Below are 54,856 nucleotides of genomic sequence, written 5' to 3'. Positions count from 1 at the left end.
CGTCGCCTCCGGCAGCGGCATCCCGATCCTGATGCTCACCGCCGCCGACCGGATCGACGACAAGGCGTCCGGCTTCGAGCTCGGGGCGGACGACTACCTCACCAAGCCGTTCGACCTGCGGGAACTCGTCCTGCGGCTCAGGGCGTTGGACCGGCGGCGCGCGTACGCGCGGCCCCCGGTGCGCGAGATCGCCGGGCTGCGGCTCGACCCGTTCCGCCGGGAGGTCCACCGCGACGGGCGCTACGTCGCCCTCACCCGCAAGCAGTTCGCGGTGCTGGAGGTCCTCGTCGCCGCGGAGGGCGGGGTCGTCAGCGCCGAGGAACTGCTGGAACGGGCCTGGGACGAGAACGCCGACCCGCTCACCAACGCCGTACGCATCACCGTCTCCGCGCTGCGCAAGCGGCTCGGTGAGCCGTGGGTCATCGCCACGGTGCCGGGGGTCGGCTACCGCATCGACGCGGGCCCCGGAACCGCTCCCCGCCCCGGCAGTCGGCAGCCGGCATGACCGGACGCGCCCGACTCGGGCTCAGCGCCCGGTTGAAGCTCGCCCTCAGCTACGCGGGGTTCCTGGCCGTCGCCGGTGCCCTGCTGCTCGCCGTGGTGTGGTGGTACCTGCTGCGCTACGTGCCCGACAACGACCAGGGCCTGCTCGGGATCTCCCCCAACCGCTACCTCCTGGTGCACACGTTCGCCCCGGCCGCGGCCTGGGCGATGGCCTTCCTGCTCGTGTTCGGCCTCGTCGGGGGATGGCTGCTGGCCGGCCGGATGCTCGGGCCGCTGGGCCGGATCACGGACGCGGCGCGGCTGGCCGGGAGCGGGTCGCTGTCCCACCGCATCCGCATGACGAACCGCCGGGACGAGTTCCGCGAGCTCGCCGACACGTTCGACTCGATGCTCGACCAGCTGGAGTCCCACGTGGACGAGCAGCGCAGGTTCGCCGCCAACGCCTCCCACGAACTGCGCACCCCGCTCGCGATCTCGCGCACGCTCCTCGACGTCGCCCGCAAGGACCCGTCGCGCGACCCCGGCGAGCTCGTCGAACGCCTGTACGCCGTCAACAACCGGGCGATCGGCCTCACCGACGCGCTGCTGCTGCTCAGCCGCGGTGACGGCGGGACGTTCCCGCGCGAGCCCGTCGACCTGTCCCTCCTGGCCGAGGAGGCCGCCGAGACGCTGCTGCCCCTCGCCGAGCGGCGCGGCGTCACGCTCGACGTCACCGGCGCGGCGGCCCGGACCAGTGGCTCGGCGGACCTGCTGCTGCGCGTGGTGACGAACCTCGTCCAGAACGGCATCGTGCACAACCTCCCCGCCGACGGCACGGTGACGGTCCACACGGAGTCGTACGACGGCACGAGCGTGCTGCGCGTGGAGAACACGGGCCGCCCGGTCCCGCAGGACCTGGTACCGACGCTGACCGAGCCCTTCCAGCGCGGCACGGAACGCGTCCGCACCGACGAGCACGCCGGAGTCGGCCTCGGCCTGGCCATCGTGCGCAGCGTCGTCCGCGCCCACGGAGGAACCCTCGCGCTGGTCCCGCGCCCCGCGGGCGGACTGGTCGTGACGGTCCGGCTGCCGGGCCCGCCGTAGCCGCGCGACGCAGACCCAGGTCGGCTGACCTCGGCCGTCCGCGGCCGGCACCCGCTGGGTGCTGCCGTACCGGTCACGCGTCGTGGCGGCGCAGCGGCCGGCGCCGCGGTGACCGGCGTGCGGCCGGTCGCACGGGGCACCCGACCTCCCCACAGGAGCGTCGCGCAGTGGTGCGCGGGGGAACGGGAGAGGCGTCGTGCGTGGTGCAGGGGTAGGGGCAGGGGCCGGGTCGCGGAGGTGCCGATGACGGTCGACGTGGGGAAGGCCGTGCGGCTGGTCGCGGAGGCCGCGGCGGACGCCCCCGGCGAGGAGGTGCCCCGCCGGGTGTGCGCGGCCGTGCGCGAAGGGCTCGGGGTGGACGGCGTCACGCTGTCGCTGCTCACCGACACCCCGTCCCGCCAACTGCTCGCCGCGTCCGGCGACGCCGCGCTGCAGCTGGAGGACATCCAGTTCACGGTGCTGGAGGGGCCGTGCATCACCGCGGCGCACACCGGTGAGCCCGTGGCCGTCCACGACCTGCGCGACGGCCTGACGCCCTGGCCGCTGTTCGGCGCGACCGTACGCGAGAGGCTGCCGGAGGTGGGCTCGATCTACGCCCTCCCCCTGTTCTTCGGCGACTACGTCCTCGGCTCGGTCGACCTGCTGGCGCACCGCGCGCACGCGCTCGACGCGGACCAGTTGGAGGAGGCGTCCGCCGTGGCCGACGCGGTGACGGCCGCGCTCATGCCCACCCGGGACATGCTGCTCACCGGGCAGGCGGCCCCGGCGTGGGAGCCGCGCCACACCGTCCGCGCCCACTGGTTCGACACGGCCCGGGCGACCGCGGTCCTGGCCGACCGGCGCGGCGTCAGCCGCGAGGACGCCCTCGCCCTCATGCGCGCCGAGGCCTTCCGCACCGGCCGCACACTCGCCGACATCACGCGGGACGTCCTGCGCGACTAATTGCATCGTGCACAGTTGAACAATTCGAGCATTCGGACATTTGAATGCTCGACCAATTGTGCGAAGAATTTCGATCATGGCCGGATTCCAGCGAGGGACAGGAACTCACCAAAGATGTCTGACCTGCCTCGACGGATCGGTGACCAGAAGGGTGAAGTGACGTCGTCGAGTCTCAATCACGACCCCTGTTGACCTGCTAACTCCCTCGTGTACCCGCATGTCCCGCCCACATGGCCAACGCTGGAACAAATCCGATGCATCAGCCCGCGCCACGATGCATATTTCACCTCTCGAATATCGTCATGCACCCCCGACGCACTGTTGTGACGAACCGATCGATGCCCATAAGGTGACTCACCGAGTCGGCCGCCCACGGGCTCCGGAACCGTGCGGAATACGGCCCGATTCGAGCAGGCGCCTGTGCCCGACGTTCCACTTCAGACGACAGCAACGACGACACCTGATGTCGTCGTCGACGAAGGGAAGAGTGGCCATGACGTACGAGCGTCCGACCCTCACCAAGGCCGGCGGTTTCCGCAAGACGACGGGCCTGGCCGGCGGCACCGCCAAGGACCTCCTCGGCGGTCACCAGCTCATCTGACCCGATCTGAGGGGACCCCGTGCCCGCACACCTGTGAGTGCGGGCACGGGGTCCGCCCCGAAGGGCCCCGCCCAGCGCCTCTCCCCCCTCCCCTGCCGCCTCGGCAGACCCATCGACGACCGGAGGTACATGAGCTCATGGACAGCCCTGTGTCGCTCACCGTCGTGCCCTCCTGGCTTGTCGTGCTGCCCGACACCGACGCGGCGGCGGCCGTGGCGGCCGACGTGCTGCCGTACGCCACCGCGAGTCACCACCACGCGTCCGGCCGGCCCTGGTTGGTGAGCCGCGGGCGTGCGGACGAACTGACCGTCGGCACGTGCGGCGGGGTGCGCCTCGCGGTGGTGGGCGAGCACGCCGTCGACCGGGCAGAAGCGGACCGGGCGGCGGCCGCCGTCACCGATCTCGCCTCCCTCGACCGCTTCGCCCGCTCCTGGCACGGCAGTTACCACCTCCTGGCCAGCGTGCACGGCCGGGTGCGGGCCCAGGGCACGGTGACCGGTGTCCGCAGCCTGTTCCACGGCACCGCGGGAGCAGCACACGTGGCGGCCGACCGTGCCGACGTCCTGGCCGGCCTCGTCGGCGCTCCTCTCGACGAGGGGCGCCTCGCCCTGCAGTTGCTCAGCCTCGGAGTGCTCCACCCGCTCTCCGCCCGGCCCGTGTGGCGGGGCGTTGAGGCCGTGCCCGGCACCGACTGCCTCGTTCTGGAGCGCGACGGCCGGGCCCGCCGCAGACGCTGGTGGTCGCTGCCGCGCCGCGACGTTCCGCTCGCCGAGGGCGCGTCGCTGCTGCGCGAGGAGCTGCGCCGCGCTGTCGACGTGCGCGTCCGGGGCCGGGACGTGGTGACCGCGGACCTGGGCGGTCTGGACTCGACCGCCGTGGTGTGCACCGCAGTTCGGGCCGGCGCCGACGTCATCGCCTACACCGCGGCCACACACGACCCGCGGGGCGACGACGTCCGCTGGGCGCACCGTACGGTCGCGGAACTGTCGTCGGCGGGCGGCGCCGGGCGCATCGAGCACCACGTGGTGCCCGCCGGGGAGTTCCCGCTCACCTTCGACGGCGTCGACGCGCTCACCGACGTCCTGGACGCCCCGTCGCTGTACGCCGTTGACCGCAACCGGCGGATGAGCCTGCTGACGCTCGCCGCGAAACGGGGGTCCACCGTCCACCTGAGCGGATTCGGCGGTGACGAACTGCTCGCGGGAGCGTCCGCGCGCGTGCACGAGCTGTTGCCGCGCGACCCCCGCACGGCCGTGCGCCACGCCCGTGGCTACCTGGCCAAGTACCGCTGGTCACGGCGGAGCGCCGTACGGCAACTGCTCGACCGGCGCCCCTACGGGGCCTGGCTGCAGCAGATCGCCGACGACCTCACCAGCCCGTTGCCCACCCTGGACGAACCACTGTTCCAGTGGTGTTCGCCCGCCAGGATGCCTCCCTGGGCCACCCCGGAGGCGGTCGACGCCGTGCGCACCCTGATCCGGCAGGAGGCCGCGGTCACGGAACCCCTGGGCCCCGGACACGGGGAGCACCGGGAACTCGCCACCATGCAGGCGGTGTCACGCTTCGCCCGGCAGCTGAACCAGATGACGTCCCCGGACGGTCCCCGCTTCGCCTCCCCGTTCTACGACGACCGGGTCGTCGAGGCCGGCCTGGCCGTACGGCCGGCGGAGCGCGTGACACCGTGGCAGTACAAGCCGTTGATCGTCGAGGCCATGCGCGGGGTCGTGCCCGAGGACTGCCGGACCCGCGCCACCAAGGCCAACGCGACGCTGGAGGAGGAGGTCGGGCTGCGGCGCCACCGCGACGCCCTGCTCGCCCTGTGCGAGGACTCCCGGCTGGCTGAACGGGGGCTGGTCGACGCGGACGCGTGGCGCGCCTGGTGCTCCGGCCCGGTGTCGGCCGAGCTGGAGAACGTCCTGCTGCACCCGACCGTCGGTTGTGAGGTGTGGCTGCGCACGCACGAGACCCTGACCCGCCGGAACCACCGGGACGGCTGATGATCCGGCCGCCTCTTCAAGTGATCCATGGCAGAGAGGTGTTGCGATGAACGCGACGAACGTGAAGCTACGCGGTGGCGTCCTGATGGCCGAGACCGAGTACGGCCTCGCGCTGCTCGACGAGAAGAGCGGCGAGTACTGGACGCTCAACCCGACCGCCGCCCTGCTCCTGGAGACCCTGCTGGCGGGCGGGACCCCGGACGACGCGGTCCGGGCCCTGACCGAGCGGTACGACGTCGGCGCCGACCTCGCCGGGCAGGACGTCGACCGCATCCTCGCGGAACTGCGATCGGCCGGGCTCGTCCAGGGCGACTGACCGGCACGACGGCCGCCGTCGCCTGAGCGGCCGACGGACCCGGGCGCTCCGCAGCCCGACCGGCCGGAGCACCCGCGCCCCCCTTCACAAGGCCCGCACCCGCAGAGAGGAACCGCCATGTCGATGCCGGAGTCGGTCCCCTACCGACCTCGTTCCGTACCGCTGCCCACCCGGTCGGCGGCCCGCCTCGCCGTGGGGTGCGCCCACCTGCTCGCCCTGTTGCCGCCCTCCCGGATCCGCACGGTGCTGCGCCAAGTGCGCCGGGGCGCACGGCCGGCCACCGCGGCGCAGACGGCCACGGCCCTGGAGACCGTGCTGGCGGTGAGCCTCACCGCCGGCGGACGCCGGGGCTGTCTGCCCAGGTCACTGGCCACCGTGCTGCTGTGCCGGATGCGCGGCCAGTGGCCGGTCTGGTGCGTGGGCGTGCGCAAGCAGCCGCCGTTCGCCGCGCACGCCTGGGTCGAGGCGGAGGCCGAACCGATCGGTGAGGACTGCCCGGCGGACTACTTCCAGCGCTTCTTCGCGGTCGACTGACCATGGCCGGACAGCCGCCCGCCTCCGCCCGCTCCGCCGCGGAGCGCTCACCGCGGAACCTGCCGGCCGCTTCCACGTCGACCGACCCGTCGTCGACAGAGCGGTCGTCGACCGCCTCGACGCCGACCGGCTCGACGAACGCTGTCGAGGACCAGGGTGCACCGGCCGGCCCCGGTCCGGGCGGATCCGGGACCGCGGGTGCCCAGCCGTCCTCCTCCCGCTACCGGGCCCTGGCCACCTTTCTGCGGCCCCACCGTGGCGCGTGCCTGGCCGGCGCGCTCCTCGGACTGGCCGGCAGCGGACTGGCCCTGGCCCAGCCGCTGGCCGCCAAGCGTTTGATCGACACCCTCGAGAGCGGCCGTACGACCGTCGCCCCGGTCCTCGTCCTCGCCGCGCTCCTGGTCGGCGGCGCCCTGCTGTCGGCGCTGGGTCAGTACGTCCTGCACCGCACCGCCGAGGACGTCGTGTGTTCCGCCCGGCGGCGCATCACCGGGCGGCTGCTCCGGTTGACCGTGCCGGAACTGGACCGGCACGAACCGGGTGACCTCATCACTCGGGCCACTTCCGACACCATGCTGCTGCGGCAGGCCGCCACCCAGTCCGCGGTACCCGCCGTGACGGGCGCCGTCGTGCTGGTCCTGACGGTGGTGCTGATGGGTCTGCTGGACGTGGTCCTGCTGTCGGTCACGCTGGGCGTGGTCGCGCTGCTGGGGGCGGTCGTGGCGGCCGCGGCACCGTCCATCGGACGAGCCACCCGGCAGGCGCAGGAGTCGGTGGGGGAGATCGGCGCGGCCCTGGAGCGGGCCCTGGGGGCGGTGCGCACGGTCAAGGCCGCCGGAGCCGAACGGCACGAGACGCGAGCCCTGGAGCAGCTGGCGCGGGACGCCCGTCGTACCGGCGTGCGCGCGGCCGGCTGGCAGGCCTTGTCGGGGGCGGCGTCGGCCGTGGCCGGGCAGGCGGCATTCCTGGCGGTGCTCGGCGTGGGCGGTGTCCGGGTCGCCTCCGGGGCGATCGGCGTGTCCACCTTGGTGGCCTTCCTGCTGTACCTGTTCGCGTTGGCCCCGCGCATCAGCCAACTGGTCGACGCGGTCGGCCAGTTGCAGATCGGCGGGGCCGCCGCAGTGCGGATCGGGGCGGTGCAGCACCTGGACGTCGAGGCTGTCGACGACGTACCGCCGCGACTGAACCCGGCGCCCGCCGGCAAGCGGTCGCCCCGACCGCCCGCGACCGTGCGCTTCGAAGACGTCGGGTTCCGGCACCAGCCCTGGTTGCCCCCCGTCCACCAGCACGTGTCCTTCACCGTGCCCGCGGGCGGCGTGACCGCCCTCGTCGGCCCGTCGGGCGCGGGCAAGACCACCCTCTTCTCCCTGCTCGAACGCTTCCACGCCCCACAGACGGGGCGCATCTTCGTGGACGACCGCGACGTACGGCAGTGGCCACTGGCCGAACTGCGTGCGGCGATCGGATACGTGGAGCAGGACGCCCCCGTCCTGAGCGGCTCCCTGCGCCGCAACCTCACCCTCGGCATCGCGGACGTCGCCGACGACGAGGTGGACGACGTCCTGCGGCGGACCCGGCTCGAAGCGGTCGTCGCCCGTCTCCCGCGAGGCCTGGACAGCCTGGTCGGCCATCGCGGGAGCCGTCTCTCGGGAGGCGAGCGGCAGCGCGTGGCCATCGCTCGCGCTCTCTTGCGCCGGCCCCGGGTGCTCCTGCTCGACGAGGCGACGTCCCAGCTGGACGCCGACAACGAAGCGGCGCTGCGGGAGACCGTCGCGGAGGCGGCCCGTGACACGACCGTCCTGGTGGTGGCGCACCGGCTGTCGACCGTCACCGATGCCGACCGCATCGTCGTGATGAACGCGGGCCGGGTCCGGGCCGTGGGCACCCACGCCGAACTGCTGGAGACGGACGCCCTCTACCGCCGGCTCGCGGCGACCCAGCTGCTCACCGCGGGGTCGACGGTGCCGCAGGACAGCTCCGCTCGCTAGCGTCGGGACGGGACGGGACGGACGGTCCCTGCCGGCAGACGGGTGGGGGCATGTTCCGTGCTCGCCTCACCAGGTGGGTTCGACGTCCGTCCTGCCGGCTTCCAGCGGCGCGTGCCACACGAGTCGCGTGCCCTTGCCGCCAGGGCTCGTCAGTTCCAGGGCACCGCCGAGCTTCTGCGCCCGCTCGGCCATGTTGCTCAGACCGCTGCGGCGGCCCCCCTCCGGGATGCCGACGCCGTTGTCCGTGACGGTCAGACGGACTCGCTTGCCGTCCGTGTCCAGCACGACGTCGACACGGTCCGCTGCCGCGTGCCGGGCGACGTTGGTCAGCGACTCGGTGAGGACCGCCATGACGTGGTCGGCGATCTGTACGGGCACGTGTGTGTCGAGCAGGCCCTCCATGCGGACGCTGGGGGCGAAGCCCAGGAGCGGGGCGGCCTCGCCGATCGCGCGGACCGCGCGCGAGCGCAGACCGGGCGCCGCGTCGTCGCCGCGGGAGCGCAGGCCGAAGATGGTCGACCTGATGATCTTGATGGTCTCGTCGAGGTCGTCCACCGCCCGCTGGATCCGCTCGGAGGCCATGGGGTCCTGGACGCGGCGACCGGCGCTCTGCAGGGTCATGCCGGTGGCGAAGAGCCGTTGGATCGCCAGGTCGTGCAGGTCGCGCGCGATCCGGTCGCGGTCTTCCAGCAGCGCGATCTGTTCGGCGTCCTGGCGGCGTTCCGCCAGTTCCATGGCGACGGCGGCCTGCGCGGCGAAGGCCTGGAGCGGCTCGGTCTCCTTGCGGGAGAACTCCTGGCCACCTGACTGCCGGACGAGCAGCACCACACCGCGGGCCTCGTCACCCGAGCCGATCGGCACCGCGACGGCCGGTCCGAGCCCCTGGAACGGCGAACCGGCGGAGACCCGGGAGTCCTGCGACACGTCGGGGCTGCTGACCGGCAGCCGCTGGACGAACGCCTGCCCGATGAGAGTGTCCTGCACGGGCAGCACGATCCCGCGCCACGTCTCGGCCTCCTGGCCGGTGGCGAGTTCCACCGCGAGGGTGTCGGTCCCGCTCACCGGCAGGGCGACCACGCTCAGGGCGGACGCCGTGATCTCCCGGGCGCGGTCGGCGATCAGGGGCAGCACCCCGCCCTGGTCCGCGCCGGTCATCAGGGCGTGTGTGATCTCGGCGTTCACCTGGAGCCAGCGTTCACGCAGCCGGGACTCCTCGTAGAGACGTGCGTTGTCGATCGCGACGCCGGCCGCCACGGCCAGCGTCGCCAGCACCGACTCGTCGTCCTCGTCGAACTGCTGCCCGCCGCGCTTCTCCGTCAGGTACAGGTTGCCGAAGATGTGGTCGCGCACCCGGATGGGGACGCCGAGGAACGTGTTCATCGGCGGGTGGTGGGCCGGGAACCCGTAGGACGCGGGGTGGTCGGAGAGCCTGGCCAGGCGCAGCGGCTCGGGGTGGCGGATCAGTTCGCCCAGGATGCCGTGGCCTTCGGGGTAGGGGCCGATGCGGGCGATCTGCTCGGCGTCGACGCCCACCGTGTGGAAGGCGGACAGGCGCCGGCCGTCGGGGCCGATCACCCCGAGCGCCCCGTATTCCGCGTCGACCAGGGCGACCGCGGCCTCGACGATGCTGCGCAGTGCCTGCTCCAGGTCCAGCTCGCGCCCGACCGACAGGACGGCCTCGAGGAGACTGTGGACCCGGTCCCGGGTACCGCGCGCCGCGTCCAGACGGGCCTGCAGCTCCTCCAGCAGCTCGTCCAGCCGGAGCTGCGGCAGTCGTACCCGTGCCTCGCTGGCTTCTCCGGCGTTCCCCACCGCTGCTCCTCCAACGCCCCGCCACCTGCCGGCGGCCCTACCGTGCGTATGTCACGGTAGCCCCTCGAACGTGAAGACCATCAAAGATCAGCCAGGGCGAGCGTACGAGGTGGAGGCGAGCAGCCGGAGCCCGTTCCGCTAGAGACGCCCCCTAGGGGGTGTCTCGGGCCGCGTCCGGTCGCGTGTCTGGGTGGCGATGACGGCGGCCTGAACGCGGCGTTCCACGCCGAGCTTGGCGAGCAGCCGGGAGATGTGGTTCTTGACCGTCTTCTCGGCCAGGTAGAGCCGCTGGCCGATCTGCCGGTTGGTGAGCCCCTCGCCGATCAGGTCGAGGATCTCGCGCTCCCGGTCGGTGAGTCCCGGCAGCACGTCCGGTTCCTCGGCCGGCTGCTGCCCGCCGCCCCGCAGCCGGGTCATCAGTCTGGCGGTGGCGCTGGCGTCGAGCAGCGACTGGCCGCGGGCCACCGTGCGCACGGCCGAGACCAGGTCCGAGCCCTGGATCTGCTTCAGGACGTATCCGGCAGCCCCCGCCATGATCGAGTCCAGCAGTGCCTCCTCGTCGTCGAAGGACGTCAGCATCAGGCAGGCCAGGTCCGGCATCCGCGACCGCAGCTCACGGCAGACGGTCACGCCGTCCCCGTCGGGCAGACGCACGTCGAGGACGGCCACGTCGGGGCGCAGGGCGGGGACCCGCACCAGAGCCTGCTCCACCGTCGCCGCTTCTCCGACCACGGTGATGTCCGGTTCGTCGTCCAGCAGGTCGTGCACCCCGCGTCGTACCACTTCGTGGTCGTCCAGCAGGAAGACCCTGATCGGGCTCGCCGTGCTGTCGCCCTGCTCGCTGTGCTCCATCGAATCCCCTCGTCATGCCCGGCCGTGTCGGCATCCTCCCTTCCCGGACGGCCCGGGTACAGGGCCGGTCGGCCCTGTTTCGCCTGCGGTTCCCGCTCGCCGCTGTGGGCACCGAGCGACGGGCGCCGGTCAGTCCTCGGTGTGGGCCAGCCACAGGTCGGGGCCGAAGACTTCGTACCTGATGTGGCGTGCGGGGATGCCGGCCTTGAGCAGGCGCGTGCGTACCGCGCGCATGAAAGGCAGTGCGCCGCACAGGTACACGTCGGCGTCGGCGGGCAGGTCCAGGCCGTCGAGGTCCATCAGACCGGTGCGTGCGCCGGGTTCGCCGTCCGCGTCCCGCTCGTACCAGAAGTCGGCCCGGGCGTCGGGAAGTCCGGCGACCAGGCGCCGGGTGTCGGCGCGCAGCGCGTGGTCGGCCGGGGTGCGGTCGGCGTGCAGGACGCGCACCGGACGGGAGGAGCCGGTGGCGGCGAGGTGCTCGAGCATGCCGACCATGGGGGTGCAGCCGATACCGGCGGAGACCAGCAGCAGCGGACCGTCGCCGTGGTCCAGGACCACGTCGCCGAACGGCGCCGACAAGGTGAGCTGGTCACCTTCCCGGACGGTGCGGTGCAGGTGGTTGGAGACTTCTCCCTCGGGTGCCCCGGCCACGCTCGCGACGCGCTTGACGGTGATGCGCCGCACCCGGCCGCCGGGAGCGCCGGAGAGGCTGTACTGGCGCAGCTGGCGCACGCCGTCGGGCAACTGCACCCGCACGCTGACGTACTGGCCGGCCCGGGCGGGCGGCACGGGGGCGTCGTCGGCCGGGCGCAGCAGGAAGGACACGGCGTGGGGGGTCTCCTCGCGGCGCTCGACGACGGTCCACTGCCGCCAGGGACGACGCGGGTCGATGCCGGCCTCCTGGTACAGGCGGGCTTCGCGGGCGATGAGCGCGCCGGCCATCAGCCAGTACACCTCGTCCCACGCCGCGGCGACGTCGGCCGTGACTGCGTCGCCGAGGACTTCGGCGATGGCCCGGAACAGGTACTTGTGGACGACGGTGTACTGGTCCTCGGTCACACCGAGGGCGGCGTGCTTGTGCGCGATCCGGGCGAGGAGCGCGTCCGGCCGGGCGTCCGGGTCGGCGAGTAGCGCCTGGGCGAAATGGGCGATGGAACCGGCCAGGGCCCTGCGCTGTTCCCCGTTGGCCTGGTTGCCGCGGTTGAACAACCCGTCCAGCAGTTCGGGTCGTTCGCTGAACATCGTGCCGTAGAAGCGGGTCGTGATCTCGTCGAGCGCGCCACCCACGGCGGGCAGCGTGGCGCGGACGACAGCGGCGGACTCGGGCGAAAGCATCGGTCTCCTCGATGAGTGCGAAGGTGCGTGTGACGGGCTCACACGTCTCGGCTGTCCATGGGTCTACCAGCGACTTGGGCTCGGTCCTGGCCCTCCGCGGGCCTCGGGGACGAACGGCCGCACAGGTCAGGACCCTCAGCCCTGAAGTTCAGGCCGGAGCGGGGCCACAGGGCCCTACTCATGGGCCGGTCTCAACAGCCACTGTCCCGTCGCCGCAGAGCCGTCAGGCCCGCCGCGACCAGCGCCACCGCCAAGCCGGTGAGGGCGAGGACGGGCCTCCACTCCATGCCGCCGCCCGGCAGCTTCGGGAGGTGGCCGAAGGGGGACAGGTCCAGGACGATCCGTGGTGCGTCCAGGGCCGGGCCGACCCAGCCGATCAGCAGGACCGCCACCGCGACACCCCAGGAGACCGGTGCGAGCCGCGGCGCCACGCCGTACAGCAGCACCGCCACTGCGCCGATCACCCACACGGCCGGGAGCTGCACCAGGCAGGCGCCCAGGACGGGTACGACCTCCTTGCCGTAGCCGACGGCGAAGCCCGCGCCCGCCAGGGTCATGATCAGGGCCGAGCCGCCGAAGGCGATCGTCAGATGGCCTGCGGCCCAGCGCAACCGTCCCACGGCACACGCCAGCACCGTTTCCGCCCGGCCCGAGGTCTCCTCGCCGTGCAGGCGCAGCACGGACGCCACCACGTACAGGGCCGCGATCAGGCCGAGCATGCCGGTCATCGATGCCAGGAACGCGTCGGTGAGGCCGCTTCGACCGCCCATCCGCTCGAAGATCCGCCGCGCGCTCTCGTTGTCGCGGACCAGGTCGGCCGCGCCGTCGGTGAGGCTGCCGTAGACGACTCCGGCGAGGAAGAAGCCGGCCGACCATCCGAGCACGCTGCCCCGCTGCAGCCGCCAGGCCAGGGCGCCCGGCGTGCCGAGGCGACCGGCGGCCGGGCCCGGCCGGGTGGGCAGGAAGCTCATGCCGATGTCCCGGCGCCCGGCGAGGGCGTACGCCACCACCGCCTGCGCGGCCGCGGCCGCCGCGAACAGGGCGAGCACCCACCAGCGTTCGTCCGCGAAGGGCCGCAGGTTCTCCAGCCAGCCCAGAGGCGACAGCCAGGTCAGGGGCGACGAACCGTCGTCCGTGGCCGAGTCGCCCGCCGCACGCAGCACGAACGCCACCGCGAGGACGGCCGCCGTCAGGCCCCGGGCCAGACGGGCGCTCTCCGTGAGCTGGGCGATGATCGCCGCCATCGTGGCGAAGACCATGCCGACACCCGCGAGACCGAGACCGAAGGCCAGTGCTCCGGCCGTGCCCTGACCGGCCAGGCCGGCCGTGACCAGCAGGGCCAGGGCCGCGTCGGCGACGGCCGCCGCCAGCAGCGCCGCCGTGAGGGGCGCCCGGCGGCCCACCGTCCCGGACGCCACCAGTTCCTGCCGGCCGCTCTCCTCCTCGTCCCGGGTGTGCCGTACGACGATCAGCAGGCTCGTCGCGGCGGCGAGCGCGGCGGCGTACACGCCCACCCGCCAGGCGGTCAGCGCGCCGACCGAGGTGTCGAAGACGGGGCCGATCAACGCCCGGAACGAGGCATTGGTCTCCACTTGGCCGGCCAGCCGACTGCGTTCGACGGCGGTGCCGTACAAGCTGCGCAGGGTGCCCGGCATGGAGAGGACCATGAGGGTGTTCACAGCGACCCAGACCAGGGTCGTCAGCCGGTCTTGACGCAGCGCGAGGCGCAAGAGGGTTCCCGTGCCCGCCAGTTGGCGGGGGCGGACGGAGGTCCGCACCGCGAGCGAGGTCATCGCGCGACCCCGTCGAGCTCGTTCAGCCCGGCCGCTTCGTCCCGGTAGTGCCGCAGGAAGAGTTCCTCCAGTGTGGGCGGCGTCGAGGTCAGCGACCGTACGCCCGACTCACCGAGGTGCCGCAGCACCCCGTCCAGCCCGTCGGTGTCGACCTGGAGCCGCACCCGCCGGCCCTGGACGTCGAGGTCGTGCACCCCGGGCAGGTCCGCCAGCCCGTTCGGCGGCCCGGTGAGTTCGGCGCTGATGCTGGTCCGGGCGAGGTGGCGCAGCTCGGCCAGCGAACCGCTCTCCACGGTGCGTCCGCCGCGGATGATGCTCACCCTGTCGCACAGCTCTTCCACCTCGCTGAGGATGTGCGACGAGAGCAGGACCGTGCGGCCGCGGTCCCGCTCCTGCGCCACGCACCGCTGGAAGACCGCCTCCATCAGCGGGTCCAGGCCCGAGGTCGGCTCGTCCAGTATCAACAGGTCGACGTCCGCGGCGAACGCCGCGATCAGGGCGACCTTCTGCCGGTTGCCCTTGGAGTAGGCGCGGCCCTTCTTCGTCGGGTCCAGCTCGAACTGCTCGGTCAACTCCGCGCGCCGCCGAGGGTCCAGGCCCCCGCGCAGCCGGCCGTAGAGGTCGATGGCCTCGCCGCCGGACAGGTTGCGCCACAGGGTCACGTCACCGGGCACGTAGGCGATACGACGGTGCACTTCCACCGCATCCGCCCACGGGTCGCGGCCCAGTACCCGAGCGATGCCCGCGTCGGCGCGCAGCAGGCCGAGCAGGACACGGATGGTGGTGGACTTCCCCGAGCCGTTCGGGCCGAGGAAACCGTGGACCTCGCCGGCCTCGACCTGCAGGTCGAGGCCGTCCAGCGCGTGGGTACGGCCGAAGGACTTGTGCAGCCCGGAGACCGTGATCGCCCTCGTCGTTTGTCGCAACGGACGCTTCTTTCGTGAGGTGGTGACGTCAGGACTGCAGGACTGTGAACGGAGGTCGCGCGTGTGCGGCCGTGGTGCTGGTCCGTGAGTGACGGAGCGGGCGGACGGCGCTGAACGGGCCCGGCCCGTATGTCAGTCGTGCGGGACCACCGCCACCGGCGCGGCGGCGTGGTGCAGCAGCGCCTGGGTCACCGGCCCGATGTGCGCGCCGACCACGGACCGGCGGATCCTGCGGCCCACGACCACCAGTGCCGCGTCGTGGGAGGCGTCGACCAGGTGAGGGCCCGCGCCGCCGACCGTGGTCTGCGTGCTGACCTCCACGTCCGGGAACTTCTCACGCCACGGCCGCAGTACCGTGTCGAGTTCGCGTCGCACCTGCCCGGCCGTGGCGTCGTCCAGTTCGGGCATGAGGTCGCCGCCGTAGGAGTAGGGCGGCAGCGTCCAGCCGTGGACGACGCGCAGGGGTACCGCGCGCCGGGAAGCCGCGTCGAACGCGAAGTCGAGCAGCCTGTCGTGGGGGTGGCCGAGGTCGAGGCCGAGAACGACATCGCGGCGGTCGGTCGCGTCGGGGCGGGTCCCTGCCGGGTCTGCGTCCGACGGGGCCTGCCGCTCGGGTCGTGCGGACCGTACGAGGACCACCGGCCGCTCACTCCCGGCGAGGACGGCGAGGGAGACCGAACCGACCAGGAATCCGGCGACCTTGCCCAGACCCCGGGACCCGAGGACCAGCAACTCGGCGTCCTCCGCGGCCCTCAGCAGGGCCGGGACGGGCAGTCCGTCGATGTCTTCGGTCTCGACCCGCAGATCGGGGTGCCCGTCGGCGATGCCCGCCCGCGCGTTGTCCAGCAGGCGCCGCGAGGACGAGTGCTGCAGCTCGCGCGGCAGCGGTGGAATGTCGAATCCGCTCGCCGCCGCGTAGGCGGGGGCCTGCCACTGCGAGGCGTTCACCAGTCGCAAGGGCAGATCACGCAGGACTGCTTCACGGGCGGCCCAGTCCGCGGCGGCCAGACTCTCCGGCGAGCCGTCCAGTCCGACGGTGATGGTGCTGCGCATGGAGAACCTCCTTCAGGTGCCTCGAGTCTCCGCTCCGGGCAGCCGGATCCGCAGGGACCACTGGTCCCGGCCCGTCGGCCGACGGTCCCCTGCTTCCGCCGTTGCGCCGCGTCGACACCCGCGGTTCAAGGGTGAGTTGAGGTCGTGTCGGCGGCATTGACGCCTCCCCTCCCCCGCCCTATGGTCTCGTCGGTCCTACGAACGGCGTTCGACATACGGAACAGCTCCTTTTCCGCCTCACCCGAGCCCGAGCCCGAGCCGAAAGGATCCCCATGTCCTCTTCCGTCAGCAGACGCCGCCTCCTCCAGCTCGCCGGGGCCGGCGCCGCCGCCGGCGCCGTCGGGCCGCTCCTCCGCGGCTCCCCCGCCCACGCGGCCGTACCGCCGGTCCTCGCCGACACCGGAGTCCTGGCCTCCCCCTTCGAGCTGGGCCAGGTGAGGCTGACCGCGAGCCGGTGGCTCGACAACCAGAACCGCACCCAGAGCTACCTCCGGTTCGTCGACGTCGACCGGCTGTTGTACACCTTCCGCGTCAACCACCGCCTGCCGACCGTCGGCGCGGCCCCGGTGGGCGGCTGGGAGGCGCCCGACTTCCCCTTCCGCAGCCACGTGCAGGGACACTTCCTCACCGCATGGGCGCAGGCGTACGCCGCGACGGGGGACGCCGTCTGCCGGGACAAGGCCCTGTACATGGTCGCCGAACTGGCCAAGTGCCAGGCCAACGACAGCAACGCGGGTTTCGGCGCCGGATATCTGTCGGGCTACCCGGAGTCCGACTTCGCCGCACTGGAGGCGGGCACGCTGTCCAACGGGAACGTGCCGTACTACACGGTCCACAAGACCCTCACCGGCCTGCTGGACGTATGGCGTCTCGTCGGCAGCACCCAGGCGCGGGACGTCCTGCTCGCCCTGGCGGACTGGGTCGACCGGCGCACCGCGCGGCTGAGCACGGCGCGGATGCAGGCCGTGTTGGGCACCGAGTTCGGCGGGATGAACGCCGTGCTGACCGACCTCTTCCGACAGACGGGTGACACCCGTTGGCTCACCGCCGCCCAACGCTTCGACCACGCCGCCGTGTTCGATCCGCTGGCGGCCGGCCAGGACAGGCTGGCCGGGCTGCACGCCAACACCCAGGTGCCGAAGTGGATCGGGGCCGCCCGCGCGTACAAGGCGACGGGCACCACGCGTTACCGGGACATCGCCGCGAACGCCTGGAACATCTGCGTCGGTGCGCACACCTACGCCATCGGCGGCAACAGCCAGGCCGAGCACTTCCGCGCCCCGAACGCCATCGCCGGCTACCTCCGCCAGGACACCTGCGAGAGCTGTAACACCGTCAACATGCTCACGCTCACACGGGAGTTGTTCACCCTCACCCCGGACCGGGCGGCCCTGTTCGACTACTACGAGCAGGCTTGGCTCAACCAGATGATCGGCCAGCAGAACCCGGCCGACCCCCACGGCCACGTCACCTACTTCACGCCGCTCAACCCCGGCGGCCGCCGAGGCGTGGGCCCGGCTTGGGGCGGCGGCACCTGGAGCACCGACTACACCACCTTCTGGTGCTGCCAGGGCACGGGCCTGGAGATTCACACCCGGCTGATGGACTCCGTCTACTTCCACGCCGGCACGACCCTGACGGTGAACCTGTTCGTGCCGTCGGTGCTCACCTGGACCGAGCGTGGCATCACCGTCACCCAGACCACGTCCTACCCGGCGAGCGACACCACGACCCTGCGCGTGACCGGCTCCGTCGGCGGCACCTGGGCGATGCGCATCCGCATCCCCGGCTGGACCAGTGGGGCCACCGTCGGCGTCAACGGCGCCGTGCAGAACATCGCCACCACGCCCGGCAGTTACGCCACGCTGAGCCGCTCCTGGACGTCCGGCGACACGGTCACGGTCCGCCTGCCCATGCGGACCGTCCTGCGGCCGGCCAACGACGCCCCCGACGTCGCCGCGGTCACCTACGGTCCCGTCGTCCTGTCCGGGAACTACGGTGACACCGCGCTCGGTTCGCTGCCCGCGCTGGAGACGTCCTCGATCCGGCGGACCAGTTCCACCGCGCTCTCCTTCACCGCCACCGCGAACGGGGCACCCGTCGCCCTGGGCCCCTTCCACGACGCCCACGGACACAACTACACCGTGTACTGGAACACCGGTGCCCGCTCCACCGTCCGCCTCGCCAACGCCGCCAGCGGCCTGGTCCTCGGTATCCAGGACATGTCGACCGCCGACGGCGGCCGCGCCCTGCAGTGGAGCGACTCGGGCACCGCCGACCACGACTGGGAGATGGTGCCGGACGGCGACGCCGTACGCCTCCGCAATGCCCACAGCGGCAAGGTGCTCGGCGTGCGGGACATGTCGACGGCGGACGGCGCGACCGTCCTGCAGTGGTCGGACAACGGCACCGCCGACCACCGCTGGACCCTCCTCGACCAGGGCGACGGCACCTTCAAGATCCGCAACGTCAACAGCGGAAAACTGCTCGGCGTGGAGAACGGCTCCACCTCGATCGGCGCCTTCGTGGTGCAGGCCCCGGACGACGGCACTCCCGACAACCGGTGGCGCGTCCTGCGCTGACGCCCGCACCCGCACGAGGCGACTCCGTGCGCGCCATAGGCCTGTGCCATGATCGGATGCCGCCCGGCAGCGGCGCGCTCGTGGCTGCAGGAGAGGTGAGGAGGGGGAAGGACGTGCGCAAGCTCAGAGGAGCTCTGGCTGCTCTTTTCCTTCTCCCGCTCATCTGGGGGGCCGTCCTGGCCGGGTCGGCCATGGCCGGTTCCTCGGTCGTCCGGTGCCCGGGCGAGAACGTGGGCGAGGACGGTGAAGAAAGGCCCGGTCCCATGCGACCTGGCGACGCGCACTGCTCGGTTCTGCGAGGAAACGTGTCCTTGGGTCAACGGACCTACGAGGAGCAGAGGGCAGCCCAGCACGAGGACCGACTCGACGACCTCGCCACGGGCATCTGCCTGATGGCCTACGGCGTCGCCGGATCAGCCATCGTCGGGTACGGCCTGCGTCACCGACCGGAATGACCTGTGCGTCGTGACGCCCGGGGTTGGCGCTGAGGGCGTCGGCCGAGCCAACTGCCTGGATGGCGTAGGGCCTGCCCGGCGGGCCGAAGAGCCGACAGGGCCGTGCGGCCATCAGTGGGGCACAACTAGCCTGCGTGAATGAAGCGGATTCAGCGGGCCGCCGGCGCGGTCGTCGGCTCAGCGGTGGGTGACGCCCTGGGTGGCCCCTTCGAGTTCGGTCCCCAGGGAGCGTTCACCGCTCGGTTTCCCACGCGGGGAGGACTGGACCTGCCGGACATCTTCGCCCGCTTCCAGCGGTGGGCAGCAGCAGAGCCCAAGGACATCGGTGGAGTCCCAGTTCGCCGCGCTGGAGGCGGGCACGCTGTCCAACGTATGTGGCCTTGCGGGGGCGTACTACGGGCTGAACGCCATCCCCGCCCGCTGGATGCAGCCCCTCCATGTCCCCCTCCCAGGATTCGACGGGCGGGTGCTGCACCTGGCTGATCTGCTCGACCTTGCACAGCGCCTCGCAGAGGGGCCGTCGGCGAGACGGGTGCGCTGACCCGGCTGAACGGGGACCGGGTGAGGCGGGACGTTCACGCGCACGGGACGATGGTGAGGCCGGTGATGCGTCCGTCCTCGTCGAGTGTGAAGGTGTGGGCGAGGTCGACGGTGCCGCCGGGGAAGTCGCCCTCGAGGCGCTGGGTCACCGTCCAGTGCCGGTCGTCGTGCGGGACGGCGGTGAGCGGGGTGGTCGTGTAGGTGTACTCGGTCGAGGTCCGGTCCAGCCAGGCCAGGACCGCGTCGCGGCCGCGGTGGGTGCGGCCGTCGTCGACGACCACCGCGGCGGGGCCGAAGCAGTCGGCCGCGGTGGGCACGTCGTGGCGGGCGTGCGCGTCGAGGTACGTCCGGACGCGGACGGGCAAGTGGGCAAGGGCGTTCGAGGTCATGGGCGTTCCCTCCATGGCTGCGGGGCGGGTCAGACGGTGGGGACCGTGCCGCCGTCGATGGTGTGTTCGGCGCCCGTGATGGCGGCGGCGCGGTCGGAGACGAGGAAGGCGACCAGTTCGGCCACTTCCTCGGGGCGTGCGGGGCGGCCGAGGGGGATGCCGCCGAGCGAGGCCAGCACCTGCTCCCAGGCAGCGGCCTCGTCGATGCCCTGGGCGTCGGCGATCCGGTGGACCAGGGCCGTGGTGCCCTCCGTCGAGATCGCGCCCGGGGAGACCACGTTCACGCGTACGCCGTGCGGGGCCAGCTCGCGGGCGAGGCCCTTGCTGTACGTGGTGAGCGCGGCCTTGGCGGCGGCGTAGCCGAGGGTGGCGTCGGGCAGGGGCAGGCGGCGCTGGATGGAGGAGACGTGGACCACGGCGCCCCGGCCGGCGTCGCGCATCGCGGGGAGCAGCGCGCGGTCGAGGCGGACGGCGGCCAGCAGGTTGAGGGTGAGCTCGTCCTGCCAGTGCGCGTCGGTGAGGGCGGCGAACCCACCGGCCGGCGCCTGGGAGCCGCCGAGCGTGTGGACGACGACGTGCGGGGTGCCGAGCCGGTCGTGCACCGCCGAGGTGACGGTGTCGACGCCTTCCGGTGTGGTCAGGTCGGCCGTGACGAAGAGGGGGTCGGAGGCCGCGTCGGCGGGTGCGGTGCGGGCCGTCGCGAGCACGGTGGCGCCGGCCGCGCGCAGGCGTGCGGCGATCGCGGCGCCGGTGCCGCGCCCGGCGCCGGTGACGACGGCGGGGTGCCCCGCGAGTTCGGGCTGGAGGGAGGTGGTGGTGGTCATGCGAGCGAGCGTGGCGCCTCCCGGCGCGCACGGGTCAAGCACTGCACTCTCCCCTTGGGGGAGGGTGCACAGTGGGAGGCGTGCTGACGATCGGCGAGTTCTCCCGGCTGACCCACCTGAGCATCCGAACGCTGCGCCGCTACCACGAGGCCGGGCTGCTGGACCCCGCGCACGTGGACGCGTCGAGCGGCTACCGGTACTACGACGCCGGCCAGATCCCCACCGCCCAGGTCATCTCCCGGCTGCGGGAACTCGACGTGCCGCTCGCCGACGTCCGGCGGATCCTGCTCGCCCCGGACCCGGCCGTGCGCGCGCACCTGGTGGGCGAGCACCTCCAGCGGCTCCAGGACCAGCTGTCACGGACCCAGGCGGCCGTCGCGTCGCTGCAGCGGCTGCTGCGCCCCGAGCCGGCCGGGGTCGCCGTCGAGCTGCGGCACGCGCCCGCGCGGCGCGTGGCCGCGGTGCGGGGCACGGTCACGCTCGAGGAGGTGCTGCCCTGGTACGCGGGCGCGATGGCCGAGCTGGACGCCGTCGTCGACGCGCCGACGGGTCCCCCGGGCGGCCTCTACGACAACGCGCTGTTCAGCGACGGCCGCGGGGACGTGCTCGTGTACGTCCCGGTGGTCGCGCCCGTCCCGGACCTGGGCCGCGTCCAGGGCACCGAGCTGCCGCCCGCGGAACTGGCGGTCACCGTGCATCCGGGGACCCACGACACCATCGAGGTCACCTACGGCGAGCTGGGCAGGTGGGTCGCCGACCACGCCCTGGCCGTGGCCGGGCCGGTGCGCGAGACCTACCTGGTCGGCCCGCGCGACACGCCGGACGCCGACCGGTGGCGCACCGAGATCGGCTGGCCGGTGTTCCGGGTCGCGGGCGCCGGCCCCCGCCCGGACTGAGCCCGGTGGGGCCGGCGTCGGGACGAGGCAGCCCTTACGCGACCGCCGCCTGCCGGTCGGACGACGGCCAGAGGTAGGGCAGGTCGTCGGGGGTACCGGGGAACAGCGGCCCGTAGGTCTCGGGGTCCTTGCGCACCAGCGCGGACCGGTGGCTGAGGTGGAACGCCTCGTCGCCGAGCCAGGGCGGCAGCTCCCCGGCCTCGGCGAGGGCGGGCTGGTCGCGGACGGCGGCGTGCGGGCGGCCCGCCGCGTACCCGGCGACCAGCGAGGCGGCGCAGCTGTCCTGGTGGCCCAGCTCGCGCCACACCCGGCAGACCTCCAGCCCGTAGCGGACCAGGGCCTCCTCGTAGCCGTGCCACATCCGCACGGCCGGGTGTCTGCGCCAGCCGTACCCGGGCACGGTCAGGCCGCGCAGGACCTGGAGCGCTTCCACGCGCTGCTTGCCCAGCCGGCGGCGGTCCAGGAGTTCCGCGCTGCGGCGGAAGTCCGGGTCGGGGAGGAAGGTCTGCATGCCGGGTGTCCTCAGCGGTTCACTTCTTGTGCAGGGCCGACGGCTTGTGCACCGCCGACTTGCCCGACTTCTCGCTGCGGACCTCGTACTGGGGGTCGTCCGGGGAGGCGTCGACGGTGCGTCCGGCGGCCTCGGTCCGCTCGGTGATCTCGCGCTCGACCTGGCCCTCGGTCGTGGACCCGTGCGTCTTCCAGGTCACCTCGTCGCCCTTGTTCAGGTCCTGGGACTTCTTGCTCTGCTTCTTCTTGTCGGTCATGGGCCGTCCTTTCCCTCGGACCCCCCTGGGTCTGTCCCCCGGTTCAGCGCGCGCGTCCTTCCGCGAGGCGGTCCGCCTCTCCCCCGGCGCCCAGCAGTCCGGTGGGCTCCAGCGACCCCTCGGCCTCCAGGCGGGACAGGTCCCGGCGGGCCGCGCGCAGGACCACCGGCGGCAGCGCGGCCCGCACGGGCTGGACGAGCCGCAGCCAGGGCGGGGCGTACACCGCCGTGCGGCGGCGCTCCAGGCCGTCGACGATCCGGGCGGCGATCCGGTCGGCGCCGTAGACGCGCCGGGCGGGACCCGGCATGTGGCCGCGCAGTTCGCGCAGCACGGTGTACCGGTCGGCGTCGCGGATCATGTCGGTGTCGGTCCAGTTCAGGTAGGCGATGCCCACGGCGACGCCGCGGCTCGCCACCTCGGCGCGCAGGGAGTGGGCGAAGGCCTCGACGCCCGCTTTGGACGCGCAGTAGGCGCTCATCAGGGGCGCGGCGCCGAGGGCCGCGAGGGAGGCGATCTGCAGGTGGTAGCCGGCCGTCGCCTCGAGGTCGGGCAGGAACGCCCGGGCGGTCTGGGCGCTGCCCGTGAGGTTGACGTCGATCACCCGGCGCCATTCGGCCGGGTCGGTCGCGGTGAAGGGGCCGCCGTCCGCCACGCCGGCGTTGGCGACGACGGCGGAGGGCCGTCCCAGGGTGCGGCGCGTGCGGTCGGCGGCCTCCCGCAGTGCGGGCAGGTCGGTGACGTCGGTCTCGAGCGCGAGCGCCGGGGTCGGCAGCCGCGTGGCCAGGTCGTCCAGCAGTTCTTTCTCGTGCCCGAGGAGGGCGACGCGGGCTCCGCGGGCGGCGATCTCGGACGCGAGGGCCGCGCCGAGGCCGCGAGCCGCTCCGGTGACCACGACGGTCCGGTTCTTCAGGGGGCTGGTGCGCACGGGTTCGGCCCTCCCGCGGTTCAGGCGTCCGTGGCCGGGGGACGCGCCGAGTGGTCGGGATGACCCTCGGTGCGGCGGTCCTCCTTCATCTCCGCCTCGTACAGGTGGTCGCGTCCGTCGGCGAGTTCGGCCACCGCGGCGCGTTCCAGCTGCCGGAAGGGGTCGTAGTACGTGTCGTTGTAGGCCTCGACGATCTGGAACGTCCAGTGGCCCGGGATGACGTTGCGGCCTAGGACCTCGGTCTCGACCTTGTCCGCCCAGCCGGTGTGACCCGCCTCGCGCAACAGCCGCACCGCGCGGTCCAGTTCCAGGTCGGCGGTGCCGGTCAGCTGGTGGAAGCCGTACAGGTGGCCGCGGGCCCGCTCGGTGGTCTCCAGCGCCTTCGACAGCGATCCGAGGGCCTCGACGGTCTTGTCGTCGACACCGTCGGGGCGGCGGTGCCGGGCGTCGGGGCCGTCGTGGTGGTGGTTCATGGTTCTCCCTCGGTGAGCGGCGGGGCGTGACCCGTGGGGCGGAAACGGTGGGTGGTCACGAGGGTGTTCCCTTTCCGGGTGGGCTTCGGATGCACCCGGGCGCGTGAACGTCGAGGACGCGCCCGGGTGCGGCGGGAGGGGTCAGCGTTTGCGTCCGGTGCGGTCGCGGCGGGTGAGGAGGCGCTGGGCGCCGGCGAGGACGGGTACGCGGGCACTGCGCAGGGCGGCGCGGGCCGCGTTGGCGCCGGGGGCGCCGTGCACCCCGCCGCCGGGGTGGGCGCCGGCCGACGCGAGGTAGAGACCGGGCACCGGGGTCTCCGGGCGGCCGGTGCCGGGCACGGGGCGGAAGAACAGCTGCTGGTGCAGGGCGGTCGTGCCGCCGTTGATGGCGCCGGCCACGAGGTTGGCGTCGAGCGACTGGAGGGTGGGCGGGGCGAGGATCCGGCGGGCCCGCACGCGCGCGCGGAACCCGGGTGCGAAGCGCTCGACCTGCCGTTCCACCCGGTCGGCCATGCGTTCCTGGTCGTCCGGGCCCCAGGCGCCGGTGATGCCCTCGTCGCCGGCGTCCTCGCGGATCTCCCGCGGGACGTGGGTGTAGGCCCACGCCGACTCGGTGCCCGCCGGGGAGCGGCTCGGGTCCGAGGTGGTCATCTGGCCGAACAGGCTGAAGGGCCGGTCGGGCACCTGGTGCATGGCGATCTGCGCGGCGAAGCGGGTCAGCTCGTCCACGCCGTCGGCGAGGTGGACGGTCCCGGCCCGGCTCGCCTGCTCGGCCCGCCAGGGCACGGGGCCGTCCAGGGCCCAGTCCACCTTGAAGGTGGCGAAGTCCCACTGGAAGCGCCGCAGGTCGTCCGCCACCTGGTCGGGCAGGTGCTCGAGGCCGACGAGGTCCTCGTACAGAGCGGGTACGGCGACGTCGGCGAGCACGGCGCGGCTCGCGGGCACGGCAGCCCCGGCAGAGGTCCGCACGCCCACGGCACGCCCGCCGCGCACGACGACGCGTTCCACCCGTTCCCCGCAGCGCAGTTCTCCCCCGTGCGCCCGCAGTCGCCGTACCAGCGCGTCGGTCAGGGCGCCGGAGCCGCCGACGGGGACGGGGAAGCCGTAGGTCTGGCCGAGCATCGACATCAGCCAGCCGAAGCCGCCGCTGCCGGCCGCCTCGGGGGCGAGGTCGGCGTGCAGGGCGTTGCCCGCGAGCAGCAGGCGCCCGCCCTCGCCGGTGAACTCCTCCTCGCCCAGCCGGCGTACCGGCAGCACGAGGGAGCGGGCGGCGCGCAGACCGCCGGCCGCCCGCAGCTTCCGCAGCAGCCGGGCCCCCGCCTTGACCGGCGGGAACGGGGTCATGAGGGCGTCGAGCACGTCCCGGTGCAGGGTGTCCCACAGCCGGGACAGGCGTCGCCAGCCCTCGCCGTCCCCGGGGGCGAAGGCCTCCAGGGAGTCGGCGGTGACGTCGATCTGCCGGTCCAGTACGGCGCACCGGCCGTCGGTCAGCGGGTGGGCCAGCACGTGCGGGGCGTGGCTCCAGCGCAGGCCGTGGTCCTCCAGGTGCAGGGAGGCCAGGACGGGCGAGGCGGCGGCGAGCGGGTAGAAGGAGCTGAAGAGGTCGTTGACGTAGTCGGGGTGGACGCCCCGGTCGTGGCGGACCGCGCCGCCCGGCTCCGGCTGTTCCTCCAGGACGAGCACGCTCCACCCGGCACTGGCGAGCAGGTTGGCGGCGACGAGCCCGTTGGGGCCCGCGCCGATGACCACGGCATCAGGCATGGCCGGGACTCTCCTGCACGCCGAGGCCGCGGGCGGCCGGCTCGTGGCCCTGTTCGGGCTGTTCGGCCTGCTCCTCGGCCTGTTCCTCGCAGCAGCGGGCGAGCCGGGCCAGCATGGTCCGGTGACGGAGCTGGATGACGGCCTCGGCGCCGAAGTTGTGCAGTGCGCCCCCCGCGCCCTGCAGCGGGTGTTCGTCCGCGATGACCAGGCAGTGCTCGCCCCACTCGCGCAGCTCGATGGAGAAGCGGGCGGTGCCGAGGGGGCCGGCCAGGATCTCCAGTTCGAGCTGGCGGCCCTCCTCGCAGCGGCGCACGATCGTCTCGTTGCTGAGCCGCCACGGGCCGAGCGGCACCTCGTACTCGATCGAGGCGCCCTTCTCGGGCCACCGGCCGCGGTTCGGGCGCGAGGCGCCGGTGCCCACGACCCAGTCGGCGTACCTGCTGCCGTCGGCGATCACGTCCCACACCACGGACGGGTCGGTCTTGATCAGACGGTGACGAACCGCCATGCGCACCTCCGAGCACATTTCCTGCTGAACGGGCCCCCCGGGTGCCCGGGAAGCGGCGGCTCCAACCGTCGTCCCCTCCTCCGCGCCGAGCGGGGGACGAGGCGGGGTCCGGGTGCGGGCGAACGCGTTCGTTACGATCCGCGCATGGATGCGAAGCGAGACCCGATCAGCCGCCGCGAACGCCCCGCCAAACCTGCCCTGACCCGCGCGGGGATCGTCGGCACGGCCCTGCGCATCCTGCGCGCCGAGGGACTGGCGAAGGTGACCATGCGCCGCCTGGCGCAGGAGCTGGACACCGGTCCCGCCTCGCTCTACGTCTACGTGGCCAACACCGCGGAACTGCACGCCGCCGTGCTGGACGCGCTGCTCGGCGAGGTCGACCTGACCGGCGGTGACGCGGGGGCGGGCTGGCGGGAGCAGCTCCTAGCGGTGCTCAGGTCGTACACCGACGTCCTGTTCCGGCACCCGCAGCTGGCCCGCTCGGCGCTGGTGGCGCGGCCCAGCGGGGAGAACTACCTCGCCCTCGTGGAGCGCGTCCTCGCCCTCCTGTCCGGCGGCGGTGCCGCGCCCGACCAGGTCGCCTGGGGCCTCGACCTGCTGCTCCAGCACGCCACGGCCGTCGCCGCCGAACACGGCACGCAGGAGAGCACGCCCTCCGCGCAGGACGACTGGAACGCCCTGGCGGAGGCCGTGCACACGGCGGACGCCTCCACCCACCCGATGATCAAGGCCCACTCGCCGGACCTGCTCTCCGGCCCGGTCGAGGACCGGCTGACCTGGGGCTTCGACGTACTGATCAACGGCATCACCGGGACACCGCTCCCCCGCCGGGCCGACTGAGCGGGCGGGACCACCTGCGGCTTCATGACGCCGTACGGCACCCCCAGGGGCCTGACGAACTTGTTCGTCACGAACATGTTCGTTAGCCTGGTGGGTGTCCGCACGTCCCCCGTCCCGCCAGGAGGCACCCAGATGAGCACTCACCACCCCGTCGCGATCATCGGCGCCGGCCTCGGCGGTCTCACCGCCGCCCGCGTCCTGCACGTCCACGGCGTCGAGGCGGCCGTCTTCGAGGCGGAGGCGTCGGCCTCGGCCCGCACCCAGGGCGGCATGCTCGACATCCACGAGGACAGCGGGCAGCAAGCCCTGCGCGCCGCCGGGCTGTACGAGGAGTTCCGCCGGATCATCCACCCGGGCGGCCAGGCCCTGCGCCTGCTCGGCCCCGACGGCACCGTCCACGTCACCGAGGAGGACGACGCCACGGGCGGACGGCCCGAGGTGGACCGGGGCGAGCTGCGCGACCTGCTGCTCGGCTCCCTGCCCGACGGCACGGTCCGCTGGGGCCGCAAGGTCACCGGCGCCCGTCCCCTGGGCGACGGCCGCCACGAGGTGACCTTCGCCGACGGCTCCGCCCTCACCACCGACCTGCTCATCGGGGCGGACGGCGCCTGGTCACGGATCAGGCCCCTGGTGTCCGGCGCCCGGCCCGCGTACACCGGTGTCTCGTTCGTCGAGACCGACCTCCTCGACGCCGAGGCCCGGCACCCGCGCAGCGCGGCCCTGGTCGGCGGCGGGTTCTTCCTCTGCCTCGGTGAGCGACGGGGCTTCCTCGCCCACCGGGAGAGCGACGGCAGCCTGCACGTCTACACCGCCCTGCGCGTCGACGAGGGCTGGCTGGACACCGTCGACTTCGGGGAGACGGCCGCCGCGAAGGCCGCGGTCCTCGCACACTTCGACGGGTGGGACGAGGGTCTGCGCGGCCTGGTCGCCGACGCCGACGGCGCGCTCGTCCCGCGGCGCATCCACGCCCTGCCGGTCGGGCACCGCTGGGACCGCGTCCCCGGAGTGACCCTGCTCGGTGACGCGGCCCACCTGATGTCCCCGTTCGCCGGTGAGGGCGCCAACCTGGCGATGCTGGACGGCGCCGAACTCGCCGAGGCCGTCGCCGCCCGCCCCGACGACCCGGAGGCGGCCCTCGCCGCGTACGAGGAGGCACTCTTCCCCCGCAGCGAGGCGTCCGCCGCCGAGTCCGCGGCCAGTCTGGAGACGATGTTCGGCGAGAAGGGGCTGGAGCGGATGACCGAGTTCTTCACGTCCGTACGGGACGGTGCGTGACGGCGCCTCCGCTCCGCCCGGCGGCGACGGCCGTACGCCGTCGCCCTCACGCGACCTCGTCGAGGCGGGTGATCCGCTCGGCCACACTCCTCTCGATCGTGGCGGCGAGGTCCTTCGCCCGCACGGCGCTGCCCGCCGTGCGCTCGCTCGCACACAGCATGCGGACCTGCACGAGATGGGCCCGCAGGCTCCCGGTGAGGAGGCGGTCGAAGCCTTCCCCGGTCACGGTCCTCGCCCTGCGCACCGTGTCGAGGCCGACCATGCCGGGCATGGTGTGGCCCTCGTGCGGGCGGGTGTCCGGGACGCCCGAGAGCCGCAACAGCTCGCGCAGGTCGACGAGTTCGTCCCCGAGCCTCTTCCGCGTCTCCTTCGCCCAGGCGGCCAGTGCCGGGTGCCCGGCGCGTGCGGGCGCCAAGTCGGTGAGCAGCGCGGCCCGTTCGTCCATGGGGATCATCAGCTGGATCCACGCGGTGTCGGTGTCGTTGAAGGCGGCGGGCGCGGGCCGGTCGGCCGCCGGCTGCGGGGTGCAGCCGGCGGCCGCCAGGCCGAGGAGCAGGGCGGCCGCCGTCCGCCGGGTCAGAACGTTCCGGCGGAGTTGCACTTGGCGCTCTGCACGATGCAGTCCTTCACGCGCTGCCCGAGGGCCGCGGTGTCCCAGGCGTTGAAGAAGTCGCCGTGGATGGACGAGGCCATGCCCGACGCCAGGGAGAACCCGTCGGCGCTCCCGCTGGTCGGGTAGCTGATGACGAACGAGACCGAGGGGATGGCCACCGGGTAGGCGCCGCTGCACTTGCCGTCGTAGGTGAAGGCGACGTGCGACTTGTGGTCGGGGCTGTCGAGGTGCTTGCCGTCCCAGCAGTCCGGGAAGACCAGTTGGTACACCAGCTTGGCGGTCGGCGCGCACAGCGGCCAGTTGCCGTCGGCGCTGCGGCCGGTCTCACCGCCCGGTCCGGCGCACCAGAACTGGTTGGGCGAGCCGGCCGGAGTGGCCACCTGCAGCTTGGCGTTGCCCGCGATCATGCGGAAGCCCTGCGGGAAGGGCACGGTCGCGGTGGGGTCGGGCAGCCGCGACCCGTAGTAGACGATCATCCCGTCGGGCTCGACCGCCTTGCCGCGCTCGTAGAGCGTGGGGATCCAGTACGCGGAGAGGTCCTTGGCGGGCGTGCAGCTCGTGGCCGTGGTGCCCAGCAGGCTCTGGGTCGTGGTGAACGCGTCGGTGCTCTTGTTGCCGAAGAAGCTGTGCATGTGGGACGCGCCCGGCAGTCCGGGGAAGACGATCGGGTCGTCCGGCTTGGAGTGGCTGTAGGTGCAGGTGGCGTTGAACTCGGGGACGCGCACCGCGTTGGCGGGCACCGGCGCCGGGGTCATCGCCCGGAACTGGTTCAGCTGCGCCTGCCACTTGGTCTGGTCGACGTCGACCCAGCCCGGTGCGGGCTCGTCGCCGCCGCTGACGAACGAGAACCAGTTGATGTTGACGAAGTCACCGGGCGCGGTGCTGCGCAGCACCGCGAACACGGTCTGGGGACCGGTCGGGTGGGTGGTGACGTCGGCGCTGCGGGTCGCCCAGGTCTGCCAGCCCCCGGTGGGACTGACCTGGATCACGGCGAGCAGCGGGCCGGTCTGGGAACCGGTGCGCAGTTCGACGGAACCGGTGCCCGTGGCGGAGGCCAGGCGCGCCGACACCGTCAGGCGGCCGGCGGGGCCGAGGTCGACCTGGTCGAAGCGCATCCAGTCGCCGTCGGCGAGGTAGGCCGCGTTCTGCCCGCCGCCCTGGTCGGCGGTCGTCTCCAGGGTGACGCCGGACTGCGCCGCGTAGGACTCGGCCTGGACGGTGACCGTGGCGGCCCGTGCGGCCGGGGCGCCGAGGGTGATGCCGAGGGCGGCGGCCAGGGCGATCGCGAGCGCACCGACCAGGACGGGATAGAGGTGTAAGGGGTATCTGCGCATGTCACTTCCTGATCTGAGGGGTGGGGCGTGGTGCGGCTGCGGTCCGGCCCGGAACGGAGGTGTCCGGGCCGGACCTGACAAGGGGGCCGGTGCCGGCCGCGCTACTGGTAGACGCGCACGTAGTCGACGAGCATCCGGGACGGGAACGGCGTCGACGCGTCGGTCGGGCCGGGCCAGTCGCCGCCGACCGCCAGGTTGAGGATCATGTAGTGCGGGTGGTCGAAGATCCACGGACCGCGCGTGCGCTCCACCTGGTCCTTGTCCAGGGTGAACACGGTGCGCCCGTCGAGGCTGAACACGATGCCCTTGCTGTTCCAGTCGGCGGCCCAGGTGTGGAAGTCGTCCGAGAAGTCGGCGCCCGAGGGCAGCCGGTACGGCGAGCCGATCCCGTTGCCGCCGTTGTAGGCGGGGGCGTGCACGGTCGAGTAGGCCGTCTTCACGTCCTTGCCGAGGACCTCCATGATGTCGACCTCGCCGTTGTACGGCCACGGACGGCCGGTGAGGAAGTCGGCGCCCATCATCCAGAACGCGGGCCACAGCCCGTTGCCCTTGGGCACCTTGATGCGGGCCTCGACGCGCCCGTAGGTGAACTGGAAGGTGGCGCCGGTGTTCATGCGGGCCGAGGTGTACTGGCAGGTGGTGCTGCCGGTCAGCGGGTCGGGCGGGCAGGCGCGGCCGGGGCTGGCCTCCTTGCGGGCCTCCATGACGAGGTGGCCGCCGCCGTCGAGCGCGGCGTTCCGGTGGTCGGTGTAGTACTGCAGCTCGCCGTTCTGGCCGGTGCCGGGGTCGGCCCGCCACTTGGCCGGGTCCGGTGTGCTCCCGGCGGCTCCGTCGAAGTCGTCGCTCCAGACCAGCCGCGGCGGCTGCGCCGGGTCCGGGGGCAGCGGCGGCGCGGGGATCGGGGCGCCTCCGGTGCCGTACACCTGGAATTCCCACAGGGAGTAGCCGTAGGGGGTGGCCCGTTCGGTGCCGTACATCCGGACGTAGCGTCCCGTGCCGGAGACCGCCAGGGTCTGTTTGAAGCCGGTGCCGGACGTGGTCGAGTAGATCGGCGTCCAGTCGGTGCCGTTGGGCGAGACCTGGATCTGGAAGGACTTGGCGTAGGCCGGGTCCCACTGCAGGACCACCGTGGAGATCTGCGCGGTCGCGCCGAGGTCGACGGAGATCCAGCCGGGGTCGGTCCAGCCGGTGGTGGAGCTGGTCGCCCAGCGGGAGGCGGGGTCGCGGTCGAAGGCCCGGGCGGGCGTGCACTCCCAGCAGTTCTGGTCGCTCTGCGAGGAGGAGGCCGCGCCCGTCCTCCCGTACGACAGCAGCGCGTCCCCGCCACCGCCGCCCGGGTCGCCGCCGGTGCCGGCGGTGCCGTACACCTGGAACTCCCAGAGGGAGAAGCCGTATCCGGTGCCGCGCTGGGTGCCGTACATGCGGACGTAGCGGCCGGTGCCCGTCAGGGTCAGGTTCTGCGTGCCACCGGTGCCGCCCGTCGTCTCGTGGACGGTCGACCAGGTCTGGGCGTCGTCCGACACCTCGATGCGGAAGGCCTTGCCGTAGGCCGCCTCCCACTGGAGGGTCACGCGGCTGATGCGGGCCGGGGCCCCGAGGTCGACCCTGATCCACTGGGGGTCGGAGAAGGCGCTGGACCAGCGCGTCGCCGGGTTGCCGTCGACGGCCCCGGGCGCGCCGAACGGTTCCTCGGTGCTGGACGCGACGACGGGCCGGCCCTGCGACAGCAGGGTCTCGGCGGCGTGCGCGCGGGGCGCGGGCAGGCCGACGAGGGTGAGCAGGACGGCCGCGACGACGGCGGGTAAGCCGATGCGGCGGAGCAGGGGATGCACGGGCGACTCCTCAGTGGGGGAAGGGTGAGGGAGCGCTCCCTGAGGGGTGAGGATGGGCCGGTCCCGAGGGACTGTCAAGGCTTTGAGCAACAGGCCCGTAACACCCCTGACGCACACGGCCGGTTCCGGGGAACGGTTCCTGAGATCCACTTCGGCGGTGGGCACGACACCTGTCGACAGGCGCCCGCATGGGCCCAGTTGGCGGAGAGTTCGCCTACCAGGGGGCGAGCAAGGGCCCGTTGACATGCGGATCGGGCCGAGGTCATCCTGAGCGGAAACGCTCCCTGGACTCGAGGACCGGGCACCGGTGATCGGAAGGCGATGAAACGACCCACGCTCGCGGTGGTCGCCGCGCGGGCCGGCGTGTCCAAGTCGAGCGTCTCCCGGGTCATCAACGGGGAGACCACCGTCGCGCCGGAGATCCGGGACGTCGTCATGCAGGCCGTGCGGGAACTCGGGTACGTGCCGAACGCCGCCGCCCGCAACCTGGTCACCCGCCGCACCGACGCCGTCGCCGTGGTCGTCTCCGACCCGCCCAAGGGCGTGGTCTCCGACGACCCGCTGTTCTCCACCGTGGTGCGCACCGTCAGCCGGGAGTTGGAGGCCGTCGGCAGACGCGTGGTGCTGATCCTCGCCGAGTCCGACGAGAGCCGGGCCCGGGTGGAGCGGTACGTGGCGGGGGGTCACGTGGACGGCGTGATGCTCGTGGCGCTGCACGGCGCCGATCCCCTGCCTGCCGCGCTCGCCCGCATGGGTCTGCCCGTCGCGTCCTTCAACCGCACCGCCGCGACGGACGTCCCGTACGTGGCGCTGGACAACGCGGGCGGCGCGGCGCTGGCAGTACGGCACCTGCTGGACCGGGGCAGGCGCCGGATCGCCACCATCACCGGACCGCTGGACCTGTACGAGTCCCGTGAACGGCTGGAGGGGTACCGGGCGGTCCTGCGGGACACCGGGCGCCGTTCCATCGTCGCGCTGGGCGACTTCACCCGGGTGTCGGGCGCGGAGGCCATGCGGCAGCTCCTCGAGGACGACCCGGACCTCGACGCGGTGTTCGCGGCAAACGACCTCATGGCCATCGGGGCGTTGCGGACCCTGCACCAGGCGGGGCGCCGGGTCCCGGACGACGTGGCCGTGGTCGGGTTCGACGACATCGAGGCCGCCGCCTACACCACGCCCGCGCTCACCTCGGTGCGCAGTTCCATGGCCGACCAGGCCACCGCGACGGTGCGCCTGCTGCTGGCGCTCATCGAGGGCGGCCCGCGGAAGCCGGTGATCATGCCGAACGAGCTCGTGGTCCGCGAGTCGAGCTGAACGGGCGGCCGGGGAGGCCGCGTTGCCCTCGCGGGCGCGGCCCGGCGCCGTGCTGCGGTGAGCACGGCGCCGGGCCGGGACGTGACGTCCGCCCGCCTCAGCGCGTGGCGGTCGGCTCCAGGGCCGTCGGGCGCCCGGCGGACGCCCCGTGCACGCCGGCCTCCGCCTCGTCGGAGGACGCGGCGGGCTGCGTCGGCTCCCCTGCCGTGATGCCCTGTCGGGCGGGTATCACCAGTGCGGCGAAGGCGCCGAGGACGACGAGGAGCGCTCCGGCGACCACGGCGGGGCGCAGGCCGTCCACGAAGCTCTGGGCGCTCTCGTAGCCGCCCTGCGCGGAGAAGATCGACGACATGATCGCGATGCCGAGCGCGCCGCCTACCTCGCGGAGGGCGTTGTTGGCGCCGGAGGCGATGCCCTGTTCGTGCGGGAGCACGCTGGACATCACGAGGTTGGCGGCCGGCGCGAAGTACAGCGCCATGCCGATGCCACTGAGGACGAGGCCGGGCAGCTGGGAGGCGTAGGAGGCGTCGGCGGTGGCCACGGCGGCGAGCCAGGCGAGTCCCGCGGCCTGGATGAACAGGCCCGCGGCGACGACCGGGCGGCCGCCGATCCGGTCGGAGAGGATGCCGGCGATCGGGGCGACGAGCATCGGCATGCCGGTCCACGGCAGCATCCTCAGGCCCGCCTCGGTCGGCGAATAGCCGAGCACGCCCTGCATGTACTGGCTGAGCAGGAAGATCGAACCGAACATGCCGACGAACATCAGCAGGCTCGCCGCGTTGATGCCGGAGAAGGCGCGGGAGCGGAACAGCCTCATCGGCAGCATCGGCGCGGCGGCACGGGAGCTGTAGAGCACGAACCCGGCGACCAGCACGGCGCCCGCGAACAGCGAGGTGAGCACGAGGGAGTTGGTCCAGCCGTCGGCCGGTCCGCGGACCAGGCCGTAGACGATGCCGAAGAGTCCGCCGCTGGCGAGCAGGGTGCCGGGGACGTCGAGCCGTGCCCCGGCGCCGCGCGACTCGGCGAGCCGCAGCCGGGCGAGCGGCAGCAGGGCGAGGCCGATGGGCACGTTGATCCAGAAGATCCAGTGGTACGAGACGTGTTCGGTGAGGCTGCCGCCGATCAGCGGGCCCGCGGCGACGGCGAGTCCGTTGACCGCGCCCCAGATCCCGAACATCATGCCGCGCTTGGCAGCGGGCACGGCCGCGGTCAGCAGGGTCAGGGTGAGCGGCATCAGCACGGCGGCCCCGGCGCCCTGCACCGCGCGGGCGGCGATCAGCGCGCCGATGCTCGGCGCCATGGCGGCGGCCGCGGACGCGCCGGTGAAGACGGTGAGCCCGACGAGGAAGAGGCGGCGGCGTCCGAAGCGGTCGCCGAGGGCCGCGCCGAACATCAGCAGTACGGCGAAGGTCAGCGTGTAGGCGCTGACGGTCCACTCCAGGTCGTCCAGGGCGCCCCCCAGGTCCTCGCGGATCGAGGGCAGGGCGGTGGTGACGACGAGGTTGTCCAGGGCCGCCATGAAGCCGGCGACGCTGGTGATGACGAGGGCCCACCACATGGACCGTGCGGACGGGGCGCTGTCCGGTTCGTTGTTCGACATCTCTCCCCCAGGGGGTGGTCGGCGGCTGATGCGGCAGCCGAGCGGGTGACTGGTCGATTCAGTTAGTTATTGATGACTAACTTCAAAGGGCAAAGAAAAGCCATGTCCGGAGGGAACGATGTCGCGGCGCGAGCCGGCGGGCGTCACTCCCCCGGTCGGACCTTGCCGGCGTCCGCCGGGAAGCATCCCGCCCAGACCCGGTGGTCGGGTGGAAAGCCCATGGCCACCAGGCAGTTGATCAGCATGCCCGAGGCCATGAAGGCCGCCGTGTCGTCGTCCCCGCCGAGCGGCGCGCGGACGGTGTCCCACAGCCGCATCCAGTCACGGCGTACGGACTGGCCGAACTCGTGGTCGCCCTCCTGCTCGGCGGCCGCGACGGCGACGTACATCTGCATCTGCATCATCAGCGCCTCCGGCCGCTCCGCGATGAGGCGCTTGTACGCGTCGGCCATGGCCTGCAGGGCCTCCGCCCCGCTCAGCCCCTCGGACGCCTCCGCGAAGATGCGCGTGGTGTCGTGCAGACACCGCTCGACCACGGCGAGGAAGATGCCCTTCTTACCGGGGAAGAGCCGGAAGAGGTACGGCTGCGAGACGCCGACGCGCTTGGCGATCGCCTCCGTGGACGTGCCGTGGTAGCCACCCCGGGCGAACTCGGCGGTGGCCGCACGGATGACGCTCTCGCGCCGCTCCTCCGCACTCATCCTGGCCATGCGACGAAGTTAGTACTCAATTACTAACTTCGTCAACCCAGGGAGTCGGCGGGTTCCGTACCCTGGTGGCATGCGCATGCGCCCCACCCTGGCCTGGACCCCGCCCGAGGACCTGCCGCCGGGCACCACGGACTGGGAACCGGTCGCCGACGCGCTGGGTGCCGGGGGCGTGCTGGTGCTCAGCGGGGCGGGCCTCTCCACGGAGTCCGGCATCCCCGACTACCGGGGCGAGGGCGGCAGTCTGAGCCGGCACACCCCGATGACCTACCAGGAGTTCACGGCGAGCGCCCCGGCCCGGCGCCGCTACTGGGCCCGCAGCCACCTCGGCTGGCGCACCTTCGGCCGGGCCCGCCCCAACGCCGGGCACCGGGCCGTGGCCGCGTTCGGGCGGCACGGGCTGCTGTCGGGGGTGATCACCCAGAACGTCGACGGCCTGCACCAGGCCGCCGGCAGTGAGGACGTCGTGGAGCTCCACGGCAGCCTGGACCGCGTCGTCTGCCTGTCCTGCGGCGCCTTCAGCCCCCGCCGCGAACTCGCCCGGCGCCTGGAGGAGGCCAACGCGGGCTTCGCACCGGTCGCCGCGGGCATCAACCCGGACGGCGACGCCGACCTCACCGACGAGCAGGTCGGCGACTTCCGCGTGGTGCCGTGCGCGGTGTGCGGCGGCGTCCTCAAGCCGGACGTGGTCTTCTTCGGCGAGTCGGTCCCGCCGGGCCGCGTCGAGCACTGCCGCGCCCTGGTCCGGCGATCGACCGCGCTCCTCGTCCTCGGCTCCTCCCTGACGGTGATGTCCGGCCTCCGCTTCGTCCGCCAGGCGGCCCAGGAGGCCAAGCCGGTGTGGATCGTCAACCTGTCACCGACTCGGGGGGACGCGCATGCGGTCGCACGGGTGGGGCTGCCGCTGGGGGCGACGTTGACGGCGGTGGCGGAGCGGGTGGGGGTGGAGGTGGCGGTTTCGGGGGCTTCTGCCGGTGCGGGAGGTCGGGGCGGGGTGGACGCGGGCTCGTAGGGCCCGACCGGCGTACGTCCTGCAGTCCTGCCGTCCCGCCGTCCTGCCGTCCCGCCGTCCTGCCGTCCCGCCGTCCTGCCGTCCTGCCGTCCCGCCTTCCGGCCTTCCGGCCGCGCGTGCCGACGCCGTCACCAGCGCGTCACCAGAGGTGCAGGAAACTCCGCGTGTCGTCGAGCCCGTCGAGCGCCCGTCCGTCGACGTCCTGCGGGTCCGCCTCGGCCCGTGCGGCCAGCGAGTGAACCAACGCGAGCGCCGCGTCGCCCAGCCGGCCGAAGCGACGCGCGGTGTGTCCCAGGCACAGGGCGGCGAGGCCGAGCAGGGGGCTGCCCGAGTGGGCGCGCGTCCCGACCATGACGCAGCAGCGCTCGACGAACTCGCGATCGTCGTCGTGGAGCGCACTCCCGACCAGGGCGTTCGCCGCCTCCATCTCATGTGCCGGGTCCCCGAGCGCCCGCTCCAGGACATCGAGGACGATGTCGTGCGGTTGGGCGGGCGGGTTGGAGAAGCTCCGGTGGGAGTGCATGCCGACAGGCTACGCAGCCGTTCCGGGACGCCGACGGCGTGCGCCGGCCGTCCCACCGGCCGCACCGAGCCGCCGGGTTCCGTGCCGTCGACCGTCGTCGACCGCCGTGCGACGCTCAGCGCACCGACGCCTCCTCGGGCGTCCGGGTGACCCCGCGGTGCGTTCCCCGGGTCCGGCCCACGAGGCCCAGCAGGAAACCCACCGGGATCGTCAGGAGGCCCGGGGTCTGGAGGGGGAACCAGTGGAAGTCGCGGTCCGGGAACAGGGCGATCGGTGTGCCCGAGACCGCCGGTGAGGCCGCCATCAGCACGATGATGAGCGGGAGCGTCCCGCGCATCGTCCAGCGGGCGCCGGTCGCGCTGAAGCCGGGCAGGAACAGCGCGTACAGCAGGATCGGCGCGAGGATGGACGCGGCGACCGCGAGGGACGTCGAGATCAATGTCAGCCGGCCCCGGTCCTCGAGCAGCACCGCCAGCAGGACCGCGGTCGCACCGACGAGGAGGACTCCCCCGCGGGCCCGGCGGATCTCCGCGGCCCGCGACCGCACCGTGGACGCGTCGCCGGACGGCCGCGCGCAGTCACGGACCAGGCTCGACGCGGCCGCCAGCGTGATGCCGGCGACGGCGGCGAGGGTCGTGGCGAACACGGCGCAGGCGACCAACGCGAACAGCATGCTGTGCCGCGGCCCCCCGGTCTCCGGGTCGAGGGCGCTCGTCACCATCAGCAGTGCCGTCGACCCGGAGGGGTCGGCCGCCCGCACCGCGTCCCGGCCGACCAGCGCCCCGGCCCCCAGACCGGCCACCACCACGGCGAGGCACACCAGCGCGATCGGGCCCACCGCCCACCCCGCCGCCTTACGAGCCGTGCGCGCGTCCCGCAGCGGGTGGAGCCGCATGGTCAGGTGGGGCAGACAGGCCGCGCCCAGCAGCAGGGTGACGCAGAAGCTGAGCAGGTCGAGCGCCCCCACGGCGGAGTGCCCGAAGTGCAGTCCGGGCAGGGCGTAGTCACCCCCCGCCTCCGAGCGGTCCCGCGCCGCGCCGAAGAGCGCCGTGGGCGACCAGCCGTACCGCGCGAGGACGAGGCCCGCGACGAGCAGCAGCGCGGCCAGGACCACCCCGACCTTGAGGATCTGCACGTACCCGGTCCCGCGCATCCCACCCAGCGCGGCGAAGCAGACCATCAGCAGCCCGCTGGCGACGGTGCAGCCGGTACGCGCGCCCTCCGGCAGTCCCAGCATCGCCACCATGATGTGTCCGGCCGTCGACAGCTGGACCAGCAGCAGCGGTGCCAGCACGGCGAGGGTGGCGACGGCCAGCGCACGCCCCGCGCGCGAGTCGCCGAGCCGGCGGGCGACGAAGTCCCCGAGCGTGAACACGCCCGCGCCGCGCAGGCGTTCCCCGACGACGCGCATCACCAGGTACAGCGAGGCGACCGTGGCACAGGCGAACAGGATGCCGTCCATGCCGTCGAGCGCGACCGCGCCCGTGGTGCTCAGCAGCGTCGCCGCCGACACGTAGTCGCCGCAGATGGCGAGGCCCGCGGCGACCGGGCCGAAAGCCGCGCTGCCGCCCGCGTAGAAGTGCTCCGGGTCGTCCAGGTCGGCCGCGGCCAGCCCGCACAGCAGCAGGGAGACGGTGACGAAGGCGAGGAAGACCATCAGGGCCAGCGACTGGCCGTTGCCGGAGGTCACGGCCGCCTCCTCGTGCCGCCCGCCGCCGGGCGCCGGCCCGCCGTGGCGCCGGTCGGGGGCGCGTCCGCCGGCGCCGTGGGGTGCGGGGCCGGGGGGTGCGCGGGGACGACCGGGCGTACCGGTACGGAAGTGGCTGGAGACATGCCGATCATGGCACCAGCGGCCCGCCGTGCCGTCCAGCGGGCCGCACGGGCGGGATGCGGGTGCACAACGGGGCCGTACGGGGGTTTGTGCGGGCGCACAACCGGGCGTGGGGGCGGCCCGACCGCTCGCGCCGGGTCCGGCAGGCCCGCGCGACACGCCCCCCGACGATCGGGGCACGTCTCGGGGTGCGGTCGGGCCCGTACGGGGAAACCCTTGTTCGCATGAGCAAGAGCGCACTGATCGTCATCGACATGATCAACACCTACGACCACAAGGACGCCGAGCTGCTCCTCCCGTCGGCCCGGCGCGTGGTGCCGGTGGTGGCCGACCTGCTGCAACGGGCCCGGTCCCGGGACATCCCGGTGATCTACGTCAATGACAACTTCGGCGAGTGGCGCTCCCACCACGGCGAACTGCTGGAGAAGGCGCTGTCGGGACCGCACGCCGACCTCGTCGAGCCGCTGCGGCCCGACGACGCGTCGCTCTTCGTCGTCAAGGCCCGCCACTCGATCTTCTTCGAGACCCCGCTGACCTACCTGCTCCAGCAGCAGGGCTTCGAGCGGCTGGTGCTGTGCGGGCAGGTGACCGAGCAGTGCGTGCTGTACTCGTGCCTGGACGCCCACATCCGCCACTTCGACGTGACGATCCCCCGCGACGCCACCGCCCACATCCACCAGGACCTCGCGGACGCGGCGCTGCGGATGATGGAACGGAACATGGGGGCGCAGGTGTGCGACAGCGACGAGCTGTGGCGGTGACGGGGGCGACAGAGCTGTAAACCGAATACGGCGGTTGGTAACGGAGTGCTCTGGTGGCAGCCTGCCCCGTATCCGTGTCATGGATGCGAGGCAGGAGTGACCGCGCCCCGAACGCCTTCACCCGTGGCCTGACCCGGCCTGAGCCACGGCGCGGGCCGACGGACGATGCTCAGCAGCATTTGGGGAAGTCCCAGGTGAACCAGCCGGCCCCGAGGTAGGGGCGCGTCTTGCTCACGAGGGCACCGTTGCTGTTGGTGAGGTAGATGGTGGTGCGGAAGTCGCCCAGGGACTGTTCGTCTTGCAGACCGATACTGCTCGCGGCCTTGGCGGTGCCGAGGGGATCGGGCTTGCCCATGGACGTCCAACTCGACCACTGGCCGTTGGTGGTCCAGCGCATCCAGACCGCGTAATCGGTTCCGACCACGAACTGTTCCTTCTCGCCGTTCGGCAACGAGTGCTTCTTGATGCCGTAGTCACAGATGTACCTGCCGGCACCACCCGTGTCGCAGATGTCGGTCGCCTGGGCCGGTGTGACGGCCACAGCCAATCCCGCCATCGTGACAACGGCGACCACGGCGGTCTTCCATCGCTTCAAGCTCATTCTGTTCTCTCCCCGTATCGTGCTCGATCCAGGCCAACAGGCCAGGCGTTTTACTGTTCACTTGCGAAGCGCGGCGCAGTGATTTTCTGCTCACCGCTTCTGGCCCACTGCGGGGTCGGGGCGCTGTGTGTCGGCTGTCGAGCTGTCCGTCGGCGCGGGACGGTGCCCCTGAGCCAGCCACAGTCGATCACGGCGAGGAGGGGCGGTACCAGGCAGTTCCACCGGCAGAAATATGGTCGAGTTCGTTCTGCCGGCCCTGAGATCTGACGCGCCTGCAGGTAACTCTGCCGGGGGACGCGCACGCCGAGCGTGCCCCTGGTTGAGCCGACAGCGGTTCCTGAAGGGTGTTGCACAAGGCCGTGTTCGGGCAGGCCAGGGCCCATGGGGCATTCCTCCGGTCATGACACGAGCGCGAGGTTGTGCATGAGGGCGACGGCTTGAACTGCGTGGTGGAGGCCGTCGCTGCGCTGTCGGCAGTCGCCGAGACTCTTGTAGTTCTTCATCCGGCCGATCACGTGCTCCGCCCGGGCACGCACCTTGCGGTGCGCGGCATTGCCGGCTTCCTCACCCCGTAGGAGGGGCCGGTGCGGGCGTTGATCCACAACCGGTCCGCCGCATCGGACTGCTGGGAGACGGGCTTGAGTGCCAACAGCGGACCGAGCCGCTGAATCAGTGCGTCGGGGCGCGGTCGGCGGTGCCGGACATTTCAGGGATTTCGGACCCCGGATCACCGACGATGCATCTCTTTTCGGCCACCTTCCTATGACGTCCTGCACGGAAAAGTACTTCCGCAGAGGGTCATGCACCTGACATCTTGCTGCCACTATTCGTTTCGTACGGCCCCGCTCGTGCTCTCAGCACGGCGGGGCCTTTTCCGGAGGACGCATTGACACCCCCCATATCCGGTCGCGCCAGACGCACGCTGGTGCTGACGGCCACACTCGGCGCCGCCCTCACGTTCGGCGCCCCGGGCGCCCTCGCGGGCACACTCCCCGTTACCCCCTCCCCCGCGCCGGCCGCCAAGGCCCCCGCTGCGGCCGCCTCTCCGGCCTCCCGGAGTGCTGCGAGTACGAGTGCGGCCTGGGTGGCCGGTACGCGCGCCTACCTCGTGATCACCGCCCCCGGTGACAGCTCCGCGGTCCGCTCCGCGATCGCGGCCAACGGCGGCACCGTCTTCTCCGCCTACGACGCCATCGGCGTGATCGTCGCCCACTCGGCGTCCAGCACGTTCGCCGCAACCCTGCGCGGTGTCCCCGGCGTGCAGCAGGTCGGCGCCACGCGCACCTCGGACGTCCCAGCCGACGCCTACAACCCGGCGCTCCCGGCCGATCCGGCGCAGGCTTCGACCCCGGCCGGGGAACCCGTACGGGCCGACATGAGCCAGATCAAGGCCGACCAGGCCTGGGCCGTGAACCCGGGCTCCCCCTCCGTCAAGGTCGGCATCCTGGACACCGGTGTGGACGACCGGCACCAGGACCTGGCGCCCAACTTCGACGCAGCCGACTCGGTCTCCTGCGCCTACGGCAAGCCCGACACCCGTGCCGGCGCCTGGCGCGACGTCGACACGCACGGCACCCACGTGGCGGGCACCGTCGCCGCGGCCAAGAACGGCAAAGGCGTCGTCGGCGTGGCCCCCGGGGTGAAGATCGCCGCGGTCCGGGTCGCCGAGCCGGGCAACTCCTTCTTCTTCGCCGAGAACACCATCTGCGGCTTCGTCTGGGCAGGTGACCACGGCTTCAAGGTCACCAACAACAGCTATTACACGGACCCCTGGCAGTTCAACTGCCCCGACAACATCGACCAGGCCGCCATCATCGAGGGCGTCAAACGCGCCCAGGAGTACGCCGAGAGCAAGGGCTCCCTCCAGATCGCCGCGGCGGGCAACGAGAACTACGACCTCGCCCACAAGACGACCGACTCCGCGAGCCCGAACGACTCCACGCCGGTCACCCGCACCATCACCAACGCCTGCCTCGACATCCCGACCGAACTGCCGGGTGTAGTCACGGTCGCAGCCAACGGCACGGGCGTCACCAAGGCCTCGTTCTCCAACTACGGGCAGGGCGTCATCGACGTCGCGGCGCCTGGCAGCAACGTGTACTCCACCGTCCCCGGCGGCGGCTACGGCAGCAAGAGCGGCACCTCAATGGCCACCCCGCACGTGGTCGGCGTGGCGGCACTCATCGCCAGCGCCGAGCCGGGCATCACCCCGGCGCAGATCCGCGCCAGGCTGGCCGCCCAGGCCAACGACATCGCCTGCCCCTCGGACAGCCGCTGCACCGGCACGACGGCGAACAACTCGTTCTTCGGCGAAGGACAGGTCGACGCCCTCAAGGCCGTCGGGACCACCCCGCCGCCCGGCGCGTACTTCGAGAACCTCACGGACTTCGCCGTCAACGACAACGCGACCGTGGAGAGCCCGATCACTGTCACCGGCGTGAGCGGCAACGCCCCGGCCACCCTCAAAGTGGGTGTGGACATCAAGCACACCTACATCGGTGACCTGAAGGTCGACCTGGTGGCGCCGGACGGCACCGTCTACACGCTGCACAACCGCTCCGGCGGCAGCGCCGACAACATCGCCCAGACCTATACCGTGAACGCCTCCTCGGAGGTCGCGAACGGCACCTGGAAGCTCCGCGTCAACGACAACGCCGCCTCCGATACGGGCAAGATCGACGCCTGGAACCTCACCTTCTGACGCCCTGGCCTTTCGACGCGCCATGCGTCCGTGCTCATCAGCACGCCGCCGGGGCCCGTAAGAAGGGGCCCCGGCCGGCGAGCCGGACGACCATGCCCTCGGCCGGTCCCGCGGTGGACGGACCACGAAGATCGACCTTGCCGCGGACGGCGGTTGCGGACCACTGGCGTTCGTCATCACGCCGGGCCAGGCAGGTGACGCACCCGCCTCCGAGCAGGTCATGTCCCAAGTGCGGGTGGCCAGACGGATCGGCCGCCCCAGGGTCACGCCGGACGTGGTCCTGGCCGACAGGGGGCGTATTCGTCCTAGGCGATCCGCCTCCATCTGCGCCAGCGAGGGAGCCGGGCGGTGATCCCGCCGAGACCTACAAGCAGCGCAACCCCGTCGAGCGGTGCATCAACAAGCTTGAACAATGGCGCGGCCACCATCTACCTGGCCGGGCTGCACCTCGCCGCCATCTTCACCTGGTCGGCGAGGTGATCCGGAGGAAACGGCCTAGCATGCGGCTTAGGGCGAGGCGCGGCAGAGCGCCACGCGCAGGCGGGGAGCGGGGGCTCTGGTGCGATCGACGGTGGTACGGGCGAGGGGCCTCCGGCGCCTGGCCGCCGTCGCCACGGTGGGCGCGACGCTGACGGCACTCTCTGGCTGCACGGTGCCCGTGGACGCCGTTGCCGGCCTCTCGGTGACCGCCGACGGCCACCTGCTCGGGGTCGTGCTGGTGTGCGGGCACCACATCGACGGGGCGACCGTCTACGTCGCCGGCTCCGATCCTGACCGCGAGGCGACGGTGGGCGAGTGGACCGCCTCCCACCCCCTGACCGAGGGAGTCACCACCTGGCCACTGGACACCCCGTCCGCCGGCTGGACGACGACGACCCCGCTCCGCCCACTGGCCGCCCGGACGACGTACGTCCTCTACGGCTGGACCAAGGACAACTCCTGGTCCTCCACGAGCGTCGAGTTCACCCTGCGCGACCGAGCCGCGCTCCGCCCGGGGACGGTGCTCTACGACCGGGTGACGGAGGACGGCGAGAGCACGGTCACGGTTCCCATGACGGAGTTCAAGTCGACGGCCTGCACCGGCGATTGACGCCCGCCGTCGCCGGTTCAGCCCAGCGCCGCGACCTCGCGAACCGCCCCCGCCACCGACCGGAAGTCCTTGCGCAGGATCGCTCCGTGGTTGCTGGTGGTCTTGGCCGACACCTCGATGTGCGGGTTGCGGGCGGTCACCGCGTCGAGGCTCGTGCGGATCCGCTCCTGTTCGTCGCCGCGGCTGCCGAAGGAGGTGCCGGAGGCGACCACGTACCGCACCGGGACGGTGAGCGCGTCCAGCACCGGTCCCAACTCCCGTTCGCGCGACAGCCTGCCGAGTTCGATGTTGCTCTCGGCCTGCTGCGCGGCGCTCATCCTCGGGGTCAGGCCGGTCGGGCGCAGCAGCGGCGTGAACCAGCCCAGCCGCCGGAACAGCGTGCGGATCCGCACCTCCATCGCGTCGTCGAGCCAGTCGTGCGGGAAGGCGCCGTCGACCAGCACCGCTCCCACGGTCCGTTCGGGATTGCGGTGGGCCCAGTGCGCCGCGACGACCGCGCCGTAGGACCAGCCCACCAGCAGCGCCCGGTCCACGCCGCGGGCGGCGAGCACCGCGTCGACGTCCCGGACGGCGGCCTCGAAGGAGTAGTCCGCCGAGCGCTTCGACTTGCCGCGGGCCCGCTCGTCGTAGGTGAGGTGCCGCCACTCCGGGCCCAGTTCGGCGACGACCCGCCGCCAGTAACCCTGCGTGGCGAACTGGCCGTTGAGGTAGACGACGGGGATGCCGGGGCCACCGGTGTCGGTGACGGCCAGGGCCGTGTCGTCCACCGGCACCAGGCCGGTCCAACGGGACTCAGTAGATGGTGTGTTGTGCCGCGTCATGGCTGGTTCCCCCTGATGGTGGTGCGAGCGTCGTGTCGATCGATCGATCGGTAGGTCGGTAGGTCGGGCTGGTGAGGCGGTCGTGTCGAGGACTGCGGGCTGCGGGCCGCCGGCCTCAGAGGCTGCGGGCCGTGATGTCGCCGTTCGACGTGGTGGCGCGGACGTCGAGTTGGGGCGTGCCGTCGTTCTTCAGGGCGTTGCTGACGCGGCCGTGGCCCGTCCCGGCGTCCAGGGCGGCCGAGACCCCGGTGGCGGCGCCGATCGTGATGTCGCCGGACTGGGTGCGCAGCACGACGGCGCCGCACTTCGCCTCGGCGATCCGGATGTGGCCCCGCGTGGTGCTGATCTCCGCGGAGCCGCCCAGCCGGCCGACCTCGACGTCGCCCTCGACCGCGGTGACCCGCACCTCGCCGGCCTCGTCGATCTTCGTACCGCGGTACGCACCGTCGAGGACCACGTCGCCGAGGCGACCGACGCCACGGAACGCGCAGGCAGCGCTCGTCGCCTCGACGCGCGACCCGGCGGGCAGTTGGACGGTGACCTCGACCGCGCCGGAGGAACCGAGGAGCCGGTTTCCGGAGTCGCCGGTGCCGATCCGCAGCACCCCGTCGGCGTGGGCGACGGTGGTCTGCTCGGCGGCCTGCACGTCACGGCGCCTGGCGGGGTCGGCGGGCAGCACCTCGACCGTGGTGTCGGCACGGTCGGCGGCGATGACCTGGATGCGTCCGGCGGGGACGGCCAGGACAGCGGTGATCGGGGCGGTGGTGACGAACTTCTGCATGATGCTCTCCGGTGTGCGTTCCGTTGTTTCCGACACCGGAAAAGCTACGTTGCTTTCCATGTCTCGACAACAGACTTGTTGCACCGGGAACACGTGAGCACAGCTCAGTTGACATATTTCGTTGCACCCCATTGGCGTTCAACGCAACGCTCCCAACCACCCTCGTTGCAATGGATGAACAGTGAACGCTATGGTCGGACCCGGCACCCGACCGACCAGAGGAGACCCCGATGCCGGGAGGCAGGCTCACCCAGCAGGACCGACGGCAGATCGCCCTGGGGCTGGCCGACGACCTCCCCTACGCCGAGATCGCCCGCCGGCTCGGCCGCCCCACCTCGACGATCACGCGCGAGGTCATGCGCAACGGCGGTCCCGCCTCGTACCGCGCGGACCTGGCCCACCGCGCCGCCGAACGCCGCGCCCAGCGGCGCAGGACGACCGCCGCCCGGGGTCCGGCGCCGGCCCCTGCGACGCACGGGCGCGACGCCGACGCCGTGGCCGAGTACGAGGAGACACTCACCACCGCTCTGATGTCCTCGGGCCTGCCGAGGATGACGGCCCGGGTGCTGACCTGCCTGTTCACCACCGACGAGGGCAGCCTGACCGCGTCGCAGCTCGCCCAGCGGCTCCAGGTGAGCGCCGCCTCCGTCTCCAAGGCGATCACCTTCCTGGAGAGCCAGAGCCTCGTCCGGCGCGAGCGCGACGAACGCCGCCGCGACCGCTACATCGTGGACGACGAACTCTTCTACCAGGCCACCCTGGCCGGCGCGCGCTCCAACGACCACCTCGTGCAGACCGCACGCGAGGGCGTCGCCGTGCTCGGCGCCCACACGCCCGCCGCCGCCCGGCTGGAGAACATCGCGCGCTTCCTGGACTTCATCAGCGAGAGCATCGTCCGCGCCGCCGAACAGGCCCGCGAGGTCCTGCGCACCACCCCCGCGCCGCCGTCCCGGCCGGAGGACCAGCACACGAGCGTGCCGGATGACCGCACCTGACGAACATTCATAAACGTACAACCCAAAGGCCGTTCGGCGGGTCATACCTCCCACAACGACGACGCGACGCGCGTCGACCAGGGGGATCCACATGACTGCTCGCGCCATCAGACGCACCTCGCTCACCCTCGCCACCGCGGTCGTCCTGAGCGTCGGCGGCGTCACGCTCGGTCCGGCGACCGCGGCCGCCGCGCCGGGCGCACCACGGGCGGCCGACGACGAGATCGTTTTCCCGCTCGGCACCCGGGAAGGCAGGAGGGCGGCCGTCGAGGGCCTCGCCCTGGGTGGCGGCAAGCTCAGCGTGCTGGGCACCGCCGACCCCGAGTCCAAACGCGGCTTGTGGGAGTACGACCTCCCGGCCGTCGGCACCCCGCAGCCGGGGCCGCGGCAGCTCGCCGCCCCGCACGTCTGGACGGACTACCCGTGCGAGGGGGTCGACCCCGCCGAGCAGACGTGCAGCGCGTTCTACTCCGAGCTGTGGCCGCTCGGCGACGGCCGGGTCGCCTTCATGACGCCGCTCGGCGGACAGGACGCCCTCGGCGGCGGGGCGCCCCAGGGCGAGACGGGACTCGGCCCGTTCTCCTGGGAGTCGGCGGACCACGTGGTGGCGGCAGGCGGCTCCTACGTGGCCGTGGACGACCGGGGGACGCAGCGCGTCGGCTCCTTCGACCCGGAAGTGCCGTGGCCCGGACAGATCCACACGCGGCCGGCCACCGCGGTGTCCCTGTGGGGCTCGAAGCTGTGGAAACCGGGCGGCACCACCGGCACCGTCAACTCCTACGACCTGGTCACCAAGGCGACCTCCGCGACCGTGACCCTGGGTTCGGGATGCGCCCCGGACGACCTGCAGGCGGTCGGGCGGTGGCTGTACTGGCGCTGCTCCGCGGCCGGCAAGGCCGGGGTCTGGGACCACAGCACCGGCAAGAACGTTCCCGTCCCGGGGGCGCTGGGTGCCAAGGTCGGCGACGGCTACCTCGTCCAGGAGGCCGCGGACCACCGGACGGTGACGCTCACCGACTTCCACCTCGGCGGCGGTCATGCGGCCACCACCGCACCGTTCTTCACCGTCCCCGAAGGCGCCTCGATCAGCCGGCTGGTCGTCGACCGGTACGGCGGTCACGTCGCCTACGCGGACAGCGAGCAGCTGATCCACGTACGGCCGGTGGCGGTGCCACGGTCGCGGATCAGCCTGTTCGACTGGCGCACGGACTCCGCCGTGGACCTGCGCCAGGCGGGCGACCGTACGTGGGAGGGCAGTTGGCGGCTCACCCGGCCCGCCGCGGCCTGGAAGCTCACCATCCAGGACGCGTACGGCGCCACCGTCCGTACTCTGAGCGGCACTTCGCACCAGGGCGCCGCCGTCCTGGCCTCCTGGGACGGCAAGGACGATGCGGGCGGGACGGCGGTCAGCGGCCGGTACCACTGGACGATGACGGTGGACCCGGGCGACGGCGGCGCGGTGCGCACCCTGCCGACGGGCAGCTTCCGGCTCACCGGCGGCCGCTCAGCGTTCCGCGACGCGGACGCCGACGGCCACGGCGAGCTGTACACGATGACCGGCGGCGGCCTCCTGGAGGCCCACCGCTTCTCCGAGGGCGCGCCGGCCGGCGCCCGCGGCTGGTCGGCCTGGGACCCGGCCACCCGGCTGGTCCCCGTCGGCGACCTGACCGGCGACGGCTGCTCCGACCTGCTCGGCCGGACGACCGACGGCAAGCTGTACCGGTACTCCGGCGGCTGCACCGGCGCCTTCCCGCCCGACGCCGAGCGCACCCTGGTCGGCTCGGGCTGGGGCGGCTTCGACGCGATCGTCGCCGCCGACGACTTCACCGGGGACCACCGCCCCGACCTGCTGGCCCGCCAGGCCGCCACCGGCTACCTGTACCTGTACAGGTCCAACGCCCAGGGCCACCTCGATCCGGGGGTGCGCGTCGGCACCGGCTGGAAGGGCTACACCCTCGTCGGCGCCGCCGACGTGACCGGTGACGGCGTCGGCGACCTCATCGCCCGGGACTCCGGTGGCGAACTGTGGCGCTACGACGGCGATGGCGCGGGCGGCTTCGAGCCGCGGACGCTGCTCTTCAGCGACTGGGGCGCCGGGCGCAACGCGATCGTCGCGGTCGGCGACGTGACCGGGGACGGCTTCCCCGACCTGGTCTCCCGCACGACGGACGGCAAGCTGCTGCGCAACAAGGGCTGGGGGGACGGGACGTTCAGCGCGACCTACACCCTCGCCACTGGGTGGCAGGGGTACCGCGCGCTGTACTGAGCGGACGCGTCGTCAGTCGGTCGCTCAACCTCCCTACCGAGGGCCACCAGTTCACCGTCACCGAGCCACCGGCCAGTCGGCCACGGACGTCGGTCCGCGCCCGGCTCGGCACTATCCGTCCAGAAGGGCGGTCGCCTCGACCTCCACGAGGACGTCCGGCTCGAAGAGGTGGTCGACGCCGATCAGGGAGGCCGGGGGCATGGGCAGGCGGAGCCCGATCTCGTCGGCGACGGACTCGACCCCTGCCATGAAATCGCCGATCTTCTCCGGGCTCCACCGGGTCACGTAGAACGTCAGCCGCAGGACGTCCGCGAACGACGCACCGGCGCCCGTCAGACCGACGGAGGTGTTGCGCAGCGCCTGGGCGACCTGCCCGGACAGATCACCGGGTGCGACGGGGGTCCCGTCGGCCCGGCGCGCGATCTGACCGCTGACGTGGACGTGCTTGGCTCCGGTGCCCACCGCGACATGGTGGTACGGGGTCGGTTGCAGCATGCCGTCCGGGGTGAAGTGCTGCACAGTCATGAGTCGCTCCTCCGCAGTAGGTATCTGTACGCTACCTAGTGGCAGAAGGACACTTCAACGAGACCAGGTTTCGCCATGGCTACCTCCGACGAGCTCCGCATCGAGGCACCGCACCGCGAGTTGCTCGACCAGATCCTCGACAAGTGGTCCCTCAGCGTCCTCAACGAGCTCTGCGAACGCCCGTGCCGCTTCAACGAACTGCGACGGGCCATCCCCCAGGTCACCCAGAAGTCGCTGACCGCGACACTGCGGCGGCTCGAACGCAATGGCGTGATCGAGCGCGAGGTCGTCTCCACCCGGCCGGTAGCGGTCCAGTACCGGATCACCCCACTCGGCAAGACGCTTCGGGCCCCCATCGACGTACTGCTGGCCTGGGCATCGGACCACATGCCCGCCATCGAGCACGCGCGCGAGACCTTCGACGGCAGGCCCGACAGCTGAAACGATCAGTTACGAAGCCGCAGCCGGACTCAGCACCCGCCCGAGGAAGCCGCGGAGGTAGCCCGCGACGACGTCCAGGTGGCTCTCCAACAGGAAGTGGCCGCCGTCGATCAGGTGCACCTCCCCGTCCTTGGCGTCGCGGGCGAAGGCCTGCGCGCCCGCGGGGCCGAAGATCTCGTCGTTGCGGCCCCACACGGCCAGCACGGGGACCTCGCTGGTCCGCAGGAACTCGTGCAGGAGCGGGTAGAGCGGGCGGTTGTTCCGGTAGTCGCGGAACAGCGCCAGCTGGATCTGGTCGTTGCCCTCGCGGGAGACGAGGGCGAAGTCGTGCTCCCAGGTGTCCGGGCTCACCCGGCTCGGGTCGGGCACGCCGTGCGTGTACTGCCAGCGGATGGCCTCGAGGTCCAGCGCCGTGCGGACGGCCGGCTCGGTGTCGGCGCCGGGGTTCGCCCCGTACGCCCAGACGTCCGTCCAGAACGACTCGACGAAGCCGTCCTCGTAGCCGTTGCCGTTCTGGGTGACCAGGGCGGAGATCCGTTCGGGGTGCTTGAGGGCGAGCCGCCAGCCGATGGGGGCGCCGTAGTCCTGGACGTAGAGGGCGAAGCGGTCCAGGCCCAGCTGGTCGAGCAGTCCGGAGGTGAGCTCGGCGAGCGCGTCGAAGGTGTAGGTGAACTCGCTCGCCGAGGGAGCGGCGGAGTGGCCGAAGCCGAGGTGGTCCGGCGCTATGACGTGGTAGTCCCCGGCCAGCAGCGGGATGAGCTCGCGGAACATGAAAGAGCTGGTCGGGTAGCCGTGCAGCAGGACGATGGCGGGGGCGTCGGCGGGGCCGGCCTCCCGGTAGAAGATCTCGTGGCCGTCGACGGTGGCGGTTCGGTAGTGCACCGAGCTCATGCCTAACCCCTTTAGATGCTTGAACCGGTTAGTTGCCCACCATGCAAGCACGAGAGTGCTAACCTGTCAAAGGCTTTTGAACAGTTAGATATACGGGCCCGAGGCCGTGGAGACACTGGCGGTACGTCATCAACTGGCGCACTGGACAGGTGAGTCCGGATCGGGGGGACCGCTGACGGTGCTGGTCAACAACGTCGGGGCGATGTTCGCCGAGCGGCAGATGCGGGGCGGTGTTGAGGCGTCGTTCGTCGTCAACCACATGACCGACCCGAAGATCGTCTCGCCCGCCCTGCGGCTGCTGTGGCCTCTGGTGCGCCGTACCTTCGCATGACGGGCTTTCTCTTCCACACCGTCGAGGCGCAGGCCAGCGACACCGCCCTGCCTCCCGTCGCCGCCCCGGCCACCGACGCCGTGCCGCGCACCACGGAGCTCAAGACGTCGCTCGCGTCGGCCGGCGCCACCCTTCTCGCCCGGGCCCGCGATGCCGAAGTGGTCCGTCCCGACCTCGCCGCCGCCGATCTCGTCCCGCTCATGTGCGGCATCGCCCATGCCGTGAGCGTCCACGGCGGTAGCCACGCCGACCGGGTCGACACCGCACACCGCTACCTCGCCGCCCTCCTCGAGGGAATGCGCACGACACCACCGAGCGCGGGAGCGACCCGCCCCACCCCGTCGGGCTGAGGGAGCGGTTCAGTCCTTCGCGGGAAGCGTCAGGCGGGTGAGGCTGCGGTCGTGCAGGCGGCTGAGGAGCAGCAGTGAGCAGGTCGCGCCGATCAGTGCGCAGAACATGTCCCACTGGGTGTCCCAGACGTCGCCCTGGGTGGCCAGGAAGGCGTCGGCGGAGTGGCCGCCGGTTACGGCCGCTGCCCACTCCAGCATTTCGAAGACCGCGCTGAAGGCGAGGCAGGCGCAGACGGTCAACGGAGCCAGCCAGCGGCTGCCGCGCAACGGCGAGGTGCGAACGAGGAGTTCGCGGACCAGGATCGCCGGGACGAAGCCCTGCATGAGGTGGCCGAAGCGGTCGTAGGGGTTGCGGTCCAGGCCGAGCCGGCCGCGGACCCAGTCTCCGGCGGGGACCTCCGCGTAGGTGTAGTGCCCGCCCACGATGAGGACCAGCGCGTGCGCGGCCAGCAGCACGCACAGCAGGCCGCTCAGCGGGAAGCGTCGACGCAGCAGGACCGCCAGGGGCAGGCCCACCATCACCCAGACCGTCTCCAGCACCCAGGTGGTCGGGTCCTTGGCACCGAACGCCGACGCCACGAGCGCCGCGGCGACGGCCACCGCGAGAACGGCGGGCAGCCTGCGGCCGCTTGCGGCTTGCGGGGTGTCCGGCCGTGCGTCCTGCGACGGGCTGACGGTCGGGTGGATGGCGGACATCGCTGGCTCCTCGTGTCTGGGGTTGCCTTCATCCTCGGGTCCGCCGTGGGCCCCCGGCCTGAGTGCGCGTACTCAATCGCCTTTCCCGGGTACCTGGTTGGGGCGCATCCCGAGGACGGCTTCACTGGTTTCTGCTGGTGTTCGACGGGCCGAAGAACTCGATCTCGGCGATGGCGACTTGTTTGTCGGCGGAGGCGGCGTAGGACGAGCGCACGATGAGGCGTACGGCGGTGACCTCGCCGGCACGGAAGGCGCGGCGCTGGCCTCCTGCGGCTTGGTCGAGGGTGAGGAAGCGGGATTCCTCCTTGCCGTCCGCGGTGGTGATGACGGCCTCGACGCGTCGTGGGAGGGCCGACTCGGAGAGCTGGTCGGCGTGTGTGGAGACGCCGGGGGTGATGATGATGTCGAGCAGCCGGGTGGGCTGGTCGAAGCGGGCCTCGATCCACTCCCCCGCGCCGGACTGGTTGACCCCTGGGCCCCACCAGGTGTTGTTGAGCTTGTCGAAGGCGAGTTCCGGACCGTGCCGCGGATAGGAGCGCGAGGCTTCGACGCTGTCCGGTCCGACCGGGCCGCGCTTGGTGAAGTGGTCGCGCACCGCGCTGACGGCGTTGTCGGCGTTGACGACGGCGGTGATCAGGAGGGTGAGCAGGACCGCCCAGAGCGCCCAGGTCATCAGGTACCCGAAACCCCGCTTCAGGCGTGGCCGGTCGCCCGCCCACGGCGTCTGGCGGTTGCGCGGGTCCAGCATGCGGCGCCACCACGGGCGGGGGCCGGTGGCCTGGGGATCCTGGGACTGCGGCATCGCGCACAGGCGGCAGAAGTGGCGGTCCGGACGGTTGGGTGTGGCGCACCACGGGCAGGGCGTGCCGCCGTCGGTCTCGGGTGCCTGGCCGGGCGCGCGGACCTGCGGCCGGTCCGCGTCGGGGCGGCCTGGCAGTACGGGAGGGACGGACGGGGTTGCTGCGGCCTGGCGTTGGGGGTCGGCCACGGGTACGAGCAGGGATCTGGCCCGTGCGATGGTGTCGTCCGGGGTACTGGAGGCGCCGGGTGCCGCGGGCGCCTGTGCGGTGGGTGCGTCGTCGTCGGGCCGGTCGGTGTGGGTTCCGTCGTGGGCTGATCTGACCGGCTGCGGGTCGTTGGCCTGGCTGTTCATGCCCGGTGCGTTCATGCCCGGTGCGTTCATGTCCGGGCCGGTCGCGTCCGGCGTGCTGTTCGCGGGCATGTCCGGTTCGGGCTCGCCGGAGGCAGGTGGGCGTGACGGGGGGCCGTCCGGTTCCGGGGCGGGCGTACCTCGCGCGGGAGCCTCGCCGAACGAGGCCAGGACGTCGGCGTACGCGCTGTCCCCGAGCGTGGTGTCCGGCTCGTCGTGGAGGGCCGGGCGCGGTGGCCGGTCGCTGTTCACGGTCGCCGGTGTCCCGCCGGCTTCCGGCGGATTCGTGTCCCCGGCAGCGGGCGCCGGCTCCGTGGGCAGTTCGTCCGGCTCGCGGGCGTCGTCGGCCGTACCGTCGCGCGCTGTGCGACGGGCCCAGCGCAGCACGGCGCCGCAGGAGTCGCAGAAGAACTGGCCGGGCGCCGCCCGGGTGCCGCAGTCGGCACAGCGCGCTGCCCCGTCCCTGGCCGCACCGGTGGCGGGGGGCTGGCTGGTCATCTCTCGGGAGTCCTTTCCGCGGCGGTCACCTGGACCGTGTAGGGCATGTGGGCGGGGCGGGCCGCGGCGACGAGGCTGTCGAGCCGGTGTGTGTCCGCGGGGGTCGGGTCGGGCAGCCGCACGATGACGTGCAGCCGTGGCCGGGGCTCGCCGGGGACGGCGCCGAGCGGCCCGGCGCTCCAGTCGGCGGCTCCGCTCTCGCTGATCTCGGGCTCCACGCCGAGGGCCAGCCGGACCGTCTCGGCCAGGCCGCGCCGCGTGCCGCGGACCCGGTGCAGCCGCGCGGCGGCCGCCACCGCGGCCCGCAGCCACTCCTCCGGCTCCGTGCCGTCGGTCTCGGCGCCGACCCACCCGCCGAGCCAGCGGGTGAAGTCCGCCGGGGCGAGCGCGGGGGTGAAGTAGGAGTCCAGGCAGTCCAGGACGTTCAGGATCGGGGCGAGCACCTCATCGAGCCCGGCGACGAAACGCTGCGCCAGGTCGTCGTCGGCGAACACGGCGGGTAGCAGCTCGCCGAGCGGCGCGGAGGACCTCAGCCCGTCGACGGACCCCCTCGCACTCATGCGCCGTCCCCCATCACGCGCACCCGGTGGTCGAAGGAGAACACCAGCGCCGCCGGGTCAAGGTCGATCCGGTCCGTCGCCTCGCCCCGCTTCCCGGTCAACGGGTCCGCCGGGTGCAGCAGCACCTCGTCGACCAGCTCCACACCGGCCACCCGCTGCAGCACCGCGAAGATCTCGCCCGCCTGGACCCGTCGGCCGAACGGCCAGCCCGTGCCGTCCGCACCCCCGGTCAGCGGGTCGAGGTGGCGGTAGAGGGCGTCCTGCGCCTGCCGCCGCACCCGGTCGGCGTCCACGTCCCGGAAGGCGTGCACCGTCGCGACGACGGTCACGCCCTGGTAGAACGGCGGCCCCACCGCCAGCCGGGTCCCGATGAGCCTGCGCTCGTCGAGGAAGCGGGTGATACGCCGCAACAGACCGTCCCCAGGGACCAGTTGCTCGAAGCGCAGCCTGCCGCCCGGGTCGGCTACCGCCTGCGGGACCACCAGCACCCGTACCGCGTACGCCCCGTGCTCACTCTCCTCGCCCTCCAGGCAGGAGATGCGGGCCGTCTCCGGGGCGGCACGCCGCGCGAGTTCCTCGTAGTCGCGCAGGGTCACCGCGCGTTCCTGGGCCCGCAGGGTGATCGGGGCCCGGGTCTTGGCCTCCTCCACCGTCTCCCCCT

54 protein-coding genes and 3 pseudogenes (2 of these 57 running past the window's edge) are annotated in these 54,856 nt (G+C 72.7%); 26 read left to right on the top strand and 31 right to left on the bottom strand.

Annotation, left to right across the window (positions count from 1 at the left end; translation table 11 throughout):
- From AQJ30_RS04515 to AQJ30_RS04485, 8 genes are all read left to right on the top strand, one after another.
- Positions 1-505: the 3' portion of a response regulator transcription factor gene (locus tag AQJ30_RS04515; protein ID WP_067228671.1), read on the top strand. Its footprint begins 197 nt before the window's first position; only the last 505 of its 702 coding nucleotides appear in the window; the start codon falls outside the window, past its left edge; its stop codon occupies positions 503-505.
- The gene (locus AQJ30_RS04510; protein WP_067228669.1) at positions 502-1,587 is read left to right on the top strand and encodes a sensor histidine kinase; all 1,086 of its coding nucleotides are present in this window, start codon (positions 502-504) and stop codon (positions 1,585-1,587) included. Before AQJ30_RS04515 ends, AQJ30_RS04510 begins: the two co-directional genes overlap by 4 nt.
- A 243-nt stretch (positions 1,588-1,830) precedes the next feature.
- Complete coding sequence (locus tag AQJ30_RS04505) at positions 1,831-2,529, top strand: GAF domain-containing protein (RefSeq protein ID WP_067228667.1); 699 nt, start codon at positions 1,831-1,833, stop codon at positions 2,527-2,529.
- A gap of 493 nt (positions 2,530-3,022) precedes the next feature.
- Positions 3,023-3,130 (top strand): keywimysin-related RiPP, encoded by a 108-nt coding sequence (locus AQJ30_RS37715; RefSeq protein ID WP_107119473.1) that lies wholly within the window; start codon positions 3,023-3,025, stop codon positions 3,128-3,130.
- A 137-nt stretch (positions 3,131-3,267) separates the two neighbouring features.
- Complete coding sequence (locus AQJ30_RS04500; protein WP_067228666.1) at positions 3,268-5,127, top strand: asparagine synthase-related protein; 1,860 nt, start codon at positions 3,268-3,270, stop codon at positions 5,125-5,127.
- A 46-nt stretch (positions 5,128-5,173) separates the two neighbouring features.
- Positions 5,174-5,443, top strand: a complete 270-nt coding sequence (locus AQJ30_RS04495; protein ID WP_067228664.1) for a lasso peptide biosynthesis PqqD family chaperone — start codon at positions 5,174-5,176, stop codon at positions 5,441-5,443.
- 117 nt (positions 5,444-5,560) lie between these two features.
- Entirely contained in the window at positions 5,561-5,977 is a 417-nt protein-coding gene (locus AQJ30_RS04490; protein WP_067228662.1) for a lasso peptide biosynthesis B2 protein, read from the top strand.
- Between the two features lie 2 nt (positions 5,978-5,979).
- Positions 5,980-7,965: an ABC transporter ATP-binding protein gene (locus AQJ30_RS04485; RefSeq protein WP_079083797.1), complete on the top strand. Its 1,986-nt coding sequence runs from the start codon at positions 5,980-5,982 to the stop codon at positions 7,963-7,965.
- Between the two features lie 66 nt (positions 7,966-8,031).
- Here the strand turns inward: AQJ30_RS04485 and AQJ30_RS04480 are convergent, their stop codons facing one another.
- The 6 genes from AQJ30_RS04480 to AQJ30_RS04455 form a co-directional block, all read right to left on the bottom strand.
- Positions 8,032-9,777 carry a GAF domain-containing sensor histidine kinase gene (locus AQJ30_RS04480; RefSeq protein ID WP_067228660.1) on the bottom strand — a complete coding sequence of 582 codons (1,746 nt, stop codon included), beginning with the start codon at positions 9,775-9,777 and terminating at the stop codon, positions 8,032-8,034.
- A 138-nt stretch (positions 9,778-9,915) separates the two neighbouring features.
- Complete coding sequence (locus tag AQJ30_RS04475; RefSeq protein WP_067228659.1) at positions 9,916-10,629, bottom strand: response regulator; 714 nt, start codon at positions 10,627-10,629, stop codon at positions 9,916-9,918.
- A gap of 129 nt (positions 10,630-10,758) precedes the next feature.
- Positions 10,759-11,964 carry a globin domain-containing protein gene (locus tag AQJ30_RS04470; RefSeq protein WP_067228657.1) on the bottom strand — a complete coding sequence of 402 codons (1,206 nt, stop codon included), beginning with the start codon at positions 11,962-11,964 and terminating at the stop codon, positions 10,759-10,761.
- Between the two features lie 191 nt (positions 11,965-12,155).
- Positions 12,156-13,757 (bottom strand): ABC transporter permease, encoded by a 1,602-nt coding sequence (locus AQJ30_RS04465; protein ID WP_067228655.1) that lies wholly within the window; start codon positions 13,755-13,757, stop codon positions 12,156-12,158.
- Entirely contained in the window at positions 13,754-14,683 is a 930-nt protein-coding gene (locus AQJ30_RS04460) for an ABC transporter ATP-binding protein (RefSeq protein WP_067228653.1), read from the bottom strand. Before AQJ30_RS04460 ends, AQJ30_RS04465 begins: the two co-directional genes overlap by 4 nt.
- A gap of 132 nt (positions 14,684-14,815) precedes the next feature.
- Positions 14,816-15,736 carry a universal stress protein gene (locus AQJ30_RS04455; protein ID WP_067228651.1) on the bottom strand — a complete coding sequence of 307 codons (921 nt, stop codon included), beginning with the start codon at positions 15,734-15,736 and terminating at the stop codon, positions 14,816-14,818.
- Between the two features lie 272 nt (positions 15,737-16,008).
- Here AQJ30_RS04455 and AQJ30_RS04450 point away from each other — a divergent pair, with 272 nt between their 5' ends.
- The 4 genes and pseudogenes from AQJ30_RS04450 to AQJ30_RS40035 all read left to right on the top strand — a co-directional run bounded on the left by AQJ30_RS04450 (position 16,009) and on the right by AQJ30_RS40035 (position 19,314).
- Positions 16,009-18,318 carry a beta-L-arabinofuranosidase domain-containing protein gene (locus AQJ30_RS04450; RefSeq protein ID WP_067228650.1) on the top strand — a complete coding sequence of 770 codons (2,310 nt, stop codon included), beginning with the start codon at positions 16,009-16,011 and terminating at the stop codon, positions 18,316-18,318.
- A gap of 311 nt (positions 18,319-18,629) precedes the next feature.
- Complete coding sequence (locus AQJ30_RS38330) at positions 18,630-18,773, top strand: hypothetical protein (RefSeq protein WP_159052293.1); 144 nt, start codon at positions 18,630-18,632, stop codon at positions 18,771-18,773.
- A 138-nt stretch (positions 18,774-18,911) separates the two neighbouring features.
- Positions 18,912-19,100: pseudogene (locus AQJ30_RS40040) on the top strand (ADP-ribosylglycohydrolase family protein); the annotation flags it as partial.
- Positions 19,099-19,314 (top strand): hypothetical protein, encoded by a 216-nt coding sequence (locus AQJ30_RS40035; RefSeq protein ID WP_067228647.1) that lies wholly within the window; start codon positions 19,099-19,101, stop codon positions 19,312-19,314. The pseudogene AQJ30_RS40040 and the gene AQJ30_RS40035, both read left to right, overlap by 2 nt.
- Positions 19,315-19,348: 34 nt before the next feature.
- On the opposite strand, the gene AQJ30_RS04435 is transcribed toward AQJ30_RS40035, so the two are convergent.
- Complete coding sequence (locus tag AQJ30_RS04435) at positions 19,349-19,702, bottom strand: nuclear transport factor 2 family protein (protein ID WP_067228645.1); 354 nt, start codon at positions 19,700-19,702, stop codon at positions 19,349-19,351.
- Positions 19,703-19,731: 29 nt separating this feature from the next.
- On the bottom strand, positions 19,732-20,526 hold the full coding sequence (locus tag AQJ30_RS04430; RefSeq protein ID WP_067228644.1) for an SDR family oxidoreductase: 795 nt from the start codon (positions 20,524-20,526) through the stop codon (positions 19,732-19,734).
- An 80-nt stretch (positions 20,527-20,606) separates the two neighbouring features.
- On the opposite strand from AQJ30_RS04430, the gene AQJ30_RS04425 reads away from it, so the two are divergent.
- Positions 20,607-21,422 (top strand): MerR family transcriptional regulator, encoded by an 816-nt coding sequence (locus AQJ30_RS04425; RefSeq protein WP_067229042.1) that lies wholly within the window; start codon positions 20,607-20,609, stop codon positions 21,420-21,422.
- A 34-nt stretch (positions 21,423-21,456) separates the two neighbouring features.
- Here AQJ30_RS04425 and AQJ30_RS04420 read toward each other — a convergent pair whose 3' ends face one another.
- The 6 genes from AQJ30_RS04420 to AQJ30_RS04395 all read right to left on the bottom strand — a co-directional run bounded on the left by AQJ30_RS04420 (position 21,457) and on the right by AQJ30_RS04395 (position 25,856).
- A complete protein-coding gene (locus AQJ30_RS04420) occupies positions 21,457-21,933 on the bottom strand; it encodes an MSMEG_6728 family protein (RefSeq protein ID WP_067228642.1) in 477 nt (158 codons plus the stop codon).
- Positions 21,934-21,952: 19 nt separating this feature from the next.
- Positions 21,953-22,189, bottom strand: coding sequence for a hypervirulence associated TUDOR domain-containing protein (locus tag AQJ30_RS04415; protein WP_067228640.1), 237 nt, complete (start codon positions 22,187-22,189; stop codon positions 21,953-21,955).
- Positions 22,190-22,232: 43 nt separating this feature from the next.
- On the bottom strand, positions 22,233-23,114 hold the full coding sequence (locus AQJ30_RS04410; RefSeq protein WP_067228638.1) for an SDR family oxidoreductase: 882 nt from the start codon (positions 23,112-23,114) through the stop codon (positions 22,233-22,235).
- Positions 23,115-23,134: 20 nt separating this feature from the next.
- On the bottom strand, positions 23,135-23,587 hold the full coding sequence (locus AQJ30_RS04405) for a hypothetical protein (RefSeq protein ID WP_067228637.1): 453 nt from the start codon (positions 23,585-23,587) through the stop codon (positions 23,135-23,137).
- Positions 23,588-23,728: 141 nt separating this feature from the next.
- Positions 23,729-25,348, bottom strand: coding sequence for a phytoene desaturase family protein (locus AQJ30_RS04400; protein ID WP_067228635.1), 1,620 nt, complete (start codon positions 25,346-25,348; stop codon positions 23,729-23,731).
- Positions 25,341-25,856: an SRPBCC family protein gene (locus AQJ30_RS04395; protein ID WP_067229039.1), complete on the bottom strand. Its 516-nt coding sequence runs from the start codon at positions 25,854-25,856 to the stop codon at positions 25,341-25,343. Before AQJ30_RS04395 ends, AQJ30_RS04400 begins: the two co-directional genes overlap by 8 nt.
- A gap of 144 nt (positions 25,857-26,000) precedes the next feature.
- Between AQJ30_RS04395 and AQJ30_RS04390 the strand changes: the two genes are divergently transcribed.
- Positions 26,001-26,696: a TetR/AcrR family transcriptional regulator gene (locus AQJ30_RS04390; RefSeq protein WP_067228633.1), complete on the top strand. Its 696-nt coding sequence runs from the start codon at positions 26,001-26,003 to the stop codon at positions 26,694-26,696.
- A 132-nt stretch (positions 26,697-26,828) separates the two neighbouring features.
- Positions 26,829-27,971 (top strand): FAD-dependent oxidoreductase, encoded by a 1,143-nt coding sequence (locus tag AQJ30_RS04385; RefSeq protein ID WP_211278923.1) that lies wholly within the window; start codon positions 26,829-26,831, stop codon positions 27,969-27,971.
- A gap of 46 nt (positions 27,972-28,017) precedes the next feature.
- Here AQJ30_RS04385 and AQJ30_RS04380 read toward each other — a convergent pair whose 3' ends face one another.
- The 3 genes from AQJ30_RS04380 to AQJ30_RS04370 all read right to left on the bottom strand — a co-directional run bounded on the left by AQJ30_RS04380 (position 28,018) and on the right by AQJ30_RS04370 (position 31,750).
- Positions 28,018-28,572, bottom strand: a complete 555-nt coding sequence (locus AQJ30_RS04380; protein ID WP_079083794.1) for a DUF305 domain-containing protein — start codon at positions 28,570-28,572, stop codon at positions 28,018-28,020.
- The gene (locus AQJ30_RS04375) at positions 28,548-29,918 is read right to left on the bottom strand and encodes a DUF1996 domain-containing protein (RefSeq protein WP_067228631.1); all 1,371 of its coding nucleotides are present in this window, start codon (positions 29,916-29,918) and stop codon (positions 28,548-28,550) included. The genes AQJ30_RS04380 and AQJ30_RS04375 overlap by 25 nt, the downstream gene beginning before the upstream one ends.
- A gap of 101 nt (positions 29,919-30,019) precedes the next feature.
- Positions 30,020-31,750, bottom strand: a complete 1,731-nt coding sequence (locus AQJ30_RS04370) for a discoidin domain-containing protein (RefSeq protein WP_067228630.1) — start codon at positions 31,748-31,750, stop codon at positions 30,020-30,022.
- A gap of 321 nt (positions 31,751-32,071) precedes the next feature.
- Here AQJ30_RS04370 and AQJ30_RS04365 point away from each other — a divergent pair, with 321 nt between their 5' ends.
- Positions 32,072-33,064 (top strand): LacI family DNA-binding transcriptional regulator, encoded by a 993-nt coding sequence (locus tag AQJ30_RS04365; protein ID WP_067228628.1) that lies wholly within the window; start codon positions 32,072-32,074, stop codon positions 33,062-33,064.
- 97 nt (positions 33,065-33,161) lie between these two features.
- Here the strand turns inward: AQJ30_RS04365 and AQJ30_RS04360 are convergent, their stop codons facing one another.
- Complete coding sequence (locus AQJ30_RS04360) at positions 33,162-34,664, bottom strand: DHA2 family efflux MFS transporter permease subunit (RefSeq protein WP_079083793.1); 1,503 nt, start codon at positions 34,662-34,664, stop codon at positions 33,162-33,164.
- Between the two features lie 143 nt (positions 34,665-34,807).
- On the bottom strand, positions 34,808-35,374 hold the full coding sequence (locus tag AQJ30_RS04355) for a TetR/AcrR family transcriptional regulator (protein ID WP_211278922.1): 567 nt from the start codon (positions 35,372-35,374) through the stop codon (positions 34,808-34,810).
- A 70-nt stretch (positions 35,375-35,444) separates the two neighbouring features.
- On the opposite strand from AQJ30_RS04355, the gene AQJ30_RS04350 reads away from it, so the two are divergent.
- Positions 35,445-36,383, top strand: a complete 939-nt coding sequence (locus AQJ30_RS04350; RefSeq protein ID WP_067228627.1) for an NAD-dependent protein deacetylase — start codon at positions 35,445-35,447, stop codon at positions 36,381-36,383.
- A gap of 139 nt (positions 36,384-36,522) precedes the next feature.
- Here the strand turns inward: AQJ30_RS04350 and AQJ30_RS04345 are convergent, their stop codons facing one another.
- Positions 36,523-36,906 (bottom strand): hypothetical protein, encoded by a 384-nt coding sequence (locus tag AQJ30_RS04345; protein ID WP_067228625.1) that lies wholly within the window; start codon positions 36,904-36,906, stop codon positions 36,523-36,525.
- 115 nt (positions 36,907-37,021) lie between these two features.
- Positions 37,022-38,596, bottom strand: a complete 1,575-nt coding sequence (locus tag AQJ30_RS04340; protein ID WP_245726797.1) for a sodium/solute symporter — start codon at positions 38,594-38,596, stop codon at positions 37,022-37,024.
- A gap of 365 nt (positions 38,597-38,961) precedes the next feature.
- Here AQJ30_RS04340 and AQJ30_RS04335 point away from each other — a divergent pair, with 365 nt between their 5' ends.
- A complete protein-coding gene (locus AQJ30_RS04335; protein ID WP_067228624.1) occupies positions 38,962-39,498 on the top strand; it encodes a cysteine hydrolase family protein in 537 nt (178 codons plus the stop codon).
- Between the two features lie 169 nt (positions 39,499-39,667).
- Here the strand turns inward: AQJ30_RS04335 and AQJ30_RS04330 are convergent, their stop codons facing one another.
- Both AQJ30_RS04330 and AQJ30_RS39115 read right to left on the bottom strand, forming a co-directional pair.
- Positions 39,668-40,099, bottom strand: coding sequence for a PLL family lectin (locus AQJ30_RS04330; protein WP_067228622.1), 432 nt, complete (start codon positions 40,097-40,099; stop codon positions 39,668-39,670).
- A gap of 398 nt (positions 40,100-40,497) precedes the next feature.
- Positions 40,498-40,695: pseudogene (locus AQJ30_RS39115) on the bottom strand (IS5/IS1182 family transposase); the annotation flags it as partial.
- A gap of 329 nt (positions 40,696-41,024) precedes the next feature.
- Between AQJ30_RS39115 and AQJ30_RS04320 the strand changes: the two are divergent.
- From AQJ30_RS04320 to AQJ30_RS04315, 3 genes and pseudogenes are all read left to right on the top strand, one after another.
- Positions 41,025-42,800, top strand: coding sequence for a S8 family peptidase (locus AQJ30_RS04320; protein WP_067228620.1), 1,776 nt, complete (start codon positions 41,025-41,027; stop codon positions 42,798-42,800).
- 14 nt (positions 42,801-42,814) lie between these two features.
- A pseudogene (locus tag AQJ30_RS40030) lies at positions 42,815-43,280 on the top strand (transposase); the annotation flags it as partial.
- A 79-nt stretch (positions 43,281-43,359) separates the two neighbouring features.
- Positions 43,360-43,890 (top strand): hypothetical protein, encoded by a 531-nt coding sequence (locus tag AQJ30_RS04315; RefSeq protein ID WP_245726796.1) that lies wholly within the window; start codon positions 43,360-43,362, stop codon positions 43,888-43,890.
- Positions 43,891-43,907: 17 nt separating this feature from the next.
- Here the strand turns inward: AQJ30_RS04315 and AQJ30_RS04310 are convergent, their stop codons facing one another.
- The gene (locus AQJ30_RS04310) at positions 43,908-44,711 is read right to left on the bottom strand and encodes an alpha/beta fold hydrolase (RefSeq protein ID WP_067228618.1); all 804 of its coding nucleotides are present in this window, start codon (positions 44,709-44,711) and stop codon (positions 43,908-43,910) included.
- Between the two features lie 115 nt (positions 44,712-44,826).
- Positions 44,827-45,492: a DUF4097 family beta strand repeat-containing protein gene (locus AQJ30_RS04305; protein ID WP_067228616.1), complete on the bottom strand. Its 666-nt coding sequence runs from the start codon at positions 45,490-45,492 to the stop codon at positions 44,827-44,829.
- Positions 45,493-45,722: 230 nt separating this feature from the next.
- Between AQJ30_RS04305 and AQJ30_RS04300 the strand changes: the two genes are divergently transcribed.
- Entirely contained in the window at positions 45,723-46,487 is a 765-nt protein-coding gene (locus AQJ30_RS04300) for a helix-turn-helix domain-containing protein (RefSeq protein ID WP_067228615.1), read from the top strand.
- Positions 46,488-46,578: 91 nt separating this feature from the next.
- Positions 46,579-48,753: an FG-GAP-like repeat-containing protein gene (locus AQJ30_RS04295; protein ID WP_067228613.1), complete on the top strand. Its 2,175-nt coding sequence runs from the start codon at positions 46,579-46,581 to the stop codon at positions 48,751-48,753.
- 111 nt (positions 48,754-48,864) lie between these two features.
- Here the strand turns inward: AQJ30_RS04295 and AQJ30_RS04290 are convergent, their stop codons facing one another.
- The gene (locus tag AQJ30_RS04290; RefSeq protein ID WP_067228611.1) at positions 48,865-49,278 is read right to left on the bottom strand and encodes a RidA family protein; all 414 of its coding nucleotides are present in this window, start codon (positions 49,276-49,278) and stop codon (positions 48,865-48,867) included.
- Between the two features lie 75 nt (positions 49,279-49,353).
- Between AQJ30_RS04290 and AQJ30_RS04285 the strand changes: the two genes are divergently transcribed.
- Positions 49,354-49,719: a winged helix-turn-helix transcriptional regulator gene (locus AQJ30_RS04285; protein WP_067228609.1), complete on the top strand. Its 366-nt coding sequence runs from the start codon at positions 49,354-49,356 to the stop codon at positions 49,717-49,719.
- A gap of 9 nt (positions 49,720-49,728) precedes the next feature.
- Here the strand turns inward: AQJ30_RS04285 and AQJ30_RS04280 are convergent, their stop codons facing one another.
- Positions 49,729-50,610, bottom strand: a complete 882-nt coding sequence (locus AQJ30_RS04280; protein WP_067228607.1) for an alpha/beta fold hydrolase — start codon at positions 50,608-50,610, stop codon at positions 49,729-49,731.
- Between the two features lie 178 nt (positions 50,611-50,788).
- Here AQJ30_RS04280 and AQJ30_RS36490 point away from each other — a divergent pair, with 178 nt between their 5' ends.
- Positions 50,789-50,941, top strand: coding sequence for a hypothetical protein (locus AQJ30_RS36490; protein WP_169808448.1), 153 nt, complete (start codon positions 50,789-50,791; stop codon positions 50,939-50,941).
- Positions 50,938-51,291, top strand: a complete 354-nt coding sequence (locus AQJ30_RS04275) for an SbtR family transcriptional regulator (RefSeq protein WP_245726795.1) — start codon at positions 50,938-50,940, stop codon at positions 51,289-51,291. Before AQJ30_RS36490 ends, AQJ30_RS04275 begins: the two co-directional genes overlap by 4 nt.
- A gap of 9 nt (positions 51,292-51,300) precedes the next feature.
- On the opposite strand, the gene AQJ30_RS04270 is transcribed toward AQJ30_RS04275, so the two are convergent.
- The 4 genes from AQJ30_RS04270 to AQJ30_RS04255 all read right to left on the bottom strand — a co-directional run.
- Positions 51,301-51,987 carry a DUF2238 domain-containing protein gene (locus AQJ30_RS04270; RefSeq protein WP_067228606.1) on the bottom strand — a complete coding sequence of 229 codons (687 nt, stop codon included), beginning with the start codon at positions 51,985-51,987 and terminating at the stop codon, positions 51,301-51,303.
- A 121-nt stretch (positions 51,988-52,108) separates the two neighbouring features.
- Positions 52,109-53,635 (bottom strand): NADase-type glycan-binding domain-containing protein, encoded by a 1,527-nt coding sequence (locus AQJ30_RS04265; RefSeq protein WP_067228604.1) that lies wholly within the window; start codon positions 53,633-53,635, stop codon positions 52,109-52,111.
- Entirely contained in the window at positions 53,632-54,195 is a 564-nt protein-coding gene (locus AQJ30_RS04260) for a phage tail protein (protein WP_067228602.1), read from the bottom strand. The genes AQJ30_RS04265 and AQJ30_RS04260 overlap by 4 nt, the downstream gene beginning before the upstream one ends.
- Positions 54,192-54,856, bottom strand: the final stretch of a protein-coding gene (locus AQJ30_RS04255) for a putative baseplate assembly protein (protein WP_067228600.1). The gene runs 1,294 nt beyond the window's last position; 665 of the gene's 1,959 nt are visible here — the last part of the coding sequence; its start codon lies beyond the right edge, outside the window; it ends in the stop codon at positions 54,192-54,194. Before AQJ30_RS04255 ends, AQJ30_RS04260 begins: the two co-directional genes overlap by 4 nt.

The sequence above is a fragment of the Streptomyces longwoodensis genome (genome assembly GCF_001514125.1).
Classification (GTDB): Bacteria; Actinomycetota; Actinomycetes; order Streptomycetales; family Streptomycetaceae; genus Streptomyces; species Streptomyces longwoodensis.
Note: the sequence above shows the minus strand (reverse complement) of the source record. Positions and strands in the feature narration are given on the sequence as shown.

Coding starts and splice junctions, on each gene's coding strand:
- AQJ30_RS04280 (WP_067228607.1), bottom strand. CDS start 50,610: ATGAGCTCGGTGCACTACCGAACCGCCACCGTCGACGGCCACGAGATC.
- AQJ30_RS04375 (WP_067228631.1), bottom strand. CDS start 29,918: ATGCGCAGATACCCCTTACACCTCTATCCCGTCCTGGTCGGTGCGCTC.
- AQJ30_RS04290 (WP_067228611.1), bottom strand. CDS start 49,278: ATGACTGTGCAGCACTTCACCCCGGACGGCATGCTGCAACCGACCCCG.
- AQJ30_RS04475 (WP_067228659.1), bottom strand. CDS start 10,629: ATGGAGCACAGCGAGCAGGGCGACAGCACGGCGAGCCCGATCAGGGTC.
- AQJ30_RS04270 (WP_067228606.1), bottom strand. CDS start 51,987: ATGTCCGCCATCCACCCGACCGTCAGCCCGTCGCAGGACGCACGGCCG.
- AQJ30_RS04485 (WP_079083797.1), top strand. CDS start 5,980: ATGGCCGGACAGCCGCCCGCCTCCGCCCGCTCCGCCGCGGAGCGCTCA.
- AQJ30_RS04405 (WP_067228637.1), bottom strand. CDS start 23,587: ATGAACCACCACCACGACGGCCCCGACGCCCGGCACCGCCGCCCCGAC.
- AQJ30_RS04355 (WP_211278922.1), bottom strand. CDS start 35,374: ATGGCCAGGATGAGTGCGGAGGAGCGGCGCGAGAGCGTCATCCGTGCG.
- AQJ30_RS04510 (WP_067228669.1), top strand. CDS start 502: ATGACCGGACGCGCCCGACTCGGGCTCAGCGCCCGGTTGAAGCTCGCC.
- AQJ30_RS04465 (WP_067228655.1), bottom strand. CDS start 13,757: ATGACCTCGCTCGCGGTGCGGACCTCCGTCCGCCCCCGCCAACTGGCG.
- AQJ30_RS04500 (WP_067228666.1), top strand. CDS start 3,268: ATGGACAGCCCTGTGTCGCTCACCGTCGTGCCCTCCTGGCTTGTCGTG.
- AQJ30_RS04450 (WP_067228650.1), top strand. CDS start 16,009: ATGTCCTCTTCCGTCAGCAGACGCCGCCTCCTCCAGCTCGCCGGGGCC.
- AQJ30_RS04495 (WP_067228664.1), top strand. CDS start 5,174: ATGAACGCGACGAACGTGAAGCTACGCGGTGGCGTCCTGATGGCCGAG.
- AQJ30_RS04455 (WP_067228651.1), bottom strand. CDS start 15,736: ATGCGCAGCACCATCACCGTCGGACTGGACGGCTCGCCGGAGAGTCTG.
- AQJ30_RS04300 (WP_067228615.1), top strand. CDS start 45,723: ATGCCGGGAGGCAGGCTCACCCAGCAGGACCGACGGCAGATCGCCCTG.
- AQJ30_RS04310 (WP_067228618.1), bottom strand. CDS start 44,711: ATGACGCGGCACAACACACCATCTACTGAGTCCCGTTGGACCGGCCTG.
- AQJ30_RS04400 (WP_067228635.1), bottom strand. CDS start 25,348: ATGCCTGATGCCGTGGTCATCGGCGCGGGCCCCAACGGGCTCGTCGCC.
- AQJ30_RS04295 (WP_067228613.1), top strand. CDS start 46,579: ATGACTGCTCGCGCCATCAGACGCACCTCGCTCACCCTCGCCACCGCG.
- AQJ30_RS04335 (WP_067228624.1), top strand. CDS start 38,962: ATGAGCAAGAGCGCACTGATCGTCATCGACATGATCAACACCTACGAC.
- AQJ30_RS04385 (WP_211278923.1), top strand. CDS start 26,829: ATGAGCACTCACCACCCCGTCGCGATCATCGGCGCCGGCCTCGGCGGT.
- AQJ30_RS04350 (WP_067228627.1), top strand. CDS start 35,445: ATGCGCATGCGCCCCACCCTGGCCTGGACCCCGCCCGAGGACCTGCCG.
- AQJ30_RS04430 (WP_067228644.1), bottom strand. CDS start 20,526: ATGACCACCACCACCTCCCTCCAGCCCGAACTCGCGGGGCACCCCGCC.
- AQJ30_RS04435 (WP_067228645.1), bottom strand. CDS start 19,702: ATGACCTCGAACGCCCTTGCCCACTTGCCCGTCCGCGTCCGGACGTAC.
- AQJ30_RS04260 (WP_067228602.1), bottom strand. CDS start 54,195: ATGAGTGCGAGGGGGTCCGTCGACGGGCTGAGGTCCTCCGCGCCGCTC.
- AQJ30_RS04490 (WP_067228662.1), top strand. CDS start 5,561: ATGTCGATGCCGGAGTCGGTCCCCTACCGACCTCGTTCCGTACCGCTG.
- AQJ30_RS04470 (WP_067228657.1), bottom strand. CDS start 11,964: ATGCTTTCGCCCGAGTCCGCCGCTGTCGTCCGCGCCACGCTGCCCGCC.
- AQJ30_RS04360 (WP_079083793.1), bottom strand. CDS start 34,664: ATGTCGAACAACGAACCGGACAGCGCCCCGTCCGCACGGTCCATGTGG.
- AQJ30_RS04285 (WP_067228609.1), top strand. CDS start 49,354: ATGGCTACCTCCGACGAGCTCCGCATCGAGGCACCGCACCGCGAGTTG.
- AQJ30_RS04395 (WP_067229039.1), bottom strand. CDS start 25,856: ATGGCGGTTCGTCACCGTCTGATCAAGACCGACCCGTCCGTGGTGTGG.
- AQJ30_RS04275 (WP_245726795.1), top strand. CDS start 50,938: ATGACGGGCTTTCTCTTCCACACCGTCGAGGCGCAGGCCAGCGACACC.
- AQJ30_RS04305 (WP_067228616.1), bottom strand. CDS start 45,492: ATGCAGAAGTTCGTCACCACCGCCCCGATCACCGCTGTCCTGGCCGTC.
- AQJ30_RS04390 (WP_067228633.1), top strand. CDS start 26,001: ATGGATGCGAAGCGAGACCCGATCAGCCGCCGCGAACGCCCCGCCAAA.
- AQJ30_RS37715 (WP_107119473.1), top strand. CDS start 3,023: ATGACGTACGAGCGTCCGACCCTCACCAAGGCCGGCGGTTTCCGCAAG.
- AQJ30_RS04330 (WP_067228622.1), bottom strand. CDS start 40,099: ATGAGCTTGAAGCGATGGAAGACCGCCGTGGTCGCCGTTGTCACGATG.
- AQJ30_RS04505 (WP_067228667.1), top strand. CDS start 1,831: ATGACGGTCGACGTGGGGAAGGCCGTGCGGCTGGTCGCGGAGGCCGCG.
- AQJ30_RS04415 (WP_067228640.1), bottom strand. CDS start 22,189: ATGACCGACAAGAAGAAGCAGAGCAAGAAGTCCCAGGACCTGAACAAG.
- AQJ30_RS04265 (WP_067228604.1), bottom strand. CDS start 53,635: ATGACCAGCCAGCCCCCCGCCACCGGTGCGGCCAGGGACGGGGCAGCG.
- AQJ30_RS04345 (WP_067228625.1), bottom strand. CDS start 36,906: ATGCACTCCCACCGGAGCTTCTCCAACCCGCCCGCCCAACCGCACGAC.
- AQJ30_RS04420 (WP_067228642.1), bottom strand. CDS start 21,933: ATGCAGACCTTCCTCCCCGACCCGGACTTCCGCCGCAGCGCGGAACTC.
- AQJ30_RS04365 (WP_067228628.1), top strand. CDS start 32,072: ATGAAACGACCCACGCTCGCGGTGGTCGCCGCGCGGGCCGGCGTGTCC.